The organism is Streptomyces sp. NBC_01506, assembly GCF_045040295.1.
Taxonomy (GTDB): Bacteria; Actinomycetota; Actinomycetes; order Streptomycetales; family Streptomycetaceae; genus Streptomyces.
Genome location: NZ_CP109422.1, coordinates 6,075,283 through 6,132,953, shown reverse-complemented (window position 1 = coordinate 6,132,953; position 57,671 = coordinate 6,075,283). Strand labels below are relative to the sequence as shown.

Genomic DNA, 57,671 nt, shown 5'->3' with positions numbered 1-57,671 from the left:
CTAACGGTCCAGCAGCGCGAACAACTCGTGCCAGCGCCGCAGGATCTCGTCCTGCGAGTATCGCTGGACGTTCACCCGGGCCCGCTCCCCCAGGGTGTCCCGCAGCCGGGGGTTCCCCGTCAGCCGTAGCAGGCGGTCGGCCAAGGCGTCCGTGTCGCCCGGCGGTGCCAGGAGGCCGTCCTCGCCGTCCGTGACGATCTCCCGGACGCCCGGCGCGCAGTCGAACGCCGCGCACGGTACGGCGCTGGCCATCGCCTCCATGAGCGCCAGCGGGAAGCCCTCGCCGCGCGAGGACTGGACGAAGACCGAGCACTCGGCCAGCGCGCCCGCCACGTCGTCCGTACGGCCCATCCAGTCGACCGTGCCGTCCAGACCGAGCGCGGTGCAGCGCTTCTTCAGGGCGCGCTCGTCCTGGCCGGCGCCGTAGATCCGCAGCTTCCAGTCGGGGCGCTCCCCCGTCACCGCCGTCCAGGTCTCCAGGAGCAGGTCGATGCCCTTCTGGTCGTCCAGTCTGCCGATGCTGGCGACCGTCTTCTCCGTGCGCGGGGAGGGCAGTTCGGGCAGTGCGCCGAGCGCGTTGGGCATGGCGCCGACGTTGTCGAAGCCCTCGGCGATCCAGGCGTCCGCGTCCTCCTGGGTGAGGGTGAGCCAGCGGTCGACGTGCGGATAGTTGGTCTTGATCCAGCGGAAGCGGTGGCAGCGCTTGCTGTACTCGTACGACTCGTGGCTCATCCCGATCAGCCGCACCCCCGTGGTGTCGGCCTCCAGGACCCACTCCATCGGCCAGACCTGGGTGACGATCACCAGCGCGCCGGGCCCGGCCGCCCGGAAGATCTCCGAGAGGCGGGCGACGGCCCGTCGTTTGTCCGCGACCCTGGCCGCCTCGCGGCGGCGCGCGGCGAGGTCGAAGAAGGCGAGCGGCGAGCGCGGGCGCCAAGGGGTGGGCGGGTGGGCGGGGTAGAGCGCCGTCACCGGGTATGCCGGCGGCTCGGGGAGGGTGAGCTTCAGCTCCGCCTCGTGGATGCCGACAACCTGGACGCGGTGACCGTGCGCGCCGAAGAGGCGGGCCATCTGGTGGGTCCAGGCGGTGACACCGCCCAGGACGTCCGTGGCGTTGGCGAGGAGGATCAGCTCGCGGGGCACAGTCGAAGTGGTCACCTGCGGGGCCTTCCTGCGAAGAGCACGTCCACGGCGGTACGCGCGGCCTGGCCGCTCTCGTAGCCGCCGAACTTCTCGGCGAAGCGGGCCCGGTCCGTCCGGTGCGCGGCGTCGGTCTTCTTCAACTCACCCATCACCCGCAGGAGTTCGTCCTCGGTCTCGACCACCGGCCCGGGGGCCTGCGCCCGCAGGTCGAAGTAGCTGCCGCGCGAGGCCACGTACGCGTCCAGGTCCGGCGCGAAGAAGACCATCGGCCGGTCCAGCAGGGCGTAGTCGAACATGATCGACGAGTAGTCCGTGATCAACACGTCGGCCAGACAGAGCAGTTCGCCGACTTCGTGGTGACCTGACACGTCGATCACGGTGCCGGGCGGGCAGACGGGCAGGACGGCGGACTCCAGATAGTGGGCCCGTACGAGCAGGACGTACTCGTCGCCGAACCGCTGCGCGAACTGCCTTACGTCCAGCGGCAGTCGCGTCGTCCGGCCTTTCTTCGGCATCCCCCGGAAGGTCGGCGCGTAGAGCACCACCTGCCGGTGGTCGGGGATCCCGAGTTCGGCCGCGAGCGCGGGGCGCGGGAAGCGCCCCCGGCTCTCGTCGGTGGCGCGGGCCCGCACGAGGCGGTCGTTGCGCGGATAGCCGCACCGCACGAGGGATTCGGCGGGCAGTCGGTAGTCGCGCGCCAGGGTGGTTACGTCGTGCTCGGACCGTACGAGGAAGTGGTCGAACCGGCTCAGCGCGGCGCTCAGCTTCTCTCTCTCGGGCGCGTTCTGCGCCTTGATCCGGCTCTCGGCGAAGCCCATGCGCTTGTACGCCGAGCCGTGCCAGGTCTGGAGATACGTGGTGGCGGGCGGCTTCCTCAGGTCCAGCGGGAAGCCCTGGTTGTCGACCCAGTACTGGGCGCGGGCCAGGGCCCACAGATAGCGCCAGGACAGCCGCCGGACCAGCCGCGCGTCACTCGGGAACCCGTCGGCGGACGACGCGTACGACCAGGTGTGGCGCACACCGCGCCGTCCCTGCGCGCGCAGCTCCTCGTGGATGGCGCGCGGGCTGTCGCCGTAACACTTGCCCATATGACTCTCGAAGACCACCGAGCCCTTGCGGACGGGGAGTTGGATCAGCAGCCGGTTGTAGACGCGCGTCTTGACCGAGCGCGCGGAGAGCCGGTCGAAGCGCCGGCGTACCGCCTTGGCCAGCCGCTTCGCCTTGCGGGCCGGGCGGAAGTGGGTGAGGTAGTGGACGGCTGAGGCGGCGAGGCGTCCGGGGCGGCGGCGCGCCTGAAGTTGCAGCGCGAGGTGGTGTTTCACCGTGACGTACGGCTTCCATGTGTCGCCGAACAGCCGTCCCCGGCGCGGGCGCGCGGGGAAGTGGCCCGCCGCCTCGGCGCGGTCCCGCTCCAGGAACAGCGGGCCGGTGGTGGTGCCGTTGGGGGTGTGCAGGGCGAAACGGGGGTCGCACACCCGGTCGCGCGCGCCGCCGACGCGCAGCAGCGCGCCGATGTCGACGCAGGCGCGCCAGCGGACGGCGTCAGTGTCGGTGTCGGTGTCGGTGTCGGCCCCGCGCCAGACCTCGTCCACGGGGGTACGGAAGACGAGCCGCCCGTCGCTGCCGCGTGCCACGAACTCCAGGGTGGCCGTCAACGGGTCGTCGGCGGGCAGGAGTTGGAGCGGTGCGGGCAGCCGTCCTTCGAGGACGAGGCGGTCGCCCTCCTGACCGCAGTGGGTGAGGTGGTTCAGCAACGGGGTGTCGGCGAGCGGCCGGTACTGGTGGCCCAGCTCCGTGACGTCGAGCGCCGCCCGCGCCCCGGGATCGTCGGGCGGTGTGTTGGGCGGTGCGGCGTGCCAGTACACCCGGCCGTCGCGCTCGCTCAGCGCGGAGGCGACGGCGCCCGGCCTGCCGAGTGCGTAGCCGGCGGCCAGTACGCCGTCCGCGTCGCCGTCGGCGAGGAGTTGGAGGCAGACCCGTTCCACGGGCGGCAGGTTCAGCCGTAGGTCCGGGGAGGTCCGGGCGGCGGGCAGTGCGGCGACAAGGGCGGCGGCGCGGGTCCGGGCGTCCGCGTCCAGCTTGGGGAACTGCCGTGCGAGCGGCACGAGTTGATCGGCGAGGAAGACACGGTCCCGCGCCTCGCACAGCGCCGTACGGCCCTGGAGTGTGAGCAGTTCGGCGACCCGTACGTGCGCGGCGAGCTGTCCCTCCAGTGTGGCGGCCGGGTCGTCGGGCGCCCGGCCGCTGACGATCAGGTTGGGAACGAGCGCGATCCGCCGTGCGGCGGTGGCCACTTCGGCGCCGAACAGGATCTCGCTCTGGTCCAGGTCCTCGGCGTAGCGCGGCCCTGTCCGCTCCAGGGGGGCGGTGCGCACACAGAATCCGGTCAACAGGGCATCGGCGGTGAGGAGTTCGGGGGCGTCCGCCAACTCTTCGAGGGTGCGGGAGCGCGCGTACAGCTCGCTCTCCACGAGCCGGGCCGGGGTCTGCTCCTTCGCGCGGCGGCCGGCGCGCCGGGTCCACCGGCCGGCGACGAGTTCGGCGCCGGAGCGCTCGGCCGCCTCCCACAGATTGCGGCAGGCGTCCCGCTGGAGCCGTTCGCCCTCGCCGAGCACCATGACGTACCGGCCGCGCGCCTGGTCGAGCCCGTGGTTGCGCAGCGCGGCGGTGGTCGGGGCCTCGGCGCCCGAGGTGACGATCCTGACGCGCGCCGGGTCGAGCGCGGCGAGTTCGTCGGCCACGGCGCGTACGTCATCGGCGGCCGACTCGGCGTCGCCCGGTCCAACGTCCAGCCCCACGGCCGTCAGACCCAGCACCACCACCGCTTCGGTGGCACGCATGGTCTGCGCGACGACGGACTCCACCGACCTGCGCAGCGCCTGGGCATCCACCCCCGCGGTGACGACACAGCTCATCTCGACCGCGCTCATGCGCCGCCCCCCACGGGCATCAGGTCCGCGACACGGGCGGCGGCGGTGCCGTCGTCCAGATCGCAGAACGTCTCCCGGAATCGGTCGTACGCGGCGCCGGGCACCCGAGTCCCAGGGGCCCGCAGAGCCGCCACGAGCGCGGCGGTGTCGGTCACGACAGGCCCGGGTGCCACGGACTCGAAGTCGAAGTAGAAGCCGCGCAGCGTGTCCCGGTAGTGCTCCAGGTCGTACGCGTGGAAGTACATCGGCCGCCCCGTCTGCGCGAAGTCGAACATCAGCGACGAGTAGTCGGTGACCAGCGCGTCGCTGATCAGCATCAGCTCGGCGACGTCCGGGTGACGGGACACGTCCCGTACGAATCCGGCCGCGCCGCGCCCGGCGCCCGGGACCGTGCCGCCGACCAGATAGTGGCGGCGTACGAGCAGGACGTGGTCGTCCGCCAACTCCTCGGCGGCCCGCGCCAGGTCGAGTTGGAGGTCGAGCCCGTACCGCCCGCCCTTCTTGGGCTGGTCCTCGCGCCAGGTCGGCGCGTAGAGGATCACGCGCTTGTCCTCGGGAATCTCCAGCGTCTCGCGCAGGGCGTCGGCGACCTTCCCCCGGTCGGGGGCGTGCAGCAGGTCGTTGCGCGGATAGCCGGACTCCAGGACCGTGCCCTCGTAGCCAAAGGCGCGGCGCATGATCGGTGTGGAGAAGCTGTTGGGCGAGACGAGCACGCTCCACTGGGCGGCCCGGCGCGGCAGGGTCGCGATGTACGCCTCGTCGGCGTGCGCGCTGCCCGACAGATCGCGGCCGATGCGCTTGAGCGGGGTGCCGTGCCAGGTCTGGACGACGAACTGGCCGTCCGCCCGCTCGAACCACTCGGGCAGATGTGTGTTGCTGACGACGCATCGGCTGCGGGCCAGCGCCTCGTGCCAGTCGGAGCTGTGCAGTTCGACGGCGCGGACGCCGCGCGGAAGGGTCACCTGCCGGTCGCGTACGACCCACAGGTGCTCCACCGGGGCCTGTCTGCGCACCAGTTCGTCGTGGACGGCGCGCGGCGAGTCGGAGTACTGGCGGCCGTCGAAGCTGTTGTAGAGCACGGCGTCGCGCAGCGGCCCGGCGGCGCGGGCGCTCGCGTACACGCGGCGCAGCCGCTGTTGCCGGTAGGCGCCGCGGTCCTGCTCCGGCAGGACGGAGCCGGAGTGCAGTTGGAGCATGTCCTGGTGGTGCCGGTCCAGGGTGAACTCGCGGCTGTCCAGGGTCCGTACGAGCGGCAGTGTGTGGTGCCGCGAGGGCTGGAGGCGTACGGGGGCGTAACGCTCGGGGTCGCTCTCCCCCGGCTCGCGCACGTACAACAGCCAGCGGCCCTCCGCCAGTTGGCGCACACCGTGCAGCCCCGCGACGGCGGTGGGCAGCAGCGACGTACGGAACCGGCCCTCCGGGAGGGTGTCGAGCGGGAAGATGTTCTCCTCGTGGTGGCCGCTGTGCCGGAGCACCAACTCGGCGCCCGTCAGGGGCGGTTGACTGCCCTCGAGGACCAGCTCGCCGTCCGCCGTCCAGTCGAGGGTGTCGACCACCGGCTGCTCGGTCTGGTCGCTGAGGACGAGATCGCCGGCCGCGTTGGCGGTGACGTACACCTCGCGTCCGTCGCCCAGCGCGTAGTGTCCGGGCCGGATCGTGCCACGGGCGGCCACGGCGAAGCGGCTGCCGTCGGCCCGTACGAGATGCACGCCCCAGGGCACGGTGGCGCGCGGGCGGGTATCGGGTTCGCCGAAGACGGTCAGCGGGACGTCGGCGGTGAAGGTGGCGCCGTCCACGATCCGCAGCGGAACCTCGTGGACGTCCTTGGTGTACCAGTTCTGGACGGCCAGCGCGCTCGGCGGCGGGCCGCTCGTGGCGTGCAGCAGACCCTCGATGCGTACGGAGTCGTCGCCGGTCTCCTCATGGCCGGTGAGCAGCGCGCGTACAGGCTCGACGCGCAGTTCGAGCTTGTTGCCGGAGAGCGTGGGCACGACGCGCGTGGTGTCGTCCACGTAGTGCACGGCCGGTACGGCGGGCGCCGCGCCCGCACCCGCACCCGCACCCGCGCCCGCGCCCGCGCCCGTCAGCCGCAGCGGCCCCCGGCGCAGCCGGCCCGCTCCGAACACCCCCATCTCCAGCTTCCAGACGGTGCGTCCGGCGCCGGAGCCCCGCGTCCTGGCGAGGCGGCGCGGATCGACCACGGTCTCGAAGCCGGCCCAGTCGTACAGATGCAGGCCCTGCTTCGACTCGTACGTCGCCGCCGGCATCCGTACGGTCCGCGTCCGCAGCGGCAGCACGCGCCGCCTCCCGCTCCGCAGCCAGGCCGCCTTCACGGACTTGCGGCGCGCGTCGGCGGGCACGTTGCGTACGTACGCGTAGCCCTTGAGGTGCAGTCGCCCCTCACGCCACACCACCTCGGTGAGATGCGAGGTCACCGGCAGTTCCTTGGGCTTGAGGGTGGCGACGGCCCGGGGCAGACCGCCGGTGAGCACCGGATACTCGGCGCGGGACCTGCGCAGTCCACGGATACCGAAGGCCCCGGGGTCGGCCTTCTCGTGCGCGAGCAGCGCGAGGAGTTCGGGCATCCGGCGCTCGCGGATCAGATGCCATTTCACGCGCAGATGCAGCGGCAGGGCGTCGAAGACGCTCTGGTGGACGGTGGCCGCGAAGGTGTTGGTGTGGTCGAGGAAGGCGGCGTGGAAGTCGGCGTCGCCGTCGGGCAGCGCCTCGATGAACAGCCACAGATCGCCGGAGAGTACGTGCTGGTGGTAACGGCCCAGCGCGTCACCCCAGTTGGTGTCGCCGACGCCCGAACTCTTCTGTTCCGCAAGGAAGTCAGCGACCGCCGACACGGCGGTGACCCGGTCCCGGATCCCCTTCGGCACGGCGCGCTTCGCGGTGATCGAGCCGTCCCTGGTCCGCCAGTGGTAGACGGGCCCCGACAGCACGTCCACGCCGTCAGCGAGGAAGTACGCGGGCAGCACCACCGCGATGTCCTCGTACAGCACCCCGGAGGGAAAGGCGAAGGAGTGCCGGTCCCAGAACGACTTCCGGAAGACCTTGTTGCAGGCGATACGGTCCCCGAGCAGCACCCAGTCACGGGTGAGCCGGGTCCCGGAGCGCTCCGTCGCCATCGGCTTGCGGAACATCGGCGCCTGCGTCAGCACGCCGCCGGGACCGAGCCTGAGCACATTGCCGGTCGCGAAGTCGGAGCCCGAGGCGTCGAGCGCCGCGAGCATCCGCTCGTACGCGTCGTCCGGCACGACGTCGTCGCTGTCGACGAAGGTGATGAACTCCCCCCGGGCGTACCGGACTCCGGTGTTGCGCGCCGCGCCGAGCCCGGCGTTCTCCTGCTCGACCAGCCGGAAGCGTTCGTCCCGCTCGGCGAACCGTCTCGCGATCCGTGCGCTCCCGTCCGTGGAACCGTCGTTCACCATGACGATCTCGGAGTCGGCCATGGTCTGTCCGGCCAGTGAGCGTAGGCAGTCGCCGAGATAGTCCTCCACGTTGTAGATGGGCACGACGACGGTGAGGCGGGGGGTCATGCGCGGTGCACGGTCCTTTCGGACTTCCGAACTTCAGAACACTTCACAACTGCGGTGGAGGACTCAGGGCTTGACCGCGATCCGGCCCTCGTCCATGCGCAGCAAGAGCAGCCGTTCGCCCGTCTTCTCCAGGAACTCGTCCACGGCCTGGCGCGAGCCCTGCCAGTAGCCGTAGTCGTCGATGAGCAGCACACCGCCGCTCACCAACCGGGGGTAGAGAAACTCCAGTTCATGCTTGGTGGAGGCGTACCAGTCGGTGTCCAGGCGCAGGATGGAGATCTGCTCGGGCGCCTGCTGCGGCACGGTGTCCTCGACCATGCCCTGCACGTAGTGCACCCGCTCGCCGGGGTACGGCACGCTCTCGAAGCCCGCCTGTACGTCCTCGAGCGAGGCGACGGCCCAGATCGGCCGGTCCTTGCCCTGTGCCGCGAGCAGGTCCTCGGCGGACTTGCCGTCGCGCCGCAGGTCCTCGGCGGTGGGCGGCGGCATGCCCTCGAAGGTGTCGAAGAGATGCAGTCCGCGGTCGGTCTCGCCGAGCGCGAGCAGCGTCTTGGCACAGGCCTGCATCGAGCCGCCGCGCCAGACTCCGCACTCCACGATGTCACCGGGGATGTTGTGGCGTACGACATGGCGGGTGGCGAGGATGAAGGCGTTCAGCCGCTCCGGGGAGGTCATCGTGAACGGCTTGACCGCTCGGATGATCGCCTTCGCCTCGTCGTCGTAGTCGGCGGGGAGTGCCGCCGGCTTCGGCTTCGCTTTCGGCTTGGGCGCTGGGGCTGGTACGGCGGGGGGCACCGGCGCTTGCAGGGGCGCCTTCGCCTGTGCCGCTGCCTGCGTCGACGCTGCCGACGATGTCGACGCTGCCGCCGACGAGCGCGGGGCGGGGACCGGGATCCGCCTGAGCTGATATCCGGTGAGCTTTTCGAGTGCGCCGTTCACTGCGCTTCGCCATGCCATGCGGACGGACGGTACGCGGAGAACTCAGCCGATGTCATCTTTCGTCAACTCACCTGCATTTATGCCTCTTTCGTGTGCATCTCGGCCGCTACGGGCCGTACGGCTCCGGGCTGTGCCTCCGAGGCCGGAGCGGGTACGGCGGGTACGGCCCGCGCCCCCCGCCCGCACACGTCGCGCCCCGCGACCGGCTCGGGCAGCGGGATGCCGTCGACGCCGCCGACGCGGTTGGCGTAGCGGACCGTCAGTTCCCGTACCGCGTACTCCCACAGCCGCCTCCTCGGCCGACGCGGCCTGCGGAACACGCCCACCGAATCGCCCCAGTAGGCGCGCTTGCCGTCGATGGCGGCGTAGTCGAACCGGATGCCCTTGATCGGCGGGAAGTCCGTGTACGCCTCGGCCAGTTCGAGCCCGGTGAACGCGGCCATGGCCCTGAATCCGTCGGGGTAGTACCGCCAGCAGTCCTGCGCGTCGTGCACATGGCCGCGCGAGGGCGCGGTGACGAACGCCAGACCGCCGGGCCGCAGCACGCGGGCGATCTCCATCATCGACGCCCAGAAGAACGGGATGTGCTCGAACGCCTGGCCCGAGATCACGAAGTCGGCGCTCCGGGACCGCACCGGAATGCGGTACGGCCTGCGCATCACGATGTCGACGTTGGGACCGTCGAGGACATCGACGCCGATGTAGTCGACATCGCGCCCGTCGAGCAGAGCGCGGTGGGTGAGGGACTGCTTGGGCGAGACGCGTGAGCCCAGGTCGACCACCCGTTGGCGGCCGGACGCGGGCATGTACTCCTTGACGCAGAGTTCCATCTGTTCGTACGCGGACCTGTGCACGGTGACTCACGTTCCAATCCGGCTCGTTGGGTGCGGCGCTCCCCCGACGTTCGAGGACATCAACGCCCGTACGGCCGTATGGTCACGTGGTCGCGTAGTCACGGTCACGTGGTCGCGTAGTCACGCGTCGCGGTCAGGTCGCGGTGGCCCCCGCCGGATCGCCGGGCTCCGTCTCCTCCGGCTGTGGGATCGCCGCGACGGCGGTCGCCTCCGCCGGGGCGGCCAACAGGCTCCCGTAGACGCCGTCGAGGATGTCGGCCTGCGCCTCCCAGGTCCACTCCGCCAGCAGGCCGGGGCGTTCGTACGCCTGGCGGTAGGCGGCCGGATCGTCGAGCACGGCGCGCACGGCCCGTACGAAGTCCGCCGTGTCCTCGGCACGGAACACCTCACCCTGCCCGGTCTCCCGCACCTGCGCCGCCATCGTGCGCACGTCGCTGACGACGATAGGCAGCTTGGCGTGCGCGTACTCCATGAACTTGGTGATCAGGGCGAGTTCATGATTCGGCCAGTGGTGGATCGGGATGACGCCGATGTCGGCGGGGGCCAGGAAGGGCACGATCTGCCAGTGCGGTACGTACGGCAGCGGGTGGACGCGGTCGGCGACGCCGAGGTCGGCCGCGTGGTCGAGCACCCGGCGTACGACCCACCCGTCGGGCGCGGGCACGACGAGCGCCGCGTGCGCGCCGGGCAGTTGGGGCAACGCCTCGATGAGCGTGGTGAGTCCGCGTTGCGGGGCGAGGGCGCCGCTGTAGACGAGCAGGGGCGTATCGGCGCCGATCCCGCACAACTTCCGCAGATCCGGGACCGGTTCACCGGCGTGCTCGGCGGGCGGGCCGCCGCCGGGGGCGTTGAGCACGACGGCGGGCGGGCGGGGCAGCCGGTGCTCCTTGTGCAGCAGCTCGGCCAGCGTCTGGGAGACGGTGACGACGGCGTCCGCGTAACGTCCGTATTCCCGCTCGTGCGCGACATGCGCGGGCATCCAACGGCGGTACCCGGCACGGGGCTTGATGCCCGGCAGATACTCGTGCGCGTCCCAGACCAGCTTCACGCTCCGGCCCCTGCCCCGCGCGCGGTGGACGGCGCGGGCGCCGACGCCGATCATCCGGAAGTCGTTGGCGTGGATGAGATCGGGCTCCAGCGCGTCGACCACGGGGCCGAAGGCGAACTCGTAGTCCCACAGGTACGGTTCGAGCCTGCGCCAGCAGCGGTCGCCGAGCAGGGCGCGCCACATGGCCGTACGGAGCCGCTCCGGCACCGAGTCGGGATTGCGTCTGCCCTCCACCAGGGCGAGTTGGCGGTGCCGGAAACCGACCCAGCGGGCCAGCATGCGCGCCGCCGTACGCCGGATCAGGAACCGCCGGCCCTCGGCGGACCTGCGCGCCAGCAGATCGGCGCGCCACGCCTTGACCCACTGTCTGCGGTGCTGCGCGATGCCACCGCGCCGGTAGGCGAAGAGGCGGGGCAGTACGACTCTGCGGTAGTCCCTTCGGCGTTTGGCGAGGGTCATCACGACGGGGACCAGCCGGACTTCGGCACCGCCGATGGTCCAGCGGTGGCGGTCACGGTCCGGGGACTGACCGAGCAGCACGACGTCCCAGCCGGCGTCGGCCATGGAACGGGCGGCCTTCTGGACGCGGGAGTCGCCGTTGACGGCGTTGTCGACGAGCATGACGACCCGTCCCCGGCCACGCCCTCCTGGGCGCCGCCCGGGATCCGGTGTGGAAGCGACACTCATGGGGCCCGTCCTTCGACTCGTCTTCGCGGAGGGCCCTGCCCTGGCCCTCCCCAACGGGCAACGAAGGTTCACCCACCAGGGCTACGGAGACACCCCCCATGTCACCCGTTCGGCGGCTACGAGCCCCCTCCGTACCGGCGAGCATTCAAGCCCGCCCGGCGCTTGAGGACACCCCACCCCAGCCCATCCGGCGGCGTTTCAAGCCCGCCCGGCGATTGAGGGCAACTTCAGCCCGTCCGGCGCTTGAGGACACAACTCAGCCCGCCCGGCGATTGAGGGCAGCGCACCCGGCCACTCAGCCCGCCCGCCCACCCTTCATCGCAGCGACCGCCGACTCCGCAAGATCGTCCAGATACCCCGCAGGCAAATCCCCCCGTACGACGACCAGCCGCCAGTACAGCGGCCCCGCGATCAGATCCAGCGCCCGGTCGGGGTCCGTGCCCTCGGGCAGCTCGCCACGGGCGACCGCCTCGCGTACGACAACCGCCGCGATGCCCTGGCGCCCGTCCAGCAGCGCCGACTTGATCGCCTCGGAGATCTCCGGGTGCCGCGCGGCCTCCACCAGCAGATCGGGGATGACCCGCGAGGCCAGCGGGTGCCGCAGGGCGTGGGACGCCACTTCCAGCAGGGCGCGTACGTCTCCGTACAGCGAACCGGTCTCCGGTACGGGCAGCCCCTGCGCCGCGACGGCCGAGACCAGGTCGAGGACCAGCGCCAGTTTGGATTTCCAGCGCCGGTAGACGGCGGTCTTGCCGACGCCCGCCCGGCGGGCGATTCCCTCGATCGACATCCGGGCGAAACCGACGGCGGCCAGCTCCTCGAAGACGGCGGAGCGGATGGCGTCGGTCACGTCCTCACGGAGCACTGCGGCTCCCGCTGGGGCGCGGCGTGAGAGGCGGGGATCCGTGGGCATGGCGACGAGCATAGCGTCACGCACGTCACGACGAAACGGTTGCGTTGCGACGTGATTCCGTTCTAACCTCTGCGTTACGACGAAACGGCCCCGTTCCATCGTTCGCCGCCGCCTCCGCTCGATGTCCCTCGTCGAAAGCGACCCTCGTGAGCCAGCCGACCGCATCCCCCACCCGTGTCCGGGCCCCCGCCCCACCGGCCCCGGCCCCGCAGGCCCTGGACCTGCGCGCGCTCGCCGGCCGGCACGGTCTGACCGAGAGCGGGGCCCGGCCCCCGCTCCCCACGTATCTGCGCGAGCTGCACTCCCGCCGCCACTTCGTCACCGCGTTCGCCACGGCCCGGCTGACCTCGCAGTACAGCAAGGCGAAGCTCGGCCAGCTCTGGCAGATCATGACGCCGCTGCTCAACGCGACCGTCTACTACTTCATCTTCGGTGTCCTGCTCAACACCAAGCACGGGGTGCCGGACTACGTACCGTTCCTGGTCACCGGCGTCTTCATCTGGACCTTCACCGCCGGCACCGTCACCGCGGGCACCCGCGCGATCTCCGGCAACATCGGCCTCGTCCGCGCCCTGCACTTCCCGCGCGCCTCGCTGCCGCTCGCCTTCGCCCTCCAGCAGTTGCAACAACTGCTGTTCTCCCTGGGCGCGCTGACCGTGATCCTGGCCGTCTTCGGGCAGTACCCGAATCCCGCCTGGCTGCTGGCCGTACCCGCCCTCGCGCTCCAGACCGTCTTCGGCACCGGACTCGCGATGATCTTCGCGAGACTGACGGCGGCGACGCCCGACATCGCGCAGTTGATGCCGTTCCTGCTGCGCACCTGGATGTACGCGTCCGGTGTGATGTGGAGCCTGGACACGGTCTTCAAGAACCAGAACGTGCCGGAGCTGGTCCGGCTGGCCCTCGAATGCAACCCGGCGGCCGTCTACATCGACCTGATGCGCTTCGCACTCATCGACAGTTTCACCGCCGGTCAACTCCCGCCCCACGTCTGGCTGGTCGCCACCGGCTGGGCGGTGCTCGTCGGGGCCGGCGGATTCCTGTTCTTCTGGCAGGCGGAGGAGAAGTACGGCCGTGGCTGAGACCGAGCGTGTTCCGACCGTCGTCGTGGACGGCGTCCACATCACCTACAAGGTGCACGGCACCAAGGGCGGGAAAGGGAGCGCCACCACGGCGCTCAGCCGGATCGTCTCGCGCCGGGCGGCCCCCGGAGTGCGCGAGGTGCACGCCGTACGGGGGGTGAGCTTCGTCGCGTACAAGGGCGAGGCGATCGGCCTCATCGGCTCGAACGGCTCCGGAAAGTCGACTCTCCTGAAGGCGGTCGCCGGGCTGCTGCCGCCGAGCGAGGGCAAGGTCTACACACAGGGCCAGCCGTCGCTGCTCGGCGTCAACGCGGCGCTGATGAGCGATCTGACGGGCGAGCGCAACGTGATACTGGGCGGGCTCGCGATGGGCATGACGCGCGAGCAGGTCAAGAGCCGTTACGCCGGCATCGTGGAGTTCTCCGGGATCAACGAGAAGGGCGACTTCATCACGCTGCCGATGCGCACCTACTCCTCGGGCATGGGCGCCCGGCTCCGCTTCTCCATCGCGGCGGCCAAGACGCATGACGTGCTACTGATCGACGAGGCGCTGTCCACGGGGGACGCGCGGTTCCAGAAGCGCAGCAAGGAGCGCATCGCCGAGCTGCGCGGGGAGGCGGGCACGGTCTTCCTGGTCAGCCACAGCAACAAGACGATCACCGAGACCTGCGACCGCGCGATCTGGCTGGAGTCGGGAACGCTACGGATGGACGGCCCGGCGGCGGAAGTGGTGGCGGCGTACGAGAAGTCCACCACCACCCCGAAACCCCCCAAACGCTAGCCCACCCGCCACCCGACACCTATCCCACCCCCCCCGACCGGCCACTTCAGCCAACCCCGGGCGAGCACTTCAAGCCCACCCGGCGGCCACTTCAGCCCGCCCGATACCCAACCCGGCCCACCCGGCGAGCTTTCAAGCCCGTCCGGCGATTGAGGACACCCCCCACCGGCCGGACCCATCCCAACCGACCGCGGCCCAGCCCAAGCCCCGTCCACCCGGCCACTTCAAACCCACCCGGCAAACTGTCAAGCCCGTCCGGCGCTTGAGGACACCCCCCACCGGCCGGACCCATCCTCATCGACCCGCGCCCACTCAAGCCCGTCCGGCGATTGAGGACACCACCCACCGGCCGGACCCGTCCCCACCGGGCCGCGGCCCAGCCCAAGCCCGTCCGGCGCTTGAGGACACAACCCCAGCCCGTCCGGCGCTTGAGGACAAAGCCGCGCCCCGGCCCCCCGCTACGCGTGCGTCCGCAACAACGTCCGCATCGTCCGCATCGCCACCGACAGATTCGCCAGGTCGAACGAGTCCGAACTCTGAATCTCCTCCAGCGTCGTCCGCGACCGCCCCAAAATCGCCGCGTTCTTCTGCTCCCACGCCTTGAACCGCTCCTCCGGCGTCGACGTCCCGTCACCGACCGACAGCACGTCCGACGCCAGCGCGGCATGCGCCGCGTACAGGTCCTCGCGGATCGACGCGCGGGCCATGGACTGCCAGCGGTCGGCCCTCGGCAGCTCGATGATCCGGTCCATCAACTGCGTGATCCGCAGCCGGTCACCGAGGTCGTAGTACACCTCGGCGACGTCCAGCGGGTCCTTGCCCATACGGTCCGCGATCCGCACGATGTCGAGCGTCGGGAACGCCGCCGAGAATCCGGCGACCCGCAGCGCCAGCACATCCGGCACACCCACCCCGGTGAGCTCGTCCACGATGTTCTGGTACCACTCCAGGTCCGCGCCGCGCAGCAGCCGAGGCAGTTGCTGCCACACCCGCTCCACGCCTTCGGCGAAGAACTCGACCGTCCCGGCGATCTCCACCGGCTGCGGCCGGTTGCCCAGCAGCCAGCGGGTGCCGCGCTCGACCAGCCGCCGCGAGTGGAGCCGGATCCGGGTCTGGACGTCGGCGGCGACGCTGTTGTCCAGCGCCTCGACCGCGTCCCAGACCGCGCCGAGCCCGAAGATCTCCCGGGCGGCCGTCTGCGCCCGTACGATCTCCTCGATCGACGCCCCGGTCTCCTCGCGCAGCCGGTGCAAGAAGGTCGAACCGCCCGCGTTCACGGTGTCGTTGACCAGCACCGTCGTGATGATCTCGCGGCGCAGCGCGTGCCCCTCGATCTGCTCGGCGAACTTCTCGCGGAGCTGCGCGGGGAAGTACGCGTACAGCAGCTTGCGCAGATACGGGTCGTCGGGCAGCTCGGTGGAGATCAGCTCGTCCGCGACTGTGATCTTGGTGTACGCGAGCAGGACGGCGAGTTCGGGCTGTGAGAGCCCCTTGCCGCCGTTGAGCAGTTCCTTGATCTGGCGGTCGGTCGGCAGGAATTCGAGCGCCCTGTCGAGGCTGCCGTCCTGCTCCAGGCGGCGCATGAAGCGCTGGTGGGCGTGGAGCAGGGAGGGCGCCTGGAGGACCGCGTTGGCCAGTGCGACGTTCTGCGCGTAGTTGTTGCGCAGCACGAGCGTGCCGATCTCGTCGGTCATGGCCGCCAGCAGCTTGTTGCGCTGCTTGACGGTCATGTCGCCTTCTGTCACAAGGCTGTTGAGCAGGATCTTGATGTTCACCTCGTGGTCGGAGGTGTCCACGCCCGCGCTGTTGTCGATGGCGTCGGTGTTGATCTTGCCACCCTGGCCGTCCGCCCCGCGCCGGGCGAACTCGATCCGGCCGAGCTGCGTCGCGCCCAGGTTGCCGCCCTCACCGACGACCTTGGCCCGCAGGTCCTCGCCGTTGATGCGGATGGCGTCGTTGGCCTTGTCGCCCACGTCCGCGTTCGACTCGGCGGACGACTTGATGTACGTACCGATGCCGCCGTTCCACATGAGGTCGACCGGCGCCTTGAGGATCGCGCGCATCAGATCCGCCGGCGTCAGCTTGGCCACGCCCGCCTCGATCCCCAGCGCCGCCCGCACATGCGCGTTGACGGGAATCGACTTCGCCGTACGGGGGTGGATGCCGCCTCCCTGGGAAAGCAGCGACTTGTCGTAGTCGGCCCAGGAGCTGCGCGGCAGCTCGAAGAGGCGGCGGCGCTCGGCGAACGAGGTGGCCGCGTCCGGGTTCGGGTCGATGAAGATGTGCCGGTGGTCGAAGGCGGCGACCAGCCGGATGTGCTCGGAGAGCAGCATGCCGTTGCCGAAGACGTCGCCGGACATGTCGCCGACACCGGCGACGGTGAAGTCCTCGCTCTGGGTGTCGTGGCCCAGCTCGCGGAAGTGCCGCTTGACGGACTCCCAGGCGCCGCGCGCGGTGATGCCCATGCCCTTGTGGTCGTAACCGGCGGAGCCGCCGGAGGCGAAGGCGTCGCCGAGCCAGAAGTCGTAGGCGATCGCGACCTCGTTGGCGATGTCGGAGAAGCTGGCGGTGCCCTTGTCGGCGGCGACGACGAGATAGGTGTCGTCCTCGTCGTGCCGCACCACGTCGGCGGGGTGCACGACCTCGCCGGCCACCATGTTGTCGGTGATGTCGAGGAGGGCGGAGATGAATGTCTTGTAGGAGGCGATGCCCTCGGCGAGCCAGGCGTCGCGGTCCACGGCCGGATCGGGGAGCTGCTTGGCGACGAAGCCGCCCTTGGCGCCGACCGGCACGATCACCGTGTTCTTGACCATCTGTGCCTTGACCAGGCCCAGGATCTCCGTACGGAAGTCCTCGCGCCGGTCGGACCAGCGCAGACCGCCGCGCGCGACCTTGCCGAAGCGCAGGTGCACGCCCTCGACCTGTGGCGAGTAGACCCAGATCTCGTACGCCGGGCGGGGCGCGGGCAGATCGGGGATGGCCTGCGGGTCGAACTTCATCGACACATAGCTGTGGTGCTTGTCGGCCGTGGGCTTGCGGCCCGCCGCCAATTCGGTCGCCTTGCCCGTGCCCTGGCCCCCCTTGATGGTTCCCTCGCCGGCGCTCTGGAAGAAGTTGGTCCGCAGCGTGGCCTTGATGACGGTGAGGAACGAGCGCAGGATGCGGTCCTCGTCGAGGCTGGCGACCTGGTCGAGCGCGCCGGTCAGCTCCTCCAGGAGCCCTTCGATCAGCTCTGTGCCGGCCCGCTGGCGGTTGGGCGCCATCCGGGCCTCGAAGAGGGAGACGAGCAGCCGGGTGGTGTGGACGTTGTTACGGAGGGTGTCCTCCATGTAGTCCTGGCTGAAGGTCGCCCCGGCCTGGCGCAGATACTTCGCGTAGGCGCGCAGCACCATCGCCTCACGCCAGTTGAGGCCGGCGCGCAGGACGAGGGAGTTGAAGCCGTCGTTCTCCGCCTCGCCCGTCCAGACGGCGGCGAAGGCGTCCTGGAAGCGCTCACGGGCGTCCTCGGCGAGGTGGTCGTCCTTGGCCTGGCCGTTCTCGCCGCGCGGCATGCGCAGCCCGAAGTCGTAGATCCAGGCGTGGGCGCGGTCCGGGCAGCGCAGCTCGTACGGCCGCTCGTCCACGACCTCGACGCCGAGCTGCTGGAGCACCGGCAGGACGGCGGACAGCGAGACCTGCTCGCCCGTGCGGTAGATCTTGAACCGTCGCTCGCCGGGGCCGGCGCCGACCGGCTCGTAGAGGGAGAGCGCGAAGTCCTTCTGATCGCGGCTCAGCTCCTCGACGCGCACGAGGTCGGCGACGGCGGAGCGCGGCGAGTGGTCGGCCTTGTAGCCCTCGGGGAACGCGTTGCCGTAGCGGCGCAGCAGCTCGGCCGCGCGCTCCTCGCCCAGCTCGGCGTTGAGTGCTTCACCGAAGCCGTCGGCCCAGGAGCGGGCGGCCTCGACGAGCCGTCCCTCGATGCGGTCGACGTCCGCGTCGGTGAGCCCGGTCAGCTCGGTGCCCTGCGGGACGCGGACGACGAAGTGGAGCCTGGAGAGGATCGATTCTGTGTTCCAGGCGGTGAAGTCGACGCTGGTGCCGCCCAGCTCCTCTTTAAGGATGTCGATCAGGCGCAGCCGGACGCCGGTGGTGTAGCGGTCGCGCGGCAGGTAGATGAGGGCGGAGTAGTAGCGCCCGTACTCGTCCTGCCGGAGGTAGAGGCGCAGCCGGCGCCGCTCCTGGAGGTACAGGACGCTGGTGACGATGGAGCGGAGCTGTTCGACGGGCGTCTGGAACAGCTCGTCGCGCGGGTACGTCTCCAGGATCTGCATCAGGTCGCGGCCGTCGTGGCTGTTGGGCGAGAAGCCGGCGCTCTGAAGGACCTCGGCGACCTTGCGCCGTACGACGGGCACGCGGCGTACGGACTCGGTGTACGCCGCCGAGGAGAACAGGCCCAGGAAGCGGCGCTCGCCGATGACCTCGCCCTTTTCGTCGAACTTCTTCACGCCGACGTAGTCGAGATAGCTCGGGCGGTGCACCGTGGAGCGGCTGTTGGCCTTCGTAAGGATGAGCAGCTTGTGCTCACGGGCCTTGGCGCGCGCGTCGGCCGGCAGCCGGTTGAACGACGGGCTCACCGGGTGGGCCTCGTCGTCGGTGTGGCGCGGGTCGGAGCGCAGGATGCCGAGGCCGGTGCCGGGCACGGCGGTCAGGGCGTCGTCGCCCGTCAGCTCGTACTCCCGGTAGCCGAGGAAGGTGAAGTGGTTGTCGGCGAGCCAGCGCAGCAGCTCACGCGCCTCTTCGACCTCCTGGTCACGCAGGTCGTCGGCGGTCGGCTCGCTGGGCAGCTCGTCGGCGATGCGCAGCGCGGACTCGCGCATCTTGCCCCAGTCCTCGACGGCCTCACGGGCGTCGGACAGCACGCGCAGCAGGTCGGCGGTGATCTGCTTGAGATCGGCGCGGTCGGTCTCGCGGTCGATCTCGACGTGGATCCAGGACTCGATCAGGGTGTCGTGCGTCTGCTCGACGCTCTCGCCCCGGCCCTCGGGAAGGACCTCGATGAGCTTGCCGGTGATGTCGCGGCGCACCAGGATCTGCGGGTGGATGACGGCGTGGATGCCGCGGTTCTGCCGGGAGAGTTCGTTGGTGACCGAGTCGACGAGGAAGGGCATGTCGTCGGTGACGACCTCCACGACGGTGTGCGTGCACATCCAGCCGTTCTCCTCGACGGACGGCGTGTGGACGCGCACGTTGGCCGTGCCCTGCGGACGGTTCTCGGCCAGCCGGTAGTGGGAGAGCGCCGCACCGTAGATGTCGACCGGATCGCGGTCGGCGAGGTCGTCCGGGGCGGTGTGCAGGTAGTACTTCTGGAGAAAGGCGAGCAGTGTCTCGTTGTCCGGACGCTTCTCGTCGTACGCCTCGTCGTCGGTCGCCTTCGCGGCCGGGTTGTTCCGGGAGGTGCCCCCCAGACCCCCAGCCCCCCCGGCTGGGCTGTTCTCAGCGACCCGGGCCGCCCGTGCGAGCAGCTCGGCCTTGGCTTCGTCCAGCTTGGTCTGCATGTCCTCTGGCTCCTGTCGCGCGCCGTTGCGTGACGTCGATGAAAGAAGCGACACAACGCCACGACGCGGGGTCTCCGGTCGATGTCGACGCTATGCCGCGATGAGAGATCTCCGGGACGTTATTGGCCAAACTTGACGGCCACGCCGGATTGTGGGGATCAGCGAGCCCCGGGGCGCTGTGGCACTCCGGGAGCGGGCCGGGAGCTTCGCTGCTCCCACGGCATATCGCACTGATCACGGCCCCAGGCTATCCCGCCGCACCCCGGACCCGTCATGAACCGCATATGTACAAAAGAAGGGCGCGAAATTTGCCGGTCCGGCCAGTGACAAGCGGCGATCACCGCCTGATGACTACTGGTCAGCGCGCGACGCTCTGGGCGAGGTCCACGGCCTCGGCGAGAGTGTCCACGACGGGAACGCCCGCCGCCTCCAGGCTCTTACGGCTGTGCGAGCCCCCGGTGTAGAGCACCGCGCGGGCCCCCACATGGGCGGCGGCCAGGGCGTCGTCGGCCGTGTCACCGATCACCACCGTGTGCGCGGGGGCTATCCGGCTCTCCTTGGCGAGCGCGGCCAGATGGCGCTCCATGTGCACGGCCTTCGTACCGCCGGACGGCCCCGTACGCCCGTCGACCCGGACGAAGTGCTGATGAATCCCGTAGTCCCGCACCACGGGCACCAGTTGCTCATGCTCGTACATGCTGAGCAGCGACTGACTGCGGCCGGCCAGTGCCCACCCCGTCAGCAGCTCCTCGGCCCCCTCGGTCAGCCCGCACCCGGCGCGCCGCTCCACGTAATGCCGGTGGAAGGTCTCGTCCATGACCAGCCACTCGGCGTCCGTGGGCAGGCGGCCCATCAGACGCTCGTAGAAGGCCGGGATCGGCATGCAGTACAGCTCCCGGTAGCGCTCCCGCGTGATCGACTCCAGGCCGATCTCCCCGAAGGCGGCGTTGGTCGCCCCGATGACCGCCTCGAAGTCGTCGAGCAGTGTGCCGTTCCAGTCCCAGACCAGATGTGTGTCGTGCGTCCCCATGCCGGAAACGTTACCGGCCGGGTCTGACAACGCGCCGCGGAACCCTACGCGACGATGCCCGGGATCTCCTGCACCCCGAACCAGAGCAGTTCGTGGTCATCGGCCCCGTCCACCGTGAACTGCGCGTCGTCGTCACCGTGGTCGGCCGCGCCCAGCGCCTCGGCGGCCGCGGACACGTCGCCCTCGGCGCCGTCGGCGTCGATGTGCACGGCGGCGGCCTCGGCCAGAGGGACGGCCGAGGCGATCCGCACCTCGCCGAGCCCGGCGGAGTCCACCCCGCGGTCAGGGTCGGCGGCGGCGTCCTTGTCCGGTACGTCGACGGCGACCACGACCCGGCGCCGCGCGGCGGACGGATCACCGGCGAGCTGTCGCAGCGAGGCGGCGGCGGCGCGGTTGAGGGCCGCGTACTCCAACTCCTCGATGTCGTCGGAGAGATACCACTCGCGCAGTCCAGGGGTCACCGCGTACGCGGTCAGCGGCCCGGGGCCCAACTCGCCCGTCTTGTGCGCCTCGGCGAGACCGGGAAGGGTCAGAGGGACGTAGACGCGCATGCGATGACCGCTTTCGTAGTCGGAAGAGCGGTTCAAGGATACGTCCGGGGTGACCGGCCGGTCCCTCGTCGGGGTGACACTGCGGAGCCGTTTCACGTCCACTCACATACACAGAGTGACGCTTCCGGCCCTGGTCCGGCCCGCCTCGCCACTCGGACAGGTGACATCCGACATGCGCGCCGCCCGAAATCCGGCTCTTGCGACGGCCGGAGATCACCCGTAGAAGATCCCCAACACAAGTTACCGCCCGGTAATGCGATACGGACCGGGCCGGCGGAACGGGGGCGATCTGCGTGAGCGGTACACAGACCAGCAGGACGTACGACAGGGCGGCGGCCCGGACGGTCGCCACCACCCGGCCACCGACCAGGCGCGACCCACGCAGGCCGGGGCGAGTGGTCCCCCAGCGCCACCGACCCTCGCTCAAGCCGCACGAGCGCTTCGCGGAACAACTGCTCGCCGTCCTCAGCGGCATGCGCCCGGTGCACTCGATGCTGGGCCAGACGGTCGGCGAGGCGTACGACCAACTCGTCCACCTGGCCCCGACGACCCCACTGCGCGCCCGCAACACCACCCCGGTGATCCGCACCTGCCGGGCCTTCCACCCCCGCCCGGGAGTGGTCGAGGCATGCGCGAGCATCGCGGCGGGCGACCAAATCCGCGCGATGGCCTTCCGCCTGGAACAAACCCCCGACCTCCGCTGGCGCTGCGCAGCGGTAGAGGTGGCCCCGCGCCCACCGAGGTAGCCGGACGAACAAGCCTCCACGCCCACCTCAGCCCGTCCGGCGATTGAGGACACCACCCACCGGCCGAGCCCGTCTCAACCGGGCCGCGCCCCACTCAACCCTGTCCGGCAGCCACTTCAAGCCCGTCCGGCGATTGAGGACAGCCACCCACCGGCCAACCCCATCCCACCCCGCCCAGCGGGCACTTCAAGCCCGTCCGGCGATTGAGGACACCACCCACCGGCCGGGCCCATCCCAACCGGCCCGCGCCCCACTCAAGCCTGTCCGGCGGTCACTTCAGCCCACCCGGCAGCCACTTCAAGCGCCGGACGCGCTTCCAAGCCCGTCCGGCGCTTGAGGACACCACCCACCGGCCGGACCCATCCCAACCAACCCCCGGCCCCATCAAGCCCGTCCGGCGATTGAGGACACACCCCGCTGCGGCGGACAGCTTCCCAACCCGCCCAGCACGCCGCACGCACCCAGCCCGTCCGGCGCTTGAGGACAACCCACCGGGCCGGGCGTGGCCGGGCCGGCCCATCGCAGCCCGTCCGGCGATTGAGGACGAACCGGCCGCCGGACGGACCCCGGCACCCACCCCGCCGCCCACAACGTCGGCCGGGGCCGGACACCTGGTGTCCGGCCCCGGCCGACGTACACGTGGAGAACTTCCGCCGCTTACTTCTTGCGGCGCCGCCCCCCACCCTTCTGCGCCTTCCGACGCTCCGCGCGAGTCGTCCCCGAACCGGAACCGGAACCCGCCCCCGCCTCCGTACGATCCGCCCCGCCGTTGCTCTCGAAGTCGCCTTCGACGACGCCGCCTTCACCGTCCACCGTCGGCGCCGAGAAGTGCAGCCGGTCCCGCCGCTGCGGAGCGTCCAGGCCCTTCGCCCGGATCTCCGGACGCGCACCCCCCGCACGGGCACCCGCACCCGCACCCGCCGGCGCATCCGCCTTCTCCAGCGACGTACGCTCCGCCGCGTCCTGCACCGGGACCTCCTCGACCTGCTGCTCGACCTGGACCTCCAGGTTGAACAGGTAGCCGACGGACTCCTCCTTGATGCCCTCCATCATGGCGGTGAACATGTCGAAGCCCTCGCGCTGGTACTCGACCAGCGGGTCCTTCTGCGCCATGGCGCGCAGCCCGATGCCCTCCTGGAGATAGTCCATCTCGTACAGGTGCTCGCGCCACTTGCGGTCCAGCACGGACAGCACCACGCGCCGCTCCAGCTCACGCATCACGTCCGGGCCCAGCGACTTCTCGCGCTCGTCGTACTGCTCGTGCGCGTCGTCCTTGATGGACTCGGCGATGAACTCCGCCGTGATGCCGGCACGGTCGCCGGTCGCCTCTTCCAGGTCCTCGACGGTGACCTTCACCGGGTAGAGCTGCTTGAAGGCGCCCCACAGCCGGTCCAGGTCCCACTCCTCGGCGAAGCCCTCCGCCGTCTCCTGGCGGATGTAGTCGTCGATGGTGTCGTCCATGAAGTGCCGGATCTGCTCCTGAAGGTCCTCGCCCTCCAGGACCCGGCGGCGCTCGCCGTAGATGACCTGACGCTGCCGGTTCAGCACCTCGTCGTACTTCAGGACGTTCTTACGCGTCTCGAAGTTCTGCTGCTCCACCTGCGACTGCGCCGAGGCGATGGCACGGGTCACCATCTTGTTCTCGATCGGCACATCGTCGGGGACGTTCGCCATCGACATGACGCGCTCGACCATCTGCGCCTTGAACAGCCGCATCAGGTCGTCGCCCAGCGACAGGTAGAAGCGGGACTCGCCCGGGTCGCCCTGACGGCCGGAACGACCGCGCAACTGGTTGTCGATCCGGCGCGACTCGTGACGCTCCGTACCGAGGACGTACAGCCCGCCGAGGTCCACGACCTCCTCGAACTCCGCCTTCACCGCCTGCTCGGCCTTCTCCATCGCGGCGGGCAGCGCGGCGGCCCACTCCTCGACGTGCTCCACCGGGTCGAGCCCGCGCTGACGCAGCTCCGCCTCGGCGAGGTCGTCGGGGTTGCCGCCGAGCTTGATGTCCGTACCACGGCCGGCCATGTTCGTGGCGACGGTGACCGCGCCCTTGCGCCCGGCCTGGGCGATGATCGGCGCCTCACGGTCGTGCTGCTTGGCGTTCAGCACCTCGTGCTGCACGCCCCGCTTCGAGAGCTGCTGCGACAGGTACTCGGACTTCTCCACGGAGGTCGTGCCGACCAGGATCGGCTGGCCCTTCTCGTGCTTCTCGGCGATGTCGTCCACGACCGCCGCGAACTTCGCGACCTCGGTGCGGTAGATCAGGTCGGGCTGGTTGACCCGGACCATCGGCCGGTTCGTCGGGATCGGCACGACGCCCAGCTTGTAGATCTGCTGGAACTCGGCGGCCTCCGTCATGGCCGTACCGGTCATGCCGGACAGCTTGTCGTAGAGGCGGAAGAAGTTCTGGAGGGTGATCGTGGCGAGCGTCTGGTTCTCGTCCTTGATGTCCACCCCTTCCTTCGCCTCGATCGCCTGGTGCATGCCCTCGTTGTAGCGGCGGCCGGCGAGGATACGGCCGGTGTGCTCGTCGACGATCATGACTTCGCCGTCGATGACGACGTAGTCCTTGTCGTTCTTGAACAGTTCCTTGGCCTTGATGGCGTTGTTCAGATAACCGACGAGGGGCGTGTTCACCGACTCGTAGAGGTTGTCGATGCCCAGCCAGTCCTCGACCTTCGCGACCCCGGACTCGTGGATGGCGACGGTGCGCTTCTTCTCGTCGACCTCGTAGTCGCCGGTCTCCTCGATGCCCTTGAGCTGATTGCCCGCCTCACCCTTGGTGAGCCGCGTCACCAGCTTGGCGAAGTCGCCGTACCACTTCGTGGCCTGGTCGGCGGGGCCGGAGATGATCAGCGGCGTACGGGCCTCGTCGACCAGGATCGAGTCGACCTCGTCCACGACCGCGAAGTTGTGACCGCGCTGGACAAGCTCCTCCTGGGACCACGCCATGTTGTCGCGGAGGTAGTCGAAACCGAACTCGTTGTTCGTGCCGTATGTGATGTCGCTGCTGTACTGCTCACGGCGCTGCGCGGGCGACATGTTGGCGAGGATGCAGCCGACGGACAGGCCCAGGAACTTGTGGACCCGGCCCATCATCTCGGAGTCGCGCTCGGCCAGGTAGTCGTTGACCGTGATCACGTGAACGCCCTTGCCGGACAGCGCGTTCAGGTAGCAGGGCAGCGTGCCGACGAGGGTTTTGCCCTCGCCGGTCTTCATCTCGGCGACATGGCCGAGGTGCAGCGCGGCGCCGCCCATCAACTGGACGTCGTAAGGGCGCTGGCCGAGGACTCGCTTGGCCGCCTCACGGACGGTCGCGAACGCCTCGGGGAGCAGGTCGTCAAGGGTCTCACCGTCGGCATAACGCTGCTTGTACTCGTCGGTGAGGGCCCGCAACTCGGCGTCGGAGAGGGCAACGAAGTCCTCTTCGATGGAGTTGACCTGGTCCGCGATGCGGTGCAGTTTGCGCAGGATCTTGCCTTCGCCTGCACGCATGAGCTTGTTGAAGACGGACACTGAGGTTGGTCTCCTTGCCGGTCGGGCCTGGCACTGGGTCTGGTGAGGGACACTGGCGCGGGCGCGGCAGGCCGACCCCACCGCAACGGCCATCGTAAGCGAGGACCCGGCCGCCTCGGGAGGTCCACGTGCCGCCGGCCTGCTGTCACCCGCCATGAGAACGCGCGGGACGCGTGGAAGGTGCCGGTGAGGTACGAAAAGCGCTCGCTCCGGGGAGAGCCGGGTCCCCACAATCCCCCCATGGAGCCACTCACCCCCTCGGCGGCCCCGCCGGACGCCTCGACCACCTCCTTGATCACCGAGCGGCTGCGACTGCGGCCCCTGGTTCCGGACGACATCGACGCGGTGTACGCGGCCTGCCAGGACCCCGACGTCCAGCGGTGGACGACGATCCCCTCTCCGTACGAAAGGCGGCACGCGGAGCACTTCATCGAGCGGATCGTCCCGCGGATGTGGCAGGCCGGGAGCAACTTCGTCTTCGCGGTCGAGCCGGTCGGCGGCGGCCCGCTGCTGGCCTCGGTCAACGCCCACAACCAGTCCGGGGTGTGGGAGGTCGGCTACTGGACGGTCAAGGAGCACCGCGGCCGGGGCTACACGACGGAGGCGCTGCGCGCGCTGACCCGCTGGATGTTCACGGAGCTGGGCGCCGAGCGGGTCGAGTGGCGGGCCGAGGCCGGCAACGAGGGCTCACGGGCCGTCGCGCTGAAGGCGGGTTTCGTGCTGGAGGGCACTCTGCGCGCCGCTCTGCTGGCCAGGGAGACGACGCGTGACGCCTGGATCGGGGCGCTTCTGCCCTCCGATCTCGGCCTGCCGTCCAGGCACCCGTATCTGCCCGCGCGGCCCTGACTGCGGCTCTGACTACGGCCCTGGCAACGCCCCGCCGGCGGCCCTGGCAGCGGCGGTCACCGGCCCCGGCCGGCTGTCAGTGGCGCCGTCTATCGTTCGGGGCATGACCACTGTGCCGCCCGCCACCGCCGAGCTGTCCGCCGCCGAAGCCCGCCGTATCGCGCTGCACGCCCAGGGATTCCTCGGCGCCCCCGACCGCCGGGGAGGCGTGCGCGGTGTGCTGCGCCATCTCGGAGCCGTACAGCTCGACACGATCTCGGTGCTGGCGCGCTCGCACGAGCTGATTCCGTACGCACGGCTGGGCGCCGTGGGCCGCAGGACGGTCGAGGAGGCGTACTGGACACCGGCGGCCACGGCCGGCGCCCCGCCCCGACCGCACGCCTTCGAGTACTGGTCGCATGCCGCCTGCATCCTCCCGGTCGAGGAATGGCCGCATTTCGCCTTCCGGCGCCGCGCCTACCGGGCCCGCCCGCACTGGCACCACGATCTGTCGGACGGGGCGTACGACGCGGTGATCAAGCAGTTGCGGACCGAAGGCCCCCTCACGGCCACGGAGTTGGGCGGCGCCAAGAACGGCGGCGAGTGGTGGGACTGGTCCGAGGCGAAGGTCGCCGTCGAGCGGGCGCTGATGCACGGCGAGGTGGTGTGCACGGAGCGCCGGAGCTGGAAGCGGGTGTACGACCTGGCGGAGCGCGCCATTCCCGACGAGGTGCTGCACGACGATCTGGACGACACCGAGTGCCTGCGCCGGCTCGTCCGGCTCGCGGGGCAGTCGCTCGGTGTGGGCACCCGCTCTGACATCGGGGACTACCACCGCATCAAGGGCGAGCAGGTCGACGCGGTGATCGCGGACTCGGGTCTGGTGCCGGTGACGGTCGAGGGCTGGACGAAGCCCGCCTGGGCCGATCCGCAGGCGCTGGCGAGCGTCCCGCGCGGCCGGCACCGGACGACTCTGCTCTCGCCGTTCGACTCGCTCATCTGGGAGCGCGCCCGCACCGAGCGGATCTTCGGCTTCACCCACCGCCTGGAGGCGTACGTGCCCAAGCCCAAGCGGATTCACGGGTACTTCGCGATGCCGCTGCTGTCGGGCGGGAAGCTGCTGGGCCGTGTCGACCCGGCGCGTGAGGGCAGCACGCTCGTCGCCCGGCAGGTGTCGCTGGACACCCCCGCCGCTGTCGAGCCCATGGCGCGGGCGCTGCGGGAGGCCGCCGAGTGGGTGGGCTGCGACTCCGTGCGGATCGAGCGCGTCGACCGCCCCGAGTTGGCGGCGGCCCTGACGCGGGCCGTCATCTGATTTCGAGGATCTTCTCCCGCATCGCGTAGACCACGGCTTCCATCCGGGAGTGCAGTTGCAGCTTCTCCAGGATGTTGCGGACATGGTTCTTCACGGTGTTCTCGGAGATGAACAACTCCTTGGCGATATCACGGTTGTTCATTCCCGTGGCGACCAGCTTGAGGACTTCCAGCTCGCGGTCGGTGAGCTTCGGCGCCGGGACGAGTCTGCGCTCGTCGGTGCGCTGAATCATCGACTTGAACTCGGTCAGAAGCTTGGAGGCCATGGAAGGGCTGATCTGTGACTGCCCGTCGGCCACGGCGCGAATCGCGGTGGCCACCTCGTCCGTCGAAATCTCCTTGAGGAGATAGCCGGTGGCGCCCGCCTTGATCGCGTCGTAGAGGTCGGCCTCCTCGTCGCTGATCGTCAGCATGATGATCTTGGCACTGGGAGCCACCTCCTTGATGGAGGTGCATGCCTCGATGCCGCCGCGCTTGGGCATCCGGACATCCATCAGCACGATGTCGGGGAGCAGGTCGGCGGCCTTGTCGACGGCCTCCGCGCCGTCTCCGGCCTCCCCCACGACCTGGATGTCCTCCTCCTGGGCGAGGACGATCTCCAGCCCCCGGCGGAAGAGGGCGTGGTCGTCCACGACAAGGACCCTGATCGGTTCCTTCCCGGGGTCGTCCGGGTCCGCGCCGGTGTCCGGTCCGGCACCGCCGGTCGTACCGCCGGTACCGCGCGCGTGGTGCACCGGCCCGAAGCTGTCCGCCATCGTTCCTCCCCCTGAAGGCCATGGGCCGAAGTACATGCGAGCTACACCAACCCCCGGTCAGGGACCGTGGGTTGGCGTGCGTGGCCATGATTTCATGCCCGGCCGACAGAGCGGTGATCCAGTAGTCGCGCGGTGGTGCCCCCGCGGCCGGATCAGGCACTGCGGGGGCACCACCGAGGGGGCGTGTTCTGTCAGCCGCCGAGCGCGCCACCGGCGCCCGCGGCCTCGGACTCGGCCAACTGGTCGGTCCTCAGATGGATGACGCCGTAGTCGTAGGCGTGCCGTCGGTAGACGACGCTCGGCTCCTTGGTCTCCGAATCCACGAACAGATAGAAGTCGTGTCCGACCAACTCCATCTCGTAGAGCGCCTGGTCGAGGGTCATCAGAGCGGCGGTGTGCGTCTTCTCGCGGACCACCAGCGGTCCTTCGCCCTGTACCTCGAGCGAGCCGATCCTGGTGGTGGGAACGCCGTTCGGCGACTCGCTCGCGGGCGCCGGGCCCGATCCGTTCAACTGGGCCACGCCGGGAACGACGTCCACGACCTCGGCGGCCGAAAGCCTGCCGTTGCCACGGCGGTTGAAACGCTTCTCGTGCTGCCGGCGCAGCCGCGCCTCCAGCTTCCCGGTGGCCAGGTCGAGTGCGGCGTACGGGTCGGCGGCGGCGGCTTCGGCCCTGATGACGGGACCGCGGGAGTGGAGCGTGATCTCCACCCGGTCGCAACGGTCCGCCTGACGCGGGTTGTGCTCCTTGGACACCTCGACGTCGAGGCTGATCACCTTGCCGTCGAGCTTCTGGATCTTGTCCAGCTTCAGCTTCTCGGCCACGTGCTTGCGGAACCGCTCGGGTACCTCTGTCTTGCGGCCCTTGACGACGATGTCCACGCAGAACTCCGTTCCCGGATTCGCTCCGCCGCGTTGCGGAGTTACTCCCTCTTGCACCAGACCTCGATGTGCACCGAGGTCTCGGACTTGGTGACTTTCACCTCCTCCTCCCCCGTCGGCAAGATCCCCATTCCCTCAGACTTCGAGGTTCTGGAAAACGCTCCGCACGTCACTGCTTATCGATGAGGTACAGCTTTCGCTTTTCCTCACAACCGAACATAGCTCGCTCGGACGGTTGTCGGCACCCGCTACCAGTGCGTACGTCCGATCCGGTGTTTTATGACCCTCACTACCTGCAACGAAGCCAACTCTCGATCAGTTCCGGTTTATTTCGAAAGACAGCGGAGGTGCGGCGACCACAGCGGCGCTCACCTGTACGAATCCCGCATACCCCGGTCCTGTCGCGGCACGCATCGCACGGGACGCCTCGACGAGCGAGGCGCCGGTCGTCATGAGATCGTCCACCAGCACCACCCTGCCGCCCTCCAGAAGCCCCGCGCCCCCGACGGCGACCTCCAGAGCCCCGGCCAGATTGGCGAGCCTCTGACGGGCGCCCAGGCCCGTCTGGTCGGCCACCGCCCGCCGCTGCCGCAGCACCGGCAGCACCCGGGCCGACCGTCCCGTACGCCGCAGCTCCCCGGCCGCCGAAAGAGCGATACGGCGCGCGGCGTCATGCCCGCGCGCACCGACGGCGCGCTTCGTCGACGGAACCGGCACGAGAATCAGCGGGCCGACGCCCGTACCCGGCGGGACGGCGGCCCGGACCGCCCCGGCCAGCGCCCGCCCCAGGGGCGCGGCCAGCCCGAGGGCGCCACGCTCCTTGTGCGCCAGCAGCACGGCCCGTACGGCGTCCTCGTACGGAGCAGCGGCATGCACCACCGGCAGCCCCACGGGCTCGGGAACCGGCCGCACCCGGCACGGCCACGTCCCGTACAACGCCCTTCCGCACGCGTCGCACAGCGGCGTCCTGGGGCTCCCGCAGCCGCCGCAGGCGACCGGCAGCACCAGCCCGGTGATTTCTCGCCACCACCCCCGCATGTCACCCACTGTGCCAACGACTCGGACCTCCGGCCACCCCTGTGGATAACCGGGATCGAGATCCGGCCCGAATGTGTGCGCCGGGCGTCACCCGGGGTACGCGACCAGCCCCTGTCCGAGGCCGGAGCTAACCCGGGTAGACCGGTGACGAACCCTCTTTCACCATCGTCTGCCAGTTCGCGCCGGTCGGCAGCCGCACGATCCCCGCGTCGTCCGAATCGGCCACCAGCGGCTGCTGTTCGTCGTCGGAGGCGGCGATCCCGGTGACCTGGTTCAGCCCCGGCAGCACACCCGCCGCCGACGTCGAACCGTCCGTCTGCACGTAGCTCACCTGCTGCACCCCGCCGGCCTCCTTGCCGACCACGACGAGCCGGCTGGGACCGGCCCACGACACGGCGGTCACCGTCTCCATACGAGGCGCCACGGCCTTCAGCTCCGTGACGGACACCGTCTGCTCCCCGGCCGGCCCGCGACGCTCCACGCGGCCGATCTGGAGGGTCGTACGCCCGTCCTCGGCGAGCAGCAGCGCCACCCGTACGCCGTCGGCGGACACCCGCAGCGCCTCGATGCGCGCGTCGCCGAGTCCGTCGACCGTGACCTCCCGGGGCGCGTCGGCGCCGTCTGCCAGACGCAGCAGCCGGGGCTGCCGCGGGTCGCGGTCGGCTATCCACAGATCGCCGTTGCCGTCCCAACTCGGCGCCGACAGCCGGTCGTCCTTCTTCTCCGCCTTGCTGACGACCAGGGCGTCGCCCACGTCGCCCGCCGAGATGATGGACCCGACGTACAGGTGCTTCGCGTCCTGCGAGACGCCCGCCGCGTGCTTCTCGTCGCGCGCGACGGCGACCTGGCTCAGCGGCATCGTGCCGTCGCCGAACGGGCCCCGCACACGCGGCGGGTCGATCGGCTCCTTGCTGCTCGCCGACAGTTGTGCGAGCCGGCCCTTCGCATCGATGAAGTACGGGCTGTCCGCGCTGCCGGACGTGCGGTCGGCGGCGAACTCCTCCGCCTGGTCACCGCTCAGCACGCACAGGGAGGAGCCGTCCTGCCTCAGCAGCTCGACCCGTTCGCCCCGGGTGGACGTCAAGTCCCGGAGGGTGAAAAGCAGTTGCGCCGCCATCTTGCGGCACTGCTCACGCCCGACGTTGTCGACCTTCTCGTTGAGCGGCACCTTGAGCGCGTTCCGGTCGTCGAATTCGAGAGTCCGGGTGCCGCTCTTGAGCTGCGTACCGCCCGGGAAGGGCGAGTCGACCACGGGCCGCATCCAGTCCGTCGGCCCGTCGAGCAGCACCTTGACGGCCTGGGTGACCGGGTCCATGCGTGTCACCGGGTCTATGCGCTGGCGGATGTAGACGGGGTCGGCGACGAGCCAGTCCTGTCCGGAGGCGAAGTAGTACTTGTTCACGGCACGGTAGTTGCGCTGGAAGTCGGACTCACCGAGCACGAGCCCCTGAGGGAGGTCGTCGATGCGCCACTCCTTGCCGTCCAGCACCTTCTCCTGGACGAGGTGGATGGTGCGGTTGTACGTCTCCGGCGCCATCGGCTGGTAGGCGTGCCCGGCGTCGACCGCGGCGATCTGCTCGCCGTACAGCGGGTAGGTGAGACCGGGGCCGTCGGGACCGGACGGCCCCTGGGGGTCGGCCGGGTCGGGCGCGGCGGCCAGCACCGTCGTACGGTCGGCGGGCTGCCAGCTCTGCGACGCCTGCTTGGTCAGATACTTCCTTGCGACCGCGAAATCAGGGTCGTCGCTGGTCATCGCTTCGAGGAAGCCGTCGACGATCTCGTTCGGATCGGCCCCCTCGGCGGGGGCGACGGGATACACCCGCACCTGGGAGTCTCCGCGCGGGGTCGCCTTGACGGGTTCGACGTCCCCGCTGTCGGGGATCGACGCACAGCCGGCCAGCAGCAGGGCGAAGCACCCGAACAGGACGGACAGCCGCACGGCGCGTCCTCGGCCGTGCCGAAGGCGGTCAACGCCCACGAGTGTCCTCCCGCTCCGGTGCCTGGTGCGCGGACGTGACCGCGGCGGCAGTTGACGACGGTGTATTCGATGACCGGGGCGGTGTCGAAGCCGTGGCGGGATCCCGTTCCACGGGCTCCCCGGTGGAACGCGGCACCACCCGGGCGCCGTTGCCGGGCAGCGCCGTCGGGTCGACCACACCCGAGGGCGGCGGCACCGGCATCCTGGGCGGCACCGCGAGCGAGGAACTCGACGCCGACTGGGAGGGCACGCTCGTCAACCGGTGCGCGCTCTCCTTCGGGTCGCCGAAGGCCGAGCGCTCCCGGCTGCGCCGCGAGTCCTCCGGCTCCAGCGGTATGGGCGAGCCCCGCAGCGGCTCGTCGGCGGTACGCGGCAGCGTCAGCCGGAACTGCGACCCGCCGCCCGGCTCGCCCCACGCCTGGAGCCAGCCGCCGTGCAGACGCGCGTCCTCGACGGCGATCGACAGGCCGAGGCCCGTACCGCCGGTGGTACGCGCCCGCGCCGGATCCGCCCGCCAGAACCGGTTGAAGACCCGGGTCGCCTCGCCGGGCTTGAGGCCCACTCCGTAGTCGCGTACGGCCACGGCGACGGCTCCGCCCGCCACCGCCATCCGCACCACCACGTCCCGCCCCTCGCCGTGCTCGACGGCGTTGACGACCAGATTGCGCAGGACCCGCTCCACACGCCGGGCATCGGCCTCGGCGACGACCGGCTGCTCGTCCCCCATGACCCGGATCCGGGTGCCCTTGCGCTCGGCGAGCGGTTCGGCTCCGCCGATCACACGGCGTACGACCACCCGCAGGTCTATGGGCTCGGCCTCCAGAGCCGCCGCACCCGCGTCGAACCGGCTGATCTCCAGCAGATCCGAGAGCAGGGACTCGAAACGGTCGAGCTGGTCACCCAGCAGTTCCGCGGAGCGCGCGGTGACGGGGTCGAAGTCGACACGGGCCTCATGGATGACGTCGGCGGCCATCCGGACGGTGGTCAGCGGGGTGCGCAGCTCGTGCGAGACGTCCGACACGAAGCGGCGCTGCATCCTGGAGAGTTCTTCCAGTTGCTGGATCTTGAGCTGAAGATTCTGGGCCATCTTGTTGAAGGCTTCACCGAGGCGGGCGATGTCGTCCTCGCCGGTGACCTTCATACGTTCCTGGAGCCGGCCGGTGGAGAGCCGTTCCGCGATGCCCGCCGCCATCCGTACGGGCGTCACGACCTGCCGTACGACGAGCCAGGCGATGGCCCCCAGGAGCACGACGACGAACAGCCCCGCCGTGGCGAGGGTGCCTTTGACGAGGTTGAGCGACTGCTCCTCCTGCGTCAGCGGGAACAGGTAGTACAGCTCGTAGGAATTGCCGTCGACATCGGTCAGCCGCTTGCCGACCACCAGTCCGGACTCGGGCTCCCGCCCGTCCGTGTACTGGATCAGGGTGTACCGCTGGAACGTCCCGGTGCCCTTGGAGACGGCGGACCGCAGATCCGCGGGAACGCTCGCGATGTGGTCCACGCCGCCGGAGGCGCGCGGGAAGCGGCTGCTGGAGCCCGCGCCGTGCTCGTCTGCGCTCAGGGCCACCACGTTGAAAGCGCTCTGGCCTCCACTGGCCAGTTGTACGACCAGGTCGGAGCGCCAGTTCACGGAGTTACGGCTCGACCTGCCGTCCCCCGCGCCGCCTTCCTGCCCGCCCGGCTCGACCGGCGCGTCGGCCTTCTCCTTGGCGACGGTGAAACCACCGGCCGCCTGGCTCTGGGCCGCCTTCTCCTTGGCGTCCAGCAGACCGTTACGGACCTGGCCGATCACGACGAAACCCAGCAGCAGTACGACGCCGAGCGACATCAGCAGCGTCGTGGTGACCACCCTGAGCTGGATGTTCCGTCGCCACAGCCGCACAGCGGGCAGCACCGGACGCCTGGCCCAGCGCACGACAAGCCGCAGCACAGGGCTGCCCGCCGCCCCGTCCTGGAGCAGCCTGCCGCCCTGGAAGAGCCTGCCGAGACGTGAGCCCCCGCGTCCCTGGCCGGCGGTCCGCCCCGTACGGACTCCCGGCTCCCCGGGCTTCGGGGCAGTACTGCCGCTGGACATGTCAGCTCGGTCCGGCCTTGTAGCCGACACCTCGGACGGTCACGACGATCTCCGGGCGCTCCGGGTCCTTCTCGACCTTGGAGCGGAGCCGCTGGACATGCACATTGACCAGACGGGTGTCGGCCGCGTGCCGGTAGCCCCACACCTGCTCCAGCAGCACCTCACGGGTGAAGACCTGCCACGGCTTGCGGGCCAGCGCGACGAGCAGGTCGAACTCCAGCGGCGTCAGGGCGATGGACTGGCCCTCACGCTTCACCGAATGACCGGCCACGTCGATGACCAGATCACCGATGGCCAACTGCTCCGGCGCCGGCTCCTCGGACCTGCGCAGCCGCGCCCTGATCCTGGCGACCAGCTCCTTGGGCTTGAACGGCTTGACGATGTAGTCATCGGCGCCCGACTCGAGCCCCACCACCACATCGACCGTGTCGCTCTTGGCCGTCAGCATGACGATCGGTACGCCGGACTCGGCCCTGATGAGCCGGCACACCTCGATACCGTCGCGGCCAGGCAGCATCAGATCCAGCAGTACCAGATCCGGCTTGGCCTCACGGAAAGCGGCGAGGGCCTTGTCGCCGTCCGCGACGAACGACGGCTCGAACCCTTCACCTCGCAGCACGATGCCGAGCATCTCGGCCAGTGCGGTGTCGTCATCGACGACAAGGACGCGTCCCTTCATATCGACATCATCCCATTTTCATTTCCGTTACGTAGACTTGCGTGATCCAGCTCACTGACCTGGGACGACGTGGACGAATGTCCTTCATGGACCGTCGCGGTTCGTTGCTGTTGACGTCAACCACAGATGTCACACCCTGCCTCGTTGACCTGGTCCTCCGACAGGAACCATAGCGAGCCGCCCGCCCGGCGAAGCCGACAGCGCCTCTCCTCACTCCTTGGGGCACATGTCCCGTCAGCCCCGCGCCTCCTGTCGTGCCTGGGCGCACAGCTCAGCGATCCCGTCCCGGGTCACCGGGGACAACGCTCCGTACTCGGTGACCAACGCCGTCACCAGTTCCGGGGGTGTCACGTCGAAAGCCGGGTTGTACGCCTGCGTCCCCAGCGGCGCCACCGGCATCCCACCGCCCAGCTCCACCCCGGCCCCGGCCGCCTGCGGAGCCGTGAGCTCGGTCACCTCCTGCCCCGGCCGCTGCTCCACCTCGATCGACGCACCGTCCGGGGTGCCGAGATCCAGGGTGGTGGTCGGCGCCACCACGATGAACGGCACGTGGTGGTACTTCGCCTGTACCGCGAGCGGATAGCTGCCCACCTTGTTCGCCACCGAGCCGTCCGCGGCGATCCGGTCCGCCCCGATGAGCACGGCGTCCACCTCGCCCGCCGCGAACAGCGAACCGGCTGCGTTGTCCGTGAGCAGCGTGTACGCCATCTCGTGACGAGCCGCCTCGTACGCCGTCAGCCGCGCCCCCTGGAGCAGCGGACGTGTCTCGTCCACCCACAGCTTCCTCAGCCGCCCCGCCCGGTGCGCCGACAGCGCCACGGCGAACGCGGTGCCCTCGCCGCCCGAGACCAGTGCCCCGGTGTTGCAGTGGGTCAGGATCCGGTGGTTTCCCCCCGGCAGCAACTCGTCGAGAAGCGCCAGCCCGGATGCCCCCATCCGTGCGCTGGCCAGGGCGTCCTCGCGGTGCAGCTTCTTCGCCTCCGCCAGTGTGGCAACGGCCGCCCCCTCCTGATCGGCGCCTGCGGCGATCGCCGCCCGGTGGGTCTCCAGCGCCCGCCGCACCCCGTACCCGAGATTCACGGCGGTGGGCCGGGCACTCTCCAGCAGCGCCGCCGCCTCGTCCACGTCGTATCCGCGGGTGGCGGCGAGAGCGACACCGTAGGCACCGGCGATACCCAGGAGCGGCGCCCCGCGCACGGCGAGCGTCCGTATCGACTGGACCAGGGCCGGCACATCCGTGCAGACCAGTTCGGCCTCCTCGACCGGCAGTTTCGTCTGGTCGAGGAGGACCAGTACGGGCCCTTCCGGCAGCTCGTCCCAGCGCAGTGCCGCAGACATGGGAGGCTCGGCCGCGAGCGGGGATGGTGCGTACTGATCAGTCATCCGCCCAGTCTGCCCGCTGCCGCCCGGACTATGAAGGCGAGAAGGAGATGGCGCACCCCGCCCACCAGTGGGCCACGCGTGGCACGATGGCTGCCAGCCTCCCGCTCTGCTTCGCAGACAGGCACCGTTGAAGCGCCGGCTCCCCGAGCCTGCCTCCGTAACCAATCCACGAGGTGGACGACCGTGAACGACACTCCGGGCTGGGCCTCGCCCGGATCTGCCCCGTCCGACGACCAGGACGCGAGCGTGCCCCGGCCCGCCGCACCCGTCGACGACACCGGCACGCCCCCGGACTCCCCCTCGAAGTGGTCCAAGACCCAGCCGCCGGCCGGACAGTGGTCCGCGCCCACCGCCCCCGGTCCTGTTCCGCCCGCTCCCAGGCCCGCCCCGGGCTGGGGCGGCCCCGGCCCCGGCCCCGGAGGACGGCACCCCGGCTGGGGACACCCGCCCCTCGCGGCCAAGCCCGGCGTCATCCCGCTGCGCCCCCTGGGCGTGGGGGAGATCCTTGACGGGGCCGTGTCGACGCTGCGCGCCCACTGGCGCACCGTCCTCGGTGTCACGATCGTCGTCGCGGTCATCTCGCAGATCGGCGACATACTCGTCCAGCGCTACCTCCTGCCGGAGCCGGTGGACATCGACCCGAACGCGAGCCCGACAGAGGCCCTGAACCAGGCCGTGGACTCGATGCAGTCCAGCCTCCTCGCACTGGCGCCGTCGCTTTTCATCACCATGATCGGCACGCTTTTCACCACGGCCGTGCTCACCGTGGTCATCAGCCGCTCCGTCCTCGGCCGCAGCGTCACGCTGTCGGACGCCTGGGCCGAGGCCCGGCCCCGGCTGCTTCAACTCCTCGGCCTGACCCTGCTGTTGCCGGTCATGGGCGCCCTGCTCGTGACCGTCGGCATCCTTCCGGGGCTGCTGATCGGCTCCGGTGCCGGGATCGCGCTGACGATGCTCGGCGGACTGGCCGCGGTCGTCCTGCTGATCTGGCTGATGGTCAGCTTCAGCCTCGCCTCGCCCGCCCTGATGCTCGAACGCCAGGGGATCGTGGCATCGCTGCGCCGCTCCGCCAAGCTGGTGAAAGGCACCTGGTGGCGGATCTTCGGCATCCTGTTGCTGACGATGCTGCTGACCTTCGTCGTTTCCATGATCATCGCGGTGCCGTTCAGCCTCGTCGCCATGGCCGTGGACGGCGAAGGCGTCAGCGGCCTGTTCTCCGGCAACGGTCCGGACTTCGGCTGGCCCTTCCTGATCATCACCGGCATCGGCACGGTGATCAGCACCTCCATCACCCTGCCGATCTCCGCGGGCGTCTCGGTGCTCCTCTACGTGGACCAGCGCATCCGGCGCGAAGCCCTGGACCTCGAACTCGCACGCGCCGCCGGCGTACCGGGCTACGGCTCCGAGCGGCCTGGCAACGACGCCCCCAGGGGCTGATGCGGTGTTCGGCACGGGGGGCACGGCCACGGCGTGGCTGACTGCACGCACGAGCGACGACATACCGGTGGACACCTCGCGCGTCCCGGCCCGTGAGGCGGCCGAGGACGAGCTGTCCAAGCCGATGTACCACGAGAACGACCCGAATCTGCTCGAGCGCGCGATGGACCGCTTCTGGGAGTGGATCGGGGATCTCTTCAACTCCGTGGCCGGTTCCGGAGTGGCGAGCCCGGTCGGCCTCGCCGTCGTCGCGCTGCTCGTGGCGGCGCTCGGCGCCGCCCTCTGGTGGCGACTGGGCACCCCCCGGCGCAGCACCCGCCCCAAGGACGCCCTGTTCGACTCCGGCCCGCGCGGCGCGGCCGAGCACCGCGCCAACGCCGAGGAACACGCCGCGGCCGAACGCTGGAACCAGGCCGTCCAGGAACGGATGCGCGCCGTGGTCCGCTCCCTGGAGGAGCGCACGGTGCTCGAGCCGCGCCCCGGCCGTACCGCCGACGAGGCCGCCGCCGACGCCGGCCGGTCGCTCCCGGAGCACGCCACCGCGCTGTGGGCCGCCGCCAGAGCCTTCGACGACGTCACGTACGGAGGACGCTCGGCGAACCGGCAGACATACCTGCGCCTGCGCGAACTGGACCTCGGCCTGGAGAGCAGCAAACCCCAACTGAGCAGCGCCACCCAGGGAGCTGCCGAGTGACCGGCACCACGACGACCGCCCCGCCCCGGCCATCGACCAGCGCCACCTCGATGTCGCCCAGCGCCCAGCAGGTCTGGAGGCGCGCCCGAGGGCTGCTGATCGCAATCGCCGTTCTGCTCGTGGCGGGGATCGCCCTCGCGGCCGTACGCTCCGGCGACCAGCACGGCCGCCTCGACCCCCGCTCGGCCGACCCTCTGGGCAGCCGCGCCGTCGCCGAACTCCTGAAGGACCACGGGGTCTCCACCCGCGTCGTCACCACACTCGCCGAAGCGACCGCGGGGACCGGGCCGGACACCACCCTGGTCGTCACCTCCCCCAACCTGCTGACCTTCCATCAACAACGCACCCTGCAAAGCGCGACAGAACCCTCCGGCGGTCGCACGGTCCTGCTGGCGGCGGGGCCGCCCTCCGTCGACATGCTCGCGCCGGACGTCACCTCGACCACCGACACACCGGTGGCCGCGCGTGCCCCCCACTGCTCCCTGCCCGCCGCCCGTAACGCCGGCGCGGTCGACATCGGCGGGGTGCGCTACACCACCGACTCGCCGAACAGCGACGCCTGTTACCCCTCCGACGGGCTGCCGACCCTTCTCAGGGTCGACACCGCGACCGGCGGCGACACCGTCCTGCTCGGTTCCCCCGACCTTCTCTACAACGAGCGCCTGGCCAAACAGGGCAATGCCTCGCTGGCCCTTCAACTCCTCGGCTCCCGGCCTCATATCGTCTGGTACCTCCCCTCGCTCAGTGATCCTTCCGCCACCGAATCCGCCAGCGGCAGTGGTGGCGACAACAGTGGTGACAGCGGCGGCGACAAGGAGAACCAGGACGCAGGAGGCAATGAGTCAAGCTTCCTTGACCTGATCCCCTCCGGCTGGCTCTGGGGCACTCTCCAACTCACCCTCGCCGCCCTACTCGCCGCCGTCTGGCGCTCCCGCCGGCTCGGCCCCGTCGTCGCCGAACGGCTCCCGGTCGCCATCCGCGCGTCCGAGGCCACCGAAGGCCGTGCCCGTCTCTACCGCAAGGCCAACGCCCGCGACCGCGCCGCCTCGGTCCTCCGTACGGAGACCCGCACCCGTCTCGCTTCCCTCCTCGGTGTCCCACCGTCCGAGGCCCACACCCCGGAGGCCCTTGTCCCCGCCGTCTCCGCGCAACTCACCGACAACTCGCGGGATCCCCGCACGCTGCTCTTCGGCCCGGCGCCGGCCGACGATGCCGCTCTCATCCGCCTGACGGATCAACTCGACGCCCTCGAAAGAGAGGTACGCACCTCATGAGTGCCCCGACCCCCGAGACCGCTGAGACCTCGGACAGCGCCCGCGCCTCCCTGGAGGCCCTGCGCGCCGAGATCGCGAAGGCCGTGGTCGGCCAGGACCCCGCCGTGACCGGACTCGTCGTCGCCCTGCTCTGCCGGGGCCACGTCCTCCTCGAAGGAGTCCCCGGCGTCGCGAAGACACTCCTGGTACGGGCCCTCGCCGCGTCTCTCGAACTCGACACCAAACGCGTCCAGTTCACCCCCGACCTGATGCCGAGCGACGTGACAGGCTCTCTCGTCTACGACGCGCGTACTTCCGAGTTCTCCTTCCAGCCCGGTCCCGTCTTCACCAACCTGCTGCTCGCGGACGAGATCAACCGCACCCCGCCCAAGACCCAGTCGTCGCTGCTCGAGGCGATGGAGGAGCGCCAGGTCACGATCGACGGAACGCCCCGGATGCTCCCCGATCCCTTCCTGGTCGCCGCCACACAGAACCCGGTCGAGTACGAGGGCACCTATCCCCTGCCCGAAGCACAGCTCGACCGCTTCCTGCTCAAGCTGACGGTGCCCCTGCCGTCACGCGACGACGAGATCAGCGTCCTGACCCGCCACGCCGACGGCTTCAACCCACGCGACCTCCGGGCGGCCGGTGTACGCCCCGTCGCAGGCCCGGCCGACCTCGAAGCGGCACGCGAGGCAGTCGCCAAGACCTCCGTGTCCCCGGAGATAGCCGGCTACGTCGTTGATATCTGCCGTGCCACTCGTGATTCCCCCTCGCTCTCCCTCGGCGTCTCCCCGCGAGGCGCCACCGCCCTGCTCTCCACCGCACGCGCCTGGGCCTGGCTGACCGGCCGCGACTACGTCACGCCGGACGACGTGAAAGCCCTGGCACTGCCCACCCTGCGACACCGCGTCCAACTCCGCCCCGAGGCGGAGATGGAGGGAGTCACCGCGGACTCCGTCATCACCGCGATCCTGGCCCATGTCCCCGTACCCCGATGAGGCGATGAACCATGGCCCTCACCGGACGAGCGGCACTCCTCGCCGCTCTCGGCTCGCTTCCCGTCGGCCTCCTCGCCCCAAGCTGGGCGGGGATGCTGGCGGTCAACGCGCCCCTGTCCCTCGCAATTCTGTGCGACTACTGCCTGGCCGCGCCAGTGCGATCGCTCCAGTTCACTCGAAGTGGTGATACGTCAGTTCGACTCGGCGAAAGCGCCGAGGTCCAGCTCACCGTCACCAACCCGGCACGTCGCACACTGCGCGCCCATATCCGCGACGCATGGCCCCCGAGCAGTTGGCCGACCGGCACCGAACAAGCCGCCTCCCGGCACGAGTTGACAGTGCCCGCCGGTGAACGCCGCCGTATCTCCACACTCCTGCGCCCGACCCGCCGCGGCGACAGGCATACGGAGCGAGTGACCGTACGCTCCTTCGGCCCCCTCGGCCTGGCGGCCCGCCAGGGAAATCACGACGTCCCGTGGACGGTGCGTGTCCTGCCGCCCTTCACGAGCCGCAAGCACCTGCCGTCCAGGCTCGCCCGGCTCCGCGAACTCGACGGCCGGACAAGCGTGCTCACCCGCGGCGAAGGCACCGAGTTCGACAGCCTCCGCCCCTACATACCGGGAGACGACACCCGCTCCATCGACTGGCGCGCCACCGCTCGCCAGTCGGCGGTCACGATTCGTACCTGGCGGCCCGAGCGTGACCGCCACATCCTCGTCGTCCTCGACACCGGCCGCACGTCGGCCGGCCGCGTGGGCGACGTCCCCCGCCTCGACGCCGCGATGGACGCCACGCTTCTGCTCACCGCACTCGCCACCCGCGCCGGCGACCGGGTGGACCTACTGGCGTACGACCGCCGGACACGCGCCCAGGTCCGGGGCCGCTCGGCGAGCGACGTACTGCCCGCGCTGGTGAACGCACTCTCCACGCTCGAGCCCGAGCTGGTGGAAACGGACGCACGCGGCCTGGCCGCCACGGTCCTGAAAAGCGCCCCACGCCGTTCACTCATCGTGCTCCTGACCAGTCTCGAAGCGGCACCGGTGGAGGAAGGGCTCCTGCCTGTCCTCCCTCAACTCACCCAGCGGCACACGGTGCTTGTCGCCTCGGTGGCAGATCCGCACGCCCAGACCATGAGCACGGCACGCGGCTCGGTGGACGCGGTGTACGAAGCGGCCGCCGGCTCTCAGGCACAGTCTCAACGACGCCGTACGTCGGAAAAGCTCCAGCGCTACGGCGTCACCGTCGTGGACGCCGTGCCCGACTCATTGGCACCGGCGCTGGCAGATGCCTATCTGGCACTGAAAGCTGCGGGCCGCCTCTGAATGGCCGGATACGGGGAGAGGAAATGCCCCGCACCCGCAAAAAGGCTTTTGAACGCAGAAATGCCCCGCACCAGAAGGTGCAGGGCATTCCCCAAAAATTGTTCGGCGGCGTCCTACTCTCCCACAGGGTCCCCCCTGCAGTACCATCGGCGCTGAAAGGCTTAGCTTCCGGGTTCGGAATGTAACCGGGCGTTTCCCTAACGCAATGACCACCGAAACACAATGAAACACTGAACCAACCGGAAAAACACACAGTCGTTCGTTGTCTCAGAACTAACACAGTGGACGCGAGCAACTGAGGACAAGCCCTCGGCCTATTAGTACCGGTCAACTCCACACCTCACGGTGCTTCCATATCCGGCCTATCAACCCAGTCGTCTACTGGGAGCCTTACCCCATCAAGTGGGTGGGAGTCCTCATCTCGAAGCAGGCTTCCCGCTTAGATGCTTTCAGCGGTTATCCCTCCCGAACGTAGCCAACCAGCCATGCCCTTGGCAGGACAACTGGCACACCAGAGGTTCGTCCGTCCCGGTCCTCTCGTACTAGGGACAGCCCTTCTCAAGACTCCTGCGCGCGCAGCGGATAGGGACCGAACTGTCTCACGACGTTCTAAACCCAGCTCGCGTACCGCTTTAATGGGCGAACAGCCCAACCCTTGGGACCGACTCCAGCCCCAGGATGCGACGAGCCGACATCGAGGTGCCAAACCATCCCGTCGATATGGACTCTTGGGGAAGATCAGCCTGTTATCCCCGGGGTACCTTTTATCCGTTGAGCGACGGCGCTTCCACAAGCCACCGCCGGATCACTAGTCCCGACTTTCGTCCCTGCTCGACCCGTCGGTCTCACAGTCAAGCTCCCTTGTGCACTTACACTCAACACCTGATTACCAACCAGGCTGAGGGAACCTTTGGGCGCCTCCGTTACTCTTTAGGAGGCAACCGCCCCAGTTAAACTACCCATCAGACACTGTCCCTGATCCGGATCACGGACCCAGGTTAGACATCCAGCACGACCAGAGTGGTATTTCAACGGCGACTCCACCGGAACTGGCGTCCCGATCTCAAAGTCTCCCACCTATCCTACACAAGCCGAACCGAACACCAATATCAAACTGTAGTAAAGGTCCCGGGGTCTTTCCGTCCTGCTGCGCGAAACGAGCATCTTTACTCGTAGTGCAATTTCACCGGGCCTATGGTTGAGACAGTCGAGAAGTCGTTACGCCATTCGTGCAGGTCGGAACTTACCCGACAAGGAATTTCGCTACCTTAGGATGGTTATAGTTACCACCGCCGTTTACTGGCGCTTAAGTTCTCAGCTTCGCCACACCGAAATGTGACTAACCGGTCCCCTTAACGTTCCAGCACCGGGCAGGCGTCAGTCCGTATACATCGCCTTACGGCTTCGCACGGACCTGTGTTTTTAGTAAACAGTCGCTTCTCGCTGGTCTCTGCGGCCACCCCCAGCTCACACTGCAAGAGTGATCACCGGAAATGGCCCCCTTCTCCCGAAGTTACGGGGGCATTTTGCCGAGTTCCTTAACCATAGTTCACCCGAACGCCTCGGTATTCTCTACCTGACCACCTGAGTCGGTTTAGGGTACGGGCCGCCATGAAACTCGCTAGAGGCTTTTCTCGACAGCATAGGATCATCCACTTCACCACAATCGGCTCGGCATCAGGTCTCAGACTATGTGCACGACGGATTTGCCTACCGTGCGTCCTACACCCTTACCCCGGGACAACCACCGCCCGGGCTGGACTACCTTCCTGCGTCACCCCATCGCTTACCTACTACAAGTCTGGTCCGACGGCTCCACCACTCCCCTTTGCCCGAAGGCTCCAGGGCGGCTTCACGGTCTTAGCATCGCCTGATTCAGTACTGGGCGTTTCAAAGCGGGTACCGGAATATCAACCGGTTGTCCATCGACTACGCCTGTCGGCCTCGCCTTAGGTCCCGACTTACCCTGGGCAGATCAGCTTGACCCAGGAACCCTTAGTCAATCGGCGCACACGTTTCCCACGTGTGTATCGCTACTCATGCCTGCATTCTCACTCGTGAACCGTCCACAACTCGCTTCCGCGGCTGCTTCACCCGGCACACGACGCTCCCCTACCCATCCGCACGCCCGTTGAGGCTATATGTACGAATGACACGACTTCGGCGGTACGCTTGAGCCCCGCTACATTGTCGGCGCGGAATCACTTGACCAGTGAGCTATTACGCACTCTTTCAAGGGTGGCTGCTTCTAAGCCAACCTCCTGGTTGTCTCTGCGACTCCACATCCTTTCCCACTTAGCGTACGCTTAGGGGCCTTAGTCGATGCTCTGGGCTGTTTCCCTCTCGACCATGGAGCTTATCCCCCACAGTCTCACTGCCGCGCTCTCACTTACCGGCATTCGGAGTTTGGCTAAGGTCAGTAACCCGGTAGGGCCCATCGCCTATCCAGTGCTCTACCTCCGGCAAGAAACACACGACGCTGCACCTAAATGCATTTCGGGGAGAACCAGCTATCACGGAGTTTGATTGGCCTTTCACCCCTAACCACAGGTCATCCCCCAGGTTTTCAACCCTGGTGGGTTCGGTCCTCCACGACCTCTTACAGCCGCTTCAACCTGCCCATGGCTAGATCACTCCGCTTCGGGTCTTGAGCGCGCTACTATACCGCCCTGTTCGGACTCGCTTTCGCTACGGCTTCCCCACACGGGTTAACCTCGCAACACACCGCAAACTCGCAGGCTCATTCTTCAAAAGGCACGCAGTCACGACTGACAGCACAAGTGCTGCCAGCGACGCTCCCACGGCTTGTAGGCACACGGTTTCAGGTACTATTTCACTCCGCTCCCGCGGTACTTTTCACCATTCCCTCACGGTACTATCCGCTATCGGTCACCAGGGAATATTTAGGCTTAGCGGGTGGTCCCGCCAGATTCACACGGGATTTCTCGGGCCCCGTGCTACTTGGGAAATACGCAAGAGAGCCGTACAGATTTCAGCTACGGGGGTCTTACCCTCTACGCCGGACCTTTCGCATGTCCTTCGCCTACCTGTACGGTTTCTGACTCTCCGACCAGCCGGCAGACTGATCAAGTGCACTCCCACAACCCCGTATACGCAACCCCTGCCGGGTCTCACACACATACGGTTTGGCCTCATCCGGTTTCGCTCGCCACTACTCCCGGAATCACGGTTGTTTTCTCTTCCTGAGGGTACTGAGATGTTTCACTTCCCCTCGTTCCCTCCACATACCCTATGTGTTCAGGTACGGGTGACAGCCCATGACGACTGCCGGGTTTCCCCATTCGGAAACCCCCGGATCAAAGCCTGGTTGACGGCTCCCCGGGGACTATCGTGGCCTCCCACGTCCTTCATCGGTTCCTGGTGCCAAGGCATCCACCGTGCGCCCTTAAAAACTTGGCCACAGATGCTCGCGTCCACTGTGCAGTTCTCAAACAACGACCAACCACCCGCCACCCCACCGCATACACAGTGAGTTCACCGGGGCCGGCATCCCGAAGACACAAACAGCTCACGCCGCCCGTACCTTCAGACACCCAACAGCGCGCCCGGCCCAGCCTCCCAGCATTCCCGTTCCACGCCGAAGCAGTACTTGGAAAACCCTGAAAAACTGTGCCGAATAGTCAACGTTCCACCCATGAGCAACCAGCACCGGACAGTCGCCGGTGTACTGGCCTCTGACCAAGCGAACTTGGTGAGAAGTGCTCCTTAGAAAGGAGGTGATCCAGCCGCACCTTCCGGTACGGCTACCTTGTTACGACTTCGTCCCAATCGCCAGTCCCACCTTCGACAGCTCCCTCCCACAAGGGGTTGGGCCACCGGCTTCGGGTGTTACCGACTTTCGTGACGTGACGGGCGGTGTGTACAAGGCCCGGGAACGTATTCACCGCAGCAATGCTGATCTGCGATTACTAGCAACTCCGACTTCATGGGGTCGAGTTGCAGACCCCAATCCGAACTGAGACCGGCTTTTTGAGATTCGCTCCACCTTGCGGTATCGCAGCTCATTGTACCGGCCATTGTAGCACGTGTGCAGCCCAAGACATAAGGGGCATGATGACTTGACGTCGTCCCCACCTTCCTCCGAGTTGACCCCGGCGGTCTCCTGTGAGTCCCCATCACCCCGAAGGGCATGCTGGCAACACAGAACAAGGGTTGCGCTCGTTGCGGGACTTAACCCAACATCTCACGACACGAGCTGACGACAGCCATGCACCACCTGTACACCGACCACAAGGGGGGCACCATCTCTGATGCTTTCCGGTGTATGTCAAGCCTTGGTAAGGTTCTTCGCGTTGCGTCGAATTAAGCCACATGCTCCGCTGCTTGTGCGGGCCCCCGTCAATTCCTTTGAGTTTTAGCCTTGCGGCCGTACTCCCCAGGCGGGGAACTTAATGCGTTAGCTGCGGCACCGACGACGTGGAATGTCGCCAACACCTAGTTCCCAACGTTTACGGCGTGGACTACCAGGGTATCTAATCCTGTTCGCTCCCCACGCTTTCGCTCCTCAGCGTCAGTAATGGCCCAGAGATCCGCCTTCGCCACCGGTGTTCCTCCTGATATCTGCGCATTTCACCGCTACACCAGGAATTCCGATCTCCCCTACCACACTCTAGTCTGCCCGTATCGAATGCAGACCCGGGGTTAAGCCCCGGGCTTTCACACCCGACGTGACAGACCGCCTACGAGCTCTTTACGCCCAATAATTCCGGACAACGCTTGCGCCCTACGTATTACCGCGGCTGCTGGCACGTAGTTAGCCGGCGCTTCTTCTGCAGGTACCGTCACTTGCGCTTCTTCCCTGCTGAAAGAGGTTTACAACCCGAAGGCCGTCATCCCTCACGCGGCGTCGCTGCATCAGGCTTTCGCCCATTGTGCAATATTCCCCACTGCTGCCTCCCGTAGGAGTCTGGGCCGTGTCTCAGTCCCAGTGTGGCCGGTCGCCCTCTCAGGCCGGCTACCCGTCGTCGCCTTGGTAGGCCATTACCCCACCAACAAGCTGATAGGCCGCGGGCTCATCCTGCACCGCCGGAGCTTTCAACCATCCCCCATGAGGGGCACAGTATTATCCGGTATTAGACCCCGTTTCCAGGGCTTGTCCCAGAGTGCAGGGCAGATTGCCCACGTGTTACTCACCCGTTCGCCACTAATCCACCCGAAGGCTTCATCGTTCGACTTGCATGTGTTAAGCACGCCGCCAGCGTTCGTCCTGAGCCAGGATCAAACTCTCCGTGAATGTTTACCCGATATCGGGTGACACCACGAGAGCGGAACGGTCGACCGGAATAAGGCCAACCGTTCACAGCGTCCTCGCTGTGTTTCTATCAAAGGAACCTCAACCCCAGCCCACAGAATGTGGACGAGGTCGGGGTATCAACATATCTGGCGTTGACTTTTGGCACGCTGTTGAGTTCTCAAGGAACGGACGCTTCCTTCGACCCCGTCTCCGGGCCCTCCGGGCTTTCCCTTCGGTCTTGCTGTCCTGCGTTTCCGACTCTATCAGAACCTTTTCGCGTCTCACTTCTCATGGAGAAGCGGTCTCGATTAAGAGTTCCGATGACCTTCGGAGTGGCCCTTTGCCTTTCGGCGAGCCCGACATTATCAGAAACATCCGGGCCGACTAAATCGGCCACCGTGATCCGGATGATGTATCGGAAAGCCCTGCGGAAATTCGATTCCCGCTCAGAGCTGGGTAGACATTAACTGTCGCTCTCAAACATGTCCAGCTTCGAGGCAACCGTTCAAATCTACCTCCCCACGCAGACCCTGTCAATGGTCGTCAGGGTTTTTGTGGAGCGGTGAGGAGACTAACAGGTCAGCGACCCGCAATGCACATCAGGCCGCTGTGGGCAGTTGGGCGCTCTGGTCGGCGCTCTCCACGTCGCCCATGTCGCCCTCTCGGGCCGCCCGGCCCCCGAGCACGTACACGTAAGCCAGGAAGGCCAGTTCGGACACGACGCCGATGGCGATGCGCGCCCATGTCGGCAGACCGGACGGGGTCACGAAGCCCTCGATCAGGCCCGACACGAACAGGATCAGGGCGAGACCGATGGCCATCCCCACTGCCGCCCGCCCCTGTTGGGCGAGCGCTGTGCGGCGGGTGTAGGGACCGGGGTCGATCAGGGTCCAGCCGAGGCGCAGGCCCGTACCCGCCGCGACGAACACGGCTGTCAGTTCGAGCAGTCCGTGGGGCAGGACCAGGCCGAGGAATGTATCCAAGCGGCCGGCCGACGACATCAGGCCCATGCCTACGCCGAGGTTGAGCATGTTCAGGAAGAGGATCCAGATCACCGGGAAGCAGAGGAAAGCACCGAGGACGAGGCACATGGCCGCGGCCTGGGCGTTGTTCGTCCATACCTGGGCCGCGAAGGACGCCGCCGGGTGGCTTGAGTAGTAGGTCTCGTACTCGCCACCGGGTCTGGTCATCTGGCGGAGGTCTTCGGGGGCCGCGATCGCCGACTGGACCTCAGGGTGCGCCGCTATCCACCAGCCGATGAGCGCGGAGACGAGCACCGAGAGAACTGCGGTCGGTATCCACCAGTGGCGGGAGCGGTACATGGCGGCGGGGAAGCTCGCCGTAAGGAAGCGGGCGGCGTCGCGCCAGCCGGCGCGGCGGGTGCCGGTGACCACCGAGCGGGCCCGCGCGACCAACTGGGTCAGGCGCGCGATGAGCATGGGGTCCGGGGCGCTGGACTGGATCAGGGAAAGATGGGTGGCCGTCCGTTGGTAGAGGGCGACGAGTTCGTCTGCCTCCGTACCGGTGAGGTGACGTCCACGGCGCAGGAGAAAGTCCAGGCGGTCCCACTCAGGTCGGTGGGCCGTCACGAAGACGTCGAGATCCATGGTCGGCTGCTGCTCCAGGCACTGGGTGCGTACGGTCCGTACTACTGCGGCACGTTGCAGGCCAGCTTGGCAGACTGAGCGGTCCGGGGGCAGAGAAGGTCGGCGAAGGGTGGCATCGGTGAATGAGCTTGTGACGGGCGACGCGGTCGTACTGGGGCTGCGCCCCGCGAAGCTGCCGAGCCGGGCGTTGGCCGTCGTCATCGATCTGGTGGTGGTCTGGGCCGCGTACATCGTGGTCTCGATCGTCCTCGCCATCGCGACGGATTCGCTGGACACGGCGGCGGTGGCGGCGTTGGCGGTCGCGAGTTTCCTGTTGATCCCGGTGGGTGTGCCGATCGCGGTGGAAACCCTCAGCCATGGGCGTTCGTTGGGGAAACTGGCCTGCGGGCTGCGGGTGGTGCGTGACGACGGCGGGCCCATCCGGTTCCGCCACGCTCTGGTGCGTGGGGCGATCGGTGTGGTGGAACTGCTGATGTCCTTCGGCGTCATCGCGTCGATCGCCTCGCTCGTGTCCGCGCGTGGGCGTCGGGTCGGGGACCTGTTCGCGGGGACCCTGGTCGTACGCGAGCGGGTGCCCGCGGATCGAGCCCCCGCCGTACCGCCTCCGCCGCCGTGGCTCGTCGGACGCTTCTCCGAGCTGGATCTGTCGTCGGTGCCCGACGATCTGTGGCTGGCCATACGGCAGTATCTGACCCGGATGCGGCAGCTCGACCCCGGCGTCGGCTGGTCGATGTCGCAGCGGCTGGCCGGTGATCTGGCCGCGCGTACGGGTGTGCCGGTGCCGCCCGGTGTGCCGCCGGCGGCGTATCTGGCGGCCGTGGTGAACGAACGGCAGGCACGGGACGCGCGGCGGACCTTCGGCGCCGTCGCGGCCGGTCGGGCCGCGCCCGGCCCGGCTGGCCCCGTCGGCGTGCCGGCGCACACGCACCCGCCGGATGTGGCACCACCGCACGCCCCACGGCCCCAAGCGGCCGACGCGGCGTCAACTCGCGGGCAGGGTCCGGCCGCTGCCCCGGCGTCAGGGTTCGCGCCGCCCGCCTAGGGTCCGTTGGTCCGGCCAACCGCGTCGGTGTCAGGGCCGGGGCGACGGCGGGGATTCGAGGTCTTCGAGCTCGATGCCCGGCGCCGCGAGGACCACGTCGCCGCTGATGTGGACGCTGTGCTGCTCACCGGTGTCCAGGGCGCTGACCTGGTACTCGTCCACGGTCAGGGGTCCATTGTCAGTGGCATGCGCTTCACTGCTCAGTAGCGCCCAGGACTGGTCGAGAGTTCGGGGGGCGAGGACAGGGTCCGTGAACGCCACGAGGCGCACGCGGGTCTCGGGGGAAGCGGGAGTGAGGCGCAGAAGGCGGGTGATCGCGACGAGGAACGCGGGGGATGTGCCGGTGAAGGCGTGGGCGGGGACATTGCCCTCGGTGGCTTCGGTGCCGCTGGGGTCGGTACGGACCCAGGTGACGCCTTCGAGTGCGGCGGCGCGCACCCGCCAGCTCGCGGCGTGCAGTTCGAGACGGAGGGGGCGGCCCAACTCATCGAGGGTCAGGTCGACGGAGCCGGAATGCTCGCCGGAGGGCGCGGTGGTCTGGGAGACATAGCGCCAGCCCGAGGGGCCCGGTGCGCAGTGGAAATGTTCTTCGCCGAGGGGGGTGTGGTCGTGCGGATCGTGGAGTGAGTAGCGGCCACGGGGCATGTGCGGGAGTCCTTCGGTGTCCTCGGAGCCCGTGCCGTGAGAGCGCACGGGAGTGCCGCCCGCGTACACACAGACCACCTGGACCCGCCCGGACCGAAAGCGGGTGGGATCAGGAGCCGGACCGGGGCAGGCCCCCAACACGGGGGTGTGGGGGCCTGCCCGTACCGCCGTTGTCGGCGGCGGTGCCTGTGGGTCAGTAGCGGTAGTGGTCGGACTTGTACGGGCCTTCGACCTTCACGCCAATGTACTCGGCCTGCTCGGGGCGCAGCGTCGTGAGCTTCACGCCGAGCGCGTCGAGGTGGAGGCGGGCGACCTTCTCGTCGAGGTGCTTGGGCAGCACGTAGACGTCGGTCGGGTACTCCTCGGGCTTGGTGAACAGCTCGATCTGGGCCAGCGTCTGGTCCGCGAACGAGTTGGACATCACGAAGGAGGGGTGGCCGGTCGCGTTGCCGAGGTTCAGCAGGCGGCCCTCGGACAGGACGATCAGCGTCTTGCCGTCGGGGAACTTCCAGGTGTGGACCTGCGGCTTGACCTCGTCCTTGACGATGCCGGGGACCTTCGCGAGGCCGGCCATGTCGATCTCGTTGTCGAAGTGGCCGATGTTGCCGACGATCGCCTGGTGCTTCATCTTGGCCATGTCCGCGGCCATGATGATGTCCTTGTTGCCCGTCGTGGTGACGAAGATGTCGGCGATGCCGACGACGTCGTCGAGCGTCGAGACCTGGAAGCCGTCCATCGCCGCCTGGAGCGCGCAGATCGGGTCGATCTCGGTGATGATCACGCGGGCGCCCTGGCCGCGCAGGGACTCCGCGCAGCCCTTGCCCACGTCGCCGTAGCCGAAGACGACGGCGACCTTGCCGCCGATCAGCACGTCGGTGGCGCGGTTGATGCCGTCGATCAGCGAGTGGCGGCAGCCGTACTTGTTGTCGAACTTCGACTTGGTCACGGCATCGTTGACGTTGATCGCCGGGAAGAGGAGGGTGCCGTCGCGGTGCATCTCGTAGAGGCGGTGCACACCGGTCGTGGTCTCTTCGGTGACGCCGCGGATCTCGGACGCCAGGCGGGTCCACTTCTGCGGGTTCTCGGTGAGGGTGCGGTTGAGGAGACGCAGGATGTAGCTGTACTCCTCGCTGTCCGCCGTGGCCGGGTCCGGGGCCACGCCGGCCTTCTCGAACTCGACGCCCTTGTGGACGAGCAGGGTGGCGTCGCCACCGTCGTCCAGGATCATGTTCGGGCCGCCGGTGGAGGCGTTCGGCCAGGTCAGGGCCTGCTCCGTGCACCACCAGTACTCTTCGAGCGTCTCGCCCTTCCAGGCGAAGACCGGGACGCCCCGCGGGTCGTCCGGGGTGCCCTTGGGGCCGACGGCCACCGCGGCGGCGGCGTGGTCCTGGGTGGAGAAGATGTTGCAGGAGGCCCAGCGGACGTCGGCGCCGAGCGCGACCAGCGTCTCGATGAGGACGGCGGTCTGCACGGTCATGTGCAGGGAGCCGGTGACGCGGGCGCCGGCGAGGGGCCGCGCCTCGGCGTACTCCCTGCGGATCGACATCAGGCCGGGCATCTCGTGCTCGGCGAGGGTGATCTCCTTGCGGCCGAACTCGGCAAGCGAGAGATCGGCGACCTTGAAGTCCTGTCGGTTGGCGACAGTGGTCATAGCGAGCTGCTCCTCGTAAAGGGGTCGAGGGTGGGTACGGCTGACTCTGCGGCGGGCGGGCATAGGAATGCCCGGACGTACGCAACGCAGTCCGTCGGAGGCCCTCTCTCCCTCGGCCGGTCCGCGCCGCAGACCGCCCGACCGCCATCAGCAGCGACGTCTGGCTCTGCTGACGAATCTACACCGATCGGCCCAGCGCCCTACAGCGCACCGGGGCCTTGCTCCCGGCCGCGACGGAATCCGAAGGGATCCCAACTCGGGCCTTCCGGGCTTTTCATCGAGTGTCCCCGGTCGGCGAGCGGATGCTGCGGAACCGCCGACTGCCCGCACCCGACAAGGCGGCGATTCCCGGGGGTTGCGGGGTGAGGTCCGGTAGGTCGTACGAACTCATCTTCGTAAGGAGGCCCCGGTGCGAGCTGCGCCGGGGCCTTCGTACGGGTGACGGGTGCGAGCAGGTGATCAGTGGTCGTTGTCCGAGTCGGGAGCCGGCTCAGGGTCCGGCTCTGTCTCCGAGGCGTTCGGCGACTTGGCCGGGTTGGTGCCCGCCGCAGCGGCGGCGGCGTTGAAGATGTCCGGCTCGAGATAGATCACGCGGGCGATCGGGACAGCCTCGCGGATCCGTCCCTCGGCGGCGTTGATCGCGTGGGCGACCTCGGCGGCCGTGTCCTCGTACTTGACGGCGATCTTGGCTGCCACCAGCAATTCCTCGGGGCCGAGGTGGAGCGTACGCATGTGGATGATGCCGGTGACGACGTCGCCGTCGACGATCGCGGCCTTGATCTTCTCCACGTCCTCCCGGCCGGCGGACTCACCGAGCAGCAGGGACTTCGTCTCGGCAGCCAGGACCAGCGCGATCACGATCAGCAGGATGCCGATGCAGAGCGTGCCGATGCCGTCCCATACGCCGTCGCCCGTGGCGAGCGCCAGGCTCACACCCGCGAGCGCGAGGATCAGACCGACCAGCGCGCCCAGGTCTTCCAGCAGGACGACCGGCAGCTCGGGAGCCTTGGAGTGCCGGATGAACTCCTTCCAGGAGCGCTTGCCGCGCGTCTGGTTGGACTCGACGATGGCCGTGCGGAAGGAGAACGACTCGGCGATGATCGCGAATACGAGGACACCGACCGGCCAGTACCACGCCTCGATCTCGTGCGGGTGCTTGATCTTCTCGTAGCCCTCGTAGATGGCGAACATGCCGCCGACGGAGAAGAGCACGATGGAGACGAGGAACGCGTAGATGTAGCGCTCACGGCCGTAGCCGAAGGGGTGTTCAGGGGTCGCCTCGCGCTTCGCCTTCTTGCCGCCGAGGAGCAGCAGTCCCTGGTTGCCCGAGTCGGCGAGCGAGTGCACGCTCTCGGCGAGCATCGACGACGATCCACTGAAGAGGAACGCCACGAACTTGGCTACTGCGATCGCGAAGTTGGCGACGAGCGCCGCCACGATCGCCTTGGTTCCGCCTGACGCGCTCATGGGTGCGGTGGATCCCTTCCTTGGTCTGCGGCCCTGGCGCCGCGGTACGGCGGCACATTGTTGCAGCCGCCGGGGCGGACCGTACGCGGAGCGCTGGTTCAGGCGATAACGGTGGCCCGGAAAACCGTTCCTGTACCGGTCAGTTCGGTCTTCTCGCCGGCCGGGACGAAGACCGAACCGCCAGGGGCCAGGTCGATGTCGTTGGCGCGCGGCGCGCCCTGCGTGCAGAGGAGGATCTGGGCGGTGTCGGCGGTGAGTTCTCGGGGCGTCGCGCCGGGTGCCAGGACATAGCGGGACAGCCGGAAGTCGTCGATCGGGGTGTCGTACAACTCCTCGCCGGACGCCGACGCCTCGGGGCGGAGCACGGCGGGTTCGGTCGACTCGAAGCGCACGACGCGGAGCAGTTCCGGGACATCGACGTGTTTGGGGGTGAGACCGCAGCGCAGGACGTTGTCCGAGTTGGCCATGATCTCGATGCCCAGGCCGTTCAGATAGGCGTGGGGGACGCCGTCGCCGAGGAAGAGTGCTTCGCCGGGCTGGAGTTGCAGGTGGTTGAGCAGCATGGCCGCTATGACGCCCGGGTCGCCGGGGTAGTGGTGTGCGATCGATACGTATGGCGAGTACTCGCCGCCGAGGCGTGCGGCGGCTTCGGCGGAGGAATGAACTGTGTGGGACATCTCGTCGGGGTCGGCGGTCAGCACGGCGGTGAGGACTTCGCGCAGCGCGGCCTCCTCGGGGTGTGCGCGCAGGAGGTCCACGTAGGGCTTGAGCGAGTCGACGTCCAGCCGGGCGAGGAAGTCCGCGGTCTCGGCGGGTGCGCGGAAGCCGCACAGGCCGTCGAAAGGGGTGAGGGCACAGATCAGTTCGGGCTTGTGGTTGGAGTCCTTGTAGTTGCGGTGCGGCGCGTCTATGGGGACGCCCTGGCGCTCCTCCGCCGCGTAACCCTCCTTCGCCTGGGCGAGGTTGGGATGGACCTGGAGGGAGAGAGGGGCGTCTGCGGCAAGGATCTTGAGGAGGAAGGGGAGACGTGGACCGAATTTCTTGACGGTGGCGGCGCCGAGTTCCGCCTCCGGGGCGGCTGCGATGACGTCGGAGAGCGGGTGGTCGAGGGGGGTGGTGGTGCGGTTGACACGGGACGGGGCCCCCGGGTGGGCGCCCATCCACATCTCGGCCTGGGGCTCGCCGGTCGGGGCGGTGCCGAGCAGATCCGGGATGGCGGTCGTGGAGCCCCAGGCGTAGGGGCGCACGGCGTTGGAGAGGCGGTCCATGGGTGCTTCCTGTTCCGTGACGTGCGGACGAATTCGGGTGACATACAGGCGAAGTGCGGGGCGCGTGAAGTGTGTTCAGCGCGGGGGTCTGTCGGGGAGGCCGGTCGGTGTCATTCGCGGTTGCCCGAGGCCAGGGCCAGATAGACGGCCGTGAAGTCGGTGACGGCGACGAGTTCCGCGAGGGCTTCGAGTTCGCTGCCCTCCTGCGGCTCCAGTTCGCTGATGGCCGTCTCGTGGCTGATGGCGAGTTCGCGGGCCGCGGGCGCCGCGGTCAGCCCGCCGACGGGTCGGTCGCGGAGCAGCACGACGCGGGCGCGCAGCGCCTGGGGCTCCTCGACGCGGTCGCGGAAGAAGTCGTCGGGGTCGGCGGCGCCGCCGGCGAAGTCGCCGCCCAGGAGGAGGCCGTGCGCGGGCAGGGCGCCGGGCAGCTCGGCGGCGAGCGCGGGGCGGCCGGACAACTCGGCCAGGACGGCTGCGAAGCGGCGCCCGGCGGGGGCGGCGGCCGTGCCTTCCGTCCAGATCAGCGGGAGGCTGTCGGCGAGTTCGGCGGCGAGGGTCTTGGCGGGGTTGCTGTACGTCGCGATGGCCGGGCCGCAGCGTTCAGCCGTGCTGTCGAGGCGGTCGGCGACGAGCTGAAGAGTCTCGGCCGGCGCGGTGAGCAGTCCGACGCGGTCGAGCAGCGAGAGGAGCGGGGTGAACAGCGCCCAGAGCGCACCCGGGCTCGCGGCCTGGATCTCCTCGTACTGCTCCTGGGGTGTGGGCGCCATGGGCACGGCGAGGCCGTGCGTGCCGCCGACGGCCTCGCTGAGCGGGGACTGGCGTGGGGCGACGGCGACGACGGTGCAGCCGCGTCGGTATGCCTGCTCGGCGAGGAGGGCGAGGCCCGGTTCGCCGCCGTCGGTGGTGGCGATCAGGAGCAGGTCGACGGAGCCGGCCCAGCCGGGGAGCGCCCAGCGCAGGGCACCTGCGGCGGGAGCCACGCCGGTGGGTCGCAGCACGGTGACGGGCGCGGCGGCGCCGGCGAGCGCGCCGAGGAGGTCGGCGACGCCGAGTGCGGCGGTGCCGGAGCCGGCGAACAGGACGGCGCGGGGGCGGCCCTCGGGGTTGAGCTGTCCGATGCCCGCCTCGGCGGCGTGCCGGACTGCGGTACGTACACGTGCCCCGGCCTCCGCGGCGCCGAGGAGGAGCCCACGGTGGTCGGCGCGCGCCAGCGCGTCCGGCACGTCGAGCAAGGACTCGTCGAGCATGGCGGGTAGGTCTCCGATCGCCGGGCGCCGTGGACGGCGCGTGAGCACGGGCGTTGCACGGGCCTGCGGGGCGGGGCGGCCTCTGGGCGCAGCGGGTCCGCCGCCGGGGCGTGTCTTCAAAGTAGCGCCGTCCGCCCCTGGGGCGGGGCCTGTGGCGGCCTGGTGCGGTGCGCCGCAGAGCGGGTGCCGTGCCAGGCGTCGCGGGCCGGGCGGGACTTTGAAGACATGGCCTAGGCGGGGCGGCGGGCCTCGTCCACGAGGAGGACGGGGATGTCGTCCCGGACCGGGTAGGCCAGGCCGCAGTCCGCGCCCGTGCAGATCAGCTCGGGTGTGTCCGCTTCGGTGCGGTCGCTGAGCGGCGCGTGGCAGGCCGGGCAGGCGAGGATCTCCAGAAGGCCGGCTTCGAGCGGCATGTGGTGGGTGTCCCTTCGAACGAGCTGAGGTGTACGGGATGGTGCGGAATGGGCCACGTCAGCCTACCGCCGGAGGATGGGGTGGGGCTCGCTCCGCAGGTGGGGCCGGGCCGGGGCCTGGGCCGGGGCGAGCGGTGCTTCCCCGCTCACCCCGCCCCTTCCCGAAACTGGGGCCTGCCCCGGAACCTGAGCCCGGGACCGGGCCGCGGCCCGGTCCCGTACCCGCCGTCGGCGCGGGCGGAGGCCGGTTCGTCCTGAACTGCCGGGGAGACCGAATTCAGCCAAGGTTCATGATCGGATCAGGGCCAGAGCCTCGTCCCTGATCTTGGACATCGTCTGTTCGTCGCGGGCCTCCACGTTGAGGCGCAGCAGCGGTTCCGTGTTGGAGGGGCGGACGTTGAACCACCAGTCGGAAGTAGTCACCGTCAGGCCGTCCAGGTCGTCCGTCGTGACGCCCTCGCGGTCGGTGAACGCTTTGCGTACGGCGGTCAGGCGGCCGGCCTGGTCGTCCACCGTGGAGTTGATCTCGCCCGATCCGGCGTAGCGGTCGTAGGAGGCGACGAGTTCGGACAGCGGGCCGCTCTGGCCGCCGAGCGCGGCCAGGACGTGGAGCGCGGCGAGCATGCCCGTGTCCGCGTTCCAGAACTCTCGGAAGTAGTAGTGCGCCGAGTGCTCACCGCCGAAGATCGCGCCGGTGCGGGCCATCTCCGTCTTGATGAAGGAGTGACCGACGCGCGTACGGACCGGGACACCGCCCCGTTCCCTGACGACCTCGGGGACCGACCAGGAGGTGATGAGGTTGTGGATCACCGTGCCGCCGGGGTGTTTGGCGAGTTCACGCTCGGCGACCAGCGCCGTGATCGCCGAAGGCGACACGCCCTTCCCCCGCTCGTCCACGACGAAGCAGCGGTCCGCGTCGCCGTCGAACGCCAGGCCCAGGTCCGCGCCTTCGGAGAGCACGCGGGCCTGGAGGTCCACGATGTTCTTCGGATCGAGCGGGTTGGCCTCGTGGTTGGGGAACGTGCCGTCCAGCTCGAAGTACATCGGGACCAGGTCGACCGGCAGCCCCGCGAAGACCGTGGGGACCGTGTGGCCCCCCATGCCGTTCCCCGCGTCGACCACGACCTTCAGCGGGCGGATC

At 69.0% G+C, this 57,671-nt stretch carries 37 protein-coding genes and 3 rRNA genes (1 of these 40 running past the window's edge); 11 read left to right on the top strand and 29 right to left on the bottom strand.

Going from position 1 to position 57,671, the window contains the following annotated elements; translation table 11 throughout:
* The 7 genes from OG329_RS27240 to OG329_RS27210 all read right to left on the bottom strand — a co-directional run bounded on the left by OG329_RS27240 (window position 1) and on the right by OG329_RS27210 (window position 12,071).
* Window positions 1–1,158 carry a glycosyltransferase gene (locus tag OG329_RS27240; protein ID WP_405798866.1) on the bottom strand — a complete coding sequence of 386 codons (1,158 nt, stop codon included), beginning with the start codon at window positions 1,156–1,158 and terminating at the stop codon, window positions 1–3.
* The gene (locus tag OG329_RS27235; protein ID WP_405798865.1) at window positions 1,155–4,073 is read right to left on the bottom strand and encodes a CDP-glycerol glycerophosphotransferase family protein; all 2,919 of its coding nucleotides are present in this window, start codon (window positions 4,071–4,073) and stop codon (window positions 1,155–1,157) included. The genes OG329_RS27240 and OG329_RS27235 overlap by 4 nt, the downstream gene beginning before the upstream one ends.
* On the bottom strand, window positions 4,070–7,618 hold the full coding sequence (locus OG329_RS27230; RefSeq protein ID WP_405798863.1) for a CDP-glycerol glycerophosphotransferase family protein: 3,549 nt from the start codon (window positions 7,616–7,618) through the stop codon (window positions 4,070–4,072). The genes OG329_RS27235 and OG329_RS27230 overlap by 4 nt, the downstream gene beginning before the upstream one ends.
* A 63-nt stretch (window positions 7,619–7,681) precedes the next feature.
* On the bottom strand, window positions 7,682–8,575 hold the full coding sequence (locus tag OG329_RS27225) for a TylF/MycF/NovP-related O-methyltransferase (protein WP_405798861.1): 894 nt from the start codon (window positions 8,573–8,575) through the stop codon (window positions 7,682–7,684).
* Window positions 8,576–8,634: 59 nt separating this feature from the next.
* Window positions 8,635–9,411 (bottom strand): methyltransferase domain-containing protein, encoded by a 777-nt coding sequence (locus OG329_RS27220; RefSeq protein WP_405798859.1) that lies wholly within the window; start codon window positions 9,409–9,411, stop codon window positions 8,635–8,637.
* 133 nt (window positions 9,412–9,544) lie between these two features.
* A complete protein-coding gene (locus tag OG329_RS27215; protein ID WP_405798858.1) occupies window positions 9,545–11,080 on the bottom strand; it encodes a glycosyltransferase family 4 protein in 1,536 nt (511 codons plus the stop codon).
* Window positions 11,081–11,441: 361 nt separating this feature from the next.
* Window positions 11,442–12,071 carry a TetR/AcrR family transcriptional regulator gene (locus tag OG329_RS27210; RefSeq protein WP_405802038.1) on the bottom strand — a complete coding sequence of 210 codons (630 nt, stop codon included), beginning with the start codon at window positions 12,069–12,071 and terminating at the stop codon, window positions 11,442–11,444.
* Between the two features lie 134 nt (window positions 12,072–12,205).
* Here OG329_RS27210 and OG329_RS27205 point away from each other — a divergent pair, with 134 nt between their 5' ends.
* Together OG329_RS27205 and OG329_RS27200 are read left to right on the top strand one after the other, a co-directional pair.
* Window positions 12,206–13,141 (top strand): ABC transporter permease, encoded by a 936-nt coding sequence (locus OG329_RS27205; RefSeq protein ID WP_405798856.1) that lies wholly within the window; start codon window positions 12,206–12,208, stop codon window positions 13,139–13,141.
* Window positions 13,134–13,922, top strand: a complete 789-nt coding sequence (locus OG329_RS27200) for an ABC transporter ATP-binding protein (protein WP_405798854.1) — start codon at window positions 13,134–13,136, stop codon at window positions 13,920–13,922. Before OG329_RS27205 ends, OG329_RS27200 begins: the two co-directional genes overlap by 8 nt.
* Before the next feature lie 458 nt (window positions 13,923–14,380).
* Here OG329_RS27200 and OG329_RS27195 read toward each other — a convergent pair whose 3' ends face one another.
* The 3 genes from OG329_RS27195 to OG329_RS27185 form a co-directional block, all read right to left on the bottom strand.
* Window positions 14,381–19,456, bottom strand: coding sequence for an NAD-glutamate dehydrogenase (locus tag OG329_RS27195; RefSeq protein ID WP_405798853.1), 5,076 nt, complete (start codon window positions 19,454–19,456; stop codon window positions 14,381–14,383).
* A gap of 358 nt (window positions 19,457–19,814) precedes the next feature.
* Window positions 19,815–20,486, bottom strand: a complete 672-nt coding sequence (locus OG329_RS27190; protein ID WP_405798852.1) for an HAD family hydrolase — start codon at window positions 20,484–20,486, stop codon at window positions 19,815–19,817.
* 44 nt (window positions 20,487–20,530) lie between these two features.
* Entirely contained in the window at window positions 20,531–21,037 is a 507-nt protein-coding gene (locus tag OG329_RS27185) for a DUF6912 family protein (protein ID WP_405798850.1), read from the bottom strand.
* 293 nt (window positions 21,038–21,330) lie between these two features.
* Between OG329_RS27185 and OG329_RS27180 the strand changes: the two genes are divergently transcribed.
* Window positions 21,331–21,783, top strand: coding sequence for an Rv3235 family protein (locus tag OG329_RS27180; protein ID WP_405798848.1), 453 nt, complete (start codon window positions 21,331–21,333; stop codon window positions 21,781–21,783).
* Between the two features lie 657 nt (window positions 21,784–22,440).
* Here OG329_RS27180 and secA read toward each other — a convergent pair.
* Entirely contained in the window at window positions 22,441–25,302 is a 2,862-nt protein-coding gene (gene secA, locus OG329_RS27175) for a preprotein translocase subunit SecA (protein ID WP_405798846.1), read from the bottom strand.
* 240 nt (window positions 25,303–25,542) lie between these two features.
* Here secA and OG329_RS27170 point away from each other — a divergent pair, with 240 nt between their 5' ends.
* Window positions 25,543–26,148 (top strand): GNAT family N-acetyltransferase, encoded by a 606-nt coding sequence (locus OG329_RS27170; protein WP_405798844.1) that lies wholly within the window; start codon window positions 25,543–25,545, stop codon window positions 26,146–26,148.
* A gap of 103 nt (window positions 26,149–26,251) precedes the next feature.
* Complete coding sequence (locus tag OG329_RS27165) at window positions 26,252–27,442, top strand: winged helix-turn-helix domain-containing protein (RefSeq protein ID WP_405798842.1); 1,191 nt, start codon at window positions 26,252–26,254, stop codon at window positions 27,440–27,442.
* On the opposite strand, the gene OG329_RS27160 is transcribed toward OG329_RS27165, so the two are convergent.
* The 7 genes from OG329_RS27160 to mtnA form a co-directional block, all read right to left on the bottom strand.
* Window positions 27,435–28,196: a response regulator gene (locus OG329_RS27160; protein WP_405798840.1), complete on the bottom strand. Its 762-nt coding sequence runs from the start codon at window positions 28,194–28,196 to the stop codon at window positions 27,435–27,437. The two genes, OG329_RS27165 and OG329_RS27160, sit on opposite strands and share 8 nt — an antisense overlap.
* A gap of 191 nt (window positions 28,197–28,387) precedes the next feature.
* A complete protein-coding gene (hpf, locus tag OG329_RS27155; RefSeq protein WP_405798838.1) occupies window positions 28,388–29,077 on the bottom strand; it encodes a ribosome hibernation-promoting factor, HPF/YfiA family in 690 nt (229 codons plus the stop codon).
* Between the two features lie 315 nt (window positions 29,078–29,392).
* Entirely contained in the window at window positions 29,393–30,115 is a 723-nt protein-coding gene (locus tag OG329_RS27150) for a ComF family protein (protein ID WP_405798836.1), read from the bottom strand.
* A gap of 127 nt (window positions 30,116–30,242) precedes the next feature.
* The gene (locus OG329_RS27145) at window positions 30,243–32,093 is read right to left on the bottom strand and encodes an LpqB family beta-propeller domain-containing protein (RefSeq protein ID WP_405798834.1); all 1,851 of its coding nucleotides are present in this window, start codon (window positions 32,091–32,093) and stop codon (window positions 30,243–30,245) included.
* Window positions 32,083–34,167 carry an MtrAB system histidine kinase MtrB gene (gene mtrB / locus OG329_RS27140; RefSeq protein WP_405798832.1) on the bottom strand — a complete coding sequence of 695 codons (2,085 nt, stop codon included), beginning with the start codon at window positions 34,165–34,167 and terminating at the stop codon, window positions 32,083–32,085. The genes OG329_RS27145 and mtrB overlap by 11 nt, the downstream gene beginning before the upstream one ends.
* Before the next feature lies 1 nt (window position 34,168).
* Window positions 34,169–34,846: a two-component system response regulator MtrA gene (mtrA, locus tag OG329_RS27135; RefSeq protein ID WP_005486885.1), complete on the bottom strand. Its 678-nt coding sequence runs from the start codon at window positions 34,844–34,846 to the stop codon at window positions 34,169–34,171.
* A gap of 234 nt (window positions 34,847–35,080) precedes the next feature.
* A complete protein-coding gene (mtnA, locus tag OG329_RS27130; RefSeq protein WP_405798831.1) occupies window positions 35,081–36,229 on the bottom strand; it encodes an S-methyl-5-thioribose-1-phosphate isomerase in 1,149 nt (382 codons plus the stop codon).
* Between the two features lie 183 nt (window positions 36,230–36,412).
* Between mtnA and OG329_RS27125 the strand changes: the two genes are divergently transcribed.
* Genes OG329_RS27125 through OG329_RS27105 form a run of 5 tightly spaced genes read left to right on the top strand, consistent with a single transcriptional unit; the run spans window position 36,413 to window position 41,936 of the window.
* Complete coding sequence (locus tag OG329_RS27125) at window positions 36,413–37,666, top strand: hypothetical protein (protein WP_405798829.1); 1,254 nt, start codon at window positions 36,413–36,415, stop codon at window positions 37,664–37,666.
* A 4-nt stretch (window positions 37,667–37,670) separates the two neighbouring features.
* Window positions 37,671–38,360 carry a DUF4129 domain-containing protein gene (locus OG329_RS27120; protein ID WP_405798827.1) on the top strand — a complete coding sequence of 230 codons (690 nt, stop codon included), beginning with the start codon at window positions 37,671–37,673 and terminating at the stop codon, window positions 38,358–38,360.
* Window positions 38,357–39,634, top strand: a complete 1,278-nt coding sequence (locus OG329_RS27115; RefSeq protein WP_405798826.1) for a DUF4350 domain-containing protein — start codon at window positions 38,357–38,359, stop codon at window positions 39,632–39,634. The genes OG329_RS27120 and OG329_RS27115 overlap by 4 nt, the downstream gene beginning before the upstream one ends.
* Window positions 39,631–40,614 (top strand): AAA family ATPase, encoded by a 984-nt coding sequence (locus OG329_RS27110; RefSeq protein ID WP_405798825.1) that lies wholly within the window; start codon window positions 39,631–39,633, stop codon window positions 40,612–40,614. The genes OG329_RS27115 and OG329_RS27110 overlap by 4 nt, the downstream gene beginning before the upstream one ends.
* A gap of 11 nt (window positions 40,615–40,625) precedes the next feature.
* Complete coding sequence (locus tag OG329_RS27105) at window positions 40,626–41,936, top strand: DUF58 domain-containing protein (RefSeq protein WP_405798823.1); 1,311 nt, start codon at window positions 40,626–40,628, stop codon at window positions 41,934–41,936.
* A 100-nt stretch (window positions 41,937–42,036) separates the two neighbouring features.
* Here OG329_RS27105 and rrf read toward each other — a convergent pair.
* The 4 genes from rrf to OG329_RS27085 all read right to left on the bottom strand — a co-directional run bounded on the left by rrf (window position 42,037) and on the right by OG329_RS27085 (window position 48,797).
* Window positions 42,037–42,153 (bottom strand): 5S ribosomal RNA (gene rrf / locus OG329_RS27100).
* A gap of 80 nt (window positions 42,154–42,233) precedes the next feature.
* Window positions 42,234–45,356, bottom strand: a 23S ribosomal RNA gene (locus tag OG329_RS27095).
* A 310-nt stretch (window positions 45,357–45,666) separates the two neighbouring features.
* Window positions 45,667–47,190, bottom strand: a 16S ribosomal RNA gene (locus OG329_RS27090).
* The 16S, 23S and 5S rRNA genes sit together here, the layout of an rRNA operon.
* A gap of 599 nt (window positions 47,191–47,789) precedes the next feature.
* Window positions 47,790–48,797, bottom strand: a complete 1,008-nt coding sequence (locus tag OG329_RS27085; RefSeq protein WP_405798821.1) for a stage II sporulation protein M — start codon at window positions 48,795–48,797, stop codon at window positions 47,790–47,792.
* Window positions 48,798–48,915: 118 nt separating this feature from the next.
* Between OG329_RS27085 and OG329_RS27080 the strand changes: the two genes are divergently transcribed.
* Complete coding sequence (locus OG329_RS27080; protein ID WP_405798819.1) at window positions 48,916–49,839, top strand: RDD family protein; 924 nt, start codon at window positions 48,916–48,918, stop codon at window positions 49,837–49,839.
* A gap of 30 nt (window positions 49,840–49,869) precedes the next feature.
* On the opposite strand, the gene OG329_RS27075 is transcribed toward OG329_RS27080, so the two are convergent.
* The 7 genes from OG329_RS27075 to OG329_RS27045 all read right to left on the bottom strand — a co-directional run.
* Window positions 49,870–50,484: a hypothetical protein gene (locus OG329_RS27075; protein WP_405798818.1), complete on the bottom strand. Its 615-nt coding sequence runs from the start codon at window positions 50,482–50,484 to the stop codon at window positions 49,870–49,872.
* A gap of 193 nt (window positions 50,485–50,677) precedes the next feature.
* Window positions 50,678–52,135, bottom strand: coding sequence for an adenosylhomocysteinase (gene ahcY / locus OG329_RS27070; protein ID WP_405798816.1), 1,458 nt, complete (start codon window positions 52,133–52,135; stop codon window positions 50,678–50,680).
* A 459-nt stretch (window positions 52,136–52,594) separates the two neighbouring features.
* On the bottom strand, window positions 52,595–53,602 hold the full coding sequence (locus tag OG329_RS27065) for a cation diffusion facilitator family transporter (RefSeq protein WP_405798815.1): 1,008 nt from the start codon (window positions 53,600–53,602) through the stop codon (window positions 52,595–52,597).
* A gap of 98 nt (window positions 53,603–53,700) precedes the next feature.
* Window positions 53,701–54,870, bottom strand: coding sequence for a mannose-6-phosphate isomerase, class I (gene manA, locus OG329_RS27060; RefSeq protein ID WP_405798813.1), 1,170 nt, complete (start codon window positions 54,868–54,870; stop codon window positions 53,701–53,703).
* Window positions 54,871–54,980: 110 nt separating this feature from the next.
* The gene (locus OG329_RS27055; protein WP_405798811.1) at window positions 54,981–56,117 is read right to left on the bottom strand and encodes an SIS domain-containing protein; all 1,137 of its coding nucleotides are present in this window, start codon (window positions 56,115–56,117) and stop codon (window positions 54,981–54,983) included.
* Window positions 56,118–56,347: 230 nt separating this feature from the next.
* The gene (locus OG329_RS27050) at window positions 56,348–56,530 is read right to left on the bottom strand and encodes a Trm112 family protein (RefSeq protein ID WP_078077031.1); all 183 of its coding nucleotides are present in this window, start codon (window positions 56,528–56,530) and stop codon (window positions 56,348–56,350) included.
* Between the two features lie 288 nt (window positions 56,531–56,818).
* Window positions 56,819–57,671: the 3' portion of a phosphomannomutase/phosphoglucomutase gene (locus OG329_RS27045; RefSeq protein WP_405798809.1), read on the bottom strand. Its footprint extends 506 nt past the window's final position; only the last 853 of its 1,359 coding nucleotides appear in the window; the start codon falls outside the window, past its right edge; it ends in the stop codon at window positions 56,819–56,821.

Excerpts from the sequence above, each read along its gene's own strand:
- OG329_RS27235 (WP_405798865.1), bottom strand. The coding sequence starts at position 4,073 with ATGAGCGCGGTCGAGATGAGCTGTGTCGTCACCGCGGGGGTGGATGCC.
- OG329_RS27230 (WP_405798863.1), bottom strand. The coding sequence starts at position 7,618 with ATGACCCCCCGCCTCACCGTCGTCGTGCCCATCTACAACGTGGAGGAC.
- OG329_RS27225 (WP_405798861.1), bottom strand. The coding sequence starts at position 8,575 with ATGGCATGGCGAAGCGCAGTGAACGGCGCACTCGAAAAGCTCACCGGA.
- OG329_RS27215 (WP_405798858.1), bottom strand. The coding sequence starts at position 11,080 with ATGCTCGTCGACAACGCCGTCAACGGCGACTCCCGCGTCCAGAAGGCC.
- OG329_RS27210 (WP_405802038.1), bottom strand. The coding sequence starts at position 12,071 with ATGCTCGTCGCCATGCCCACGGATCCCCGCCTCTCACGCCGCGCCCCA.
- OG329_RS27195 (WP_405798853.1), bottom strand. The coding sequence starts at position 19,456 with ATGCAGACCAAGCTGGACGAAGCCAAGGCCGAGCTGCTCGCACGGGCG.
- OG329_RS27190 (WP_405798852.1), bottom strand. The coding sequence starts at position 20,486 with ATGGGGACGCACGACACACATCTGGTCTGGGACTGGAACGGCACACTG.
- OG329_RS27185 (WP_405798850.1), bottom strand. The coding sequence starts at position 21,037 with ATGCGCGTCTACGTCCCTCTGACCCTTCCCGGTCTCGCCGAGGCGCAC.
- OG329_RS27170 (WP_405798844.1), top strand. The coding sequence starts at position 25,543 with ATGGAGCCACTCACCCCCTCGGCGGCCCCGCCGGACGCCTCGACCACC.
- OG329_RS27165 (WP_405798842.1), top strand. The coding sequence starts at position 26,252 with ATGACCACTGTGCCGCCCGCCACCGCCGAGCTGTCCGCCGCCGAAGCC.
- OG329_RS27160 (WP_405798840.1), bottom strand. The coding sequence starts at position 28,196 with ATGGCGGACAGCTTCGGGCCGGTGCACCACGCGCGCGGTACCGGCGGT.
- OG329_RS27150 (WP_405798836.1), bottom strand. The coding sequence starts at position 30,115 with ATGCGGGGGTGGTGGCGAGAAATCACCGGGCTGGTGCTGCCGGTCGCC.
- mtrB (WP_405798832.1), bottom strand. The coding sequence starts at position 34,167 with ATGTCCAGCGGCAGTACTGCCCCGAAGCCCGGGGAGCCGGGAGTCCGT.
- mtrA (WP_005486885.1), bottom strand. The coding sequence starts at position 34,846 with ATGAAGGGACGCGTCCTTGTCGTCGATGACGACACCGCACTGGCCGAG.
- mtnA (WP_405798831.1), bottom strand. The coding sequence starts at position 36,229 with ATGACTGATCAGTACGCACCATCCCCGCTCGCGGCCGAGCCTCCCATG.
- OG329_RS27110 (WP_405798825.1), top strand. The coding sequence starts at position 39,631 with ATGAGTGCCCCGACCCCCGAGACCGCTGAGACCTCGGACAGCGCCCGC.
- OG329_RS27105 (WP_405798823.1), top strand. The coding sequence starts at position 40,626 with ATGGCCCTCACCGGACGAGCGGCACTCCTCGCCGCTCTCGGCTCGCTT.
- OG329_RS27085 (WP_405798821.1), bottom strand. The coding sequence starts at position 48,797 with ATGGATCTCGACGTCTTCGTGACGGCCCACCGACCTGAGTGGGACCGC.
- OG329_RS27075 (WP_405798818.1), bottom strand. The coding sequence starts at position 50,484 with ATGCCCCGTGGCCGCTACTCACTCCACGATCCGCACGACCACACCCCC.
- ahcY (WP_405798816.1), bottom strand. The coding sequence starts at position 52,135 with ATGACCACTGTCGCCAACCGACAGGACTTCAAGGTCGCCGATCTCTCG.
- OG329_RS27065 (WP_405798815.1), bottom strand. The coding sequence starts at position 53,602 with ATGAGCGCGTCAGGCGGAACCAAGGCGATCGTGGCGGCGCTCGTCGCC.
- manA (WP_405798813.1), bottom strand. The coding sequence starts at position 54,870 with ATGGACCGCCTCTCCAACGCCGTGCGCCCCTACGCCTGGGGCTCCACG.
- OG329_RS27055 (WP_405798811.1), bottom strand. The coding sequence starts at position 56,117 with ATGCTCGACGAGTCCTTGCTCGACGTGCCGGACGCGCTGGCGCGCGCC.
- OG329_RS27050 (WP_078077031.1), bottom strand. The coding sequence starts at position 56,530 with ATGCCGCTCGAAGCCGGCCTTCTGGAGATCCTCGCCTGCCCGGCCTGC.